The 57,671-nt window shown below is 37.1% G+C and carries 46 protein-coding genes (2 of these 46 cut by a window edge); 19 read left to right on the forward strand and 27 right to left on the reverse strand.

The annotated features are described in order from the left end of the window. Together DRF57_RS02100 and DRF57_RS02105 are read left to right on the forward strand one after the other, a co-directional pair. Nucleotides 1–1,823, forward strand: partial view of an ABC transporter ATP-binding protein gene (locus DRF57_RS02100; RefSeq protein ID WP_047484810.1) — the 3' portion only. Its footprint begins 16 nt before the window's first position; only the last 1,823 of its 1,839 coding nucleotides appear in the window; its start codon lies beyond the left edge, outside the window; its stop codon occupies nt 1,821–1,823. 19 nt (nt 1,824–1,842) lie between these two features. After that, nucleotides 1,843–2,190: a DUF1801 domain-containing protein gene (locus DRF57_RS02105; RefSeq protein ID WP_115916661.1), complete on the forward strand. Its 348-nt coding sequence runs from the start codon at nt 1,843–1,845 to the stop codon at nt 2,188–2,190. A 48-nt stretch (nt 2,191–2,238) separates the two neighbouring features. On the opposite strand, the gene DRF57_RS02110 is transcribed toward DRF57_RS02105, so the two are convergent. From DRF57_RS02110 to rsfS, 9 genes are all read right to left on the reverse strand, one after another. Beyond that, nucleotides 2,239–4,041, reverse strand: a complete 1,803-nt coding sequence (locus DRF57_RS02110; protein WP_115916663.1) for a hypothetical protein — start codon at nt 4,039–4,041, stop codon at nt 2,239–2,241. Nucleotides 4,042–4,338: 297 nt separating this feature from the next. Next, nucleotides 4,339–4,659 (reverse strand): helix-turn-helix domain-containing protein, encoded by a 321-nt coding sequence (locus tag DRF57_RS02115; RefSeq protein ID WP_115916665.1) that lies wholly within the window; start codon nt 4,657–4,659, stop codon nt 4,339–4,341. Nucleotide 4,660: 1 nt separating this feature from the next. Next, nucleotides 4,661–5,074 carry a transposase gene (locus DRF57_RS02120; protein WP_115916667.1) on the reverse strand — a complete coding sequence of 138 codons (414 nt, stop codon included), beginning with the start codon at nt 5,072–5,074 and terminating at the stop codon, nt 4,661–4,663. A gap of 99 nt (nt 5,075–5,173) precedes the next feature. Next, a complete protein-coding gene (locus DRF57_RS02125; RefSeq protein WP_115916669.1) occupies nt 5,174–6,169 on the reverse strand; it encodes a helix-turn-helix transcriptional regulator in 996 nt (331 codons plus the stop codon). A 465-nt stretch (nt 6,170–6,634) separates the two neighbouring features. Further along, the gene (locus tag DRF57_RS02130) at nt 6,635–7,291 is read right to left on the reverse strand and encodes a phosphatidylserine decarboxylase family protein (protein ID WP_115916671.1); all 657 of its coding nucleotides are present in this window, start codon (nt 7,289–7,291) and stop codon (nt 6,635–6,637) included. Between the two features lie 4 nt (nt 7,292–7,295). After that, entirely contained in the window at nt 7,296–8,168 is an 873-nt protein-coding gene (locus tag DRF57_RS02135) for a phosphatidate cytidylyltransferase (RefSeq protein ID WP_115916673.1), read from the reverse strand. A gap of 24 nt (nt 8,169–8,192) precedes the next feature. Beyond that, entirely contained in the window at nt 8,193–8,774 is a 582-nt protein-coding gene (locus tag DRF57_RS02140) for an LUD domain-containing protein (RefSeq protein WP_047484801.1), read from the reverse strand. 134 nt (nt 8,775–8,908) lie between these two features. Continuing rightward, the gene (ftsH, locus tag DRF57_RS02145; RefSeq protein ID WP_047484798.1) at nt 8,909–10,930 is read right to left on the reverse strand and encodes an ATP-dependent zinc metalloprotease FtsH; all 2,022 of its coding nucleotides are present in this window, start codon (nt 10,928–10,930) and stop codon (nt 8,909–8,911) included. Between the two features lie 17 nt (nt 10,931–10,947). Further along, nucleotides 10,948–11,316, reverse strand: coding sequence for a ribosome silencing factor (rsfS, locus tag DRF57_RS02150; RefSeq protein ID WP_047484796.1), 369 nt, complete (start codon nt 11,314–11,316; stop codon nt 10,948–10,950). Between the two features lie 87 nt (nt 11,317–11,403). On the opposite strand from rsfS, the gene DRF57_RS02155 reads away from it, so the two are divergent. After that, entirely contained in the window at nt 11,404–12,117 is a 714-nt protein-coding gene (locus DRF57_RS02155; protein WP_115916675.1) for a biotin--[acetyl-CoA-carboxylase] ligase, read from the forward strand. Here DRF57_RS02155 and DRF57_RS02160 read toward each other — a convergent pair. From DRF57_RS02160 to DRF57_RS02175, 4 genes are all read right to left on the reverse strand, one after another. Then, nucleotides 12,111–13,223: an LptF/LptG family permease gene (locus tag DRF57_RS02160; RefSeq protein ID WP_115916677.1), complete on the reverse strand. Its 1,113-nt coding sequence runs from the start codon at nt 13,221–13,223 to the stop codon at nt 12,111–12,113. The two genes, DRF57_RS02155 and DRF57_RS02160, sit on opposite strands and share 7 nt — an antisense overlap. A gap of 6 nt (nt 13,224–13,229) precedes the next feature. Continuing rightward, complete coding sequence (tgt, locus tag DRF57_RS02165; RefSeq protein ID WP_047484790.1) at nt 13,230–14,360, reverse strand: tRNA guanosine(34) transglycosylase Tgt; 1,131 nt, start codon at nt 14,358–14,360, stop codon at nt 13,230–13,232. Nucleotides 14,361–14,427: 67 nt separating this feature from the next. Then, nucleotides 14,428–14,883, reverse strand: coding sequence for a DUF4296 domain-containing protein (locus DRF57_RS02170; protein ID WP_228450291.1), 456 nt, complete (start codon nt 14,881–14,883; stop codon nt 14,428–14,430). Continuing rightward, nucleotides 14,880–15,596: a polyprenol monophosphomannose synthase gene (locus DRF57_RS02175; protein WP_047484788.1), complete on the reverse strand. Its 717-nt coding sequence runs from the start codon at nt 15,594–15,596 to the stop codon at nt 14,880–14,882. Before DRF57_RS02175 ends, DRF57_RS02170 begins: the two co-directional genes overlap by 4 nt. A 225-nt stretch (nt 15,597–15,821) precedes the next feature. Here DRF57_RS02175 and DRF57_RS02180 point away from each other — a divergent pair, with 225 nt between their 5' ends. From DRF57_RS02180 to DRF57_RS02200, 5 genes are all read left to right on the forward strand, one after another. Next, nucleotides 15,822–16,490 (forward strand): DUF4271 domain-containing protein, encoded by a 669-nt coding sequence (locus DRF57_RS02180; RefSeq protein WP_052188459.1) that lies wholly within the window; start codon nt 15,822–15,824, stop codon nt 16,488–16,490. 12 nt (nt 16,491–16,502) lie between these two features. Then, complete coding sequence (locus DRF57_RS02185; protein ID WP_047485086.1) at nt 16,503–17,243, forward strand: uroporphyrinogen-III synthase; 741 nt, start codon at nt 16,503–16,505, stop codon at nt 17,241–17,243. Between the two features lie 365 nt (nt 17,244–17,608). Continuing rightward, nucleotides 17,609–19,654 (forward strand): S9 family peptidase, encoded by a 2,046-nt coding sequence (locus DRF57_RS02190; protein WP_047484787.1) that lies wholly within the window; start codon nt 17,609–17,611, stop codon nt 19,652–19,654. A gap of 3 nt (nt 19,655–19,657) precedes the next feature. Continuing rightward, nucleotides 19,658–20,017 carry a four helix bundle protein gene (locus DRF57_RS02195; RefSeq protein ID WP_115916836.1) on the forward strand — a complete coding sequence of 120 codons (360 nt, stop codon included), beginning with the start codon at nt 19,658–19,660 and terminating at the stop codon, nt 20,015–20,017. A gap of 40 nt (nt 20,018–20,057) precedes the next feature. Further along, nucleotides 20,058–20,396, forward strand: coding sequence for a hypothetical protein (locus tag DRF57_RS02200; protein WP_047484784.1), 339 nt, complete (start codon nt 20,058–20,060; stop codon nt 20,394–20,396). A 124-nt stretch (nt 20,397–20,520) separates the two neighbouring features. Here the strand turns inward: DRF57_RS02200 and DRF57_RS02205 are convergent, their stop codons facing one another. Then, a complete protein-coding gene (locus DRF57_RS02205; RefSeq protein ID WP_047484782.1) occupies nt 20,521–21,006 on the reverse strand; it encodes an SRPBCC family protein in 486 nt (161 codons plus the stop codon). Nucleotides 21,007–21,206: 200 nt separating this feature from the next. Here DRF57_RS02205 and DRF57_RS02210 point away from each other — a divergent pair, with 200 nt between their 5' ends. From DRF57_RS02210 to DRF57_RS02255, 10 genes are all read left to right on the forward strand, one after another. Then, nucleotides 21,207–22,742, forward strand: a complete 1,536-nt coding sequence (locus tag DRF57_RS02210) for a sensor histidine kinase (protein WP_047484781.1) — start codon at nt 21,207–21,209, stop codon at nt 22,740–22,742. Nucleotides 22,743–22,831: 89 nt separating this feature from the next. Then, entirely contained in the window at nt 22,832–23,518 is a 687-nt protein-coding gene (locus DRF57_RS02215; RefSeq protein WP_002982671.1) for a response regulator transcription factor, read from the forward strand. Nucleotides 23,519–23,590: 72 nt separating this feature from the next. Continuing rightward, entirely contained in the window at nt 23,591–24,220 is a 630-nt protein-coding gene (locus tag DRF57_RS02220; protein ID WP_115916679.1) for a hypothetical protein, read from the forward strand. Between the two features lie 19 nt (nt 24,221–24,239). Then, on the forward strand, nt 24,240–24,596 hold the full coding sequence (locus DRF57_RS02225; protein ID WP_047484779.1) for a hypothetical protein: 357 nt from the start codon (nt 24,240–24,242) through the stop codon (nt 24,594–24,596). A gap of 68 nt (nt 24,597–24,664) precedes the next feature. Further along, nucleotides 24,665–27,352: a TonB-dependent receptor domain-containing protein gene (locus DRF57_RS02230; protein ID WP_115916681.1), complete on the forward strand. Its 2,688-nt coding sequence runs from the start codon at nt 24,665–24,667 to the stop codon at nt 27,350–27,352. 235 nt (nt 27,353–27,587) lie between these two features. Then, entirely contained in the window at nt 27,588–28,349 is a 762-nt protein-coding gene (locus tag DRF57_RS02235) for a GntR family transcriptional regulator (RefSeq protein ID WP_115916683.1), read from the forward strand. 64 nt (nt 28,350–28,413) lie between these two features. After that, on the forward strand, nt 28,414–31,743 hold the full coding sequence (locus tag DRF57_RS02240; RefSeq protein WP_228450295.1) for a glycoside hydrolase family 38 N-terminal domain-containing protein: 3,330 nt from the start codon (nt 28,414–28,416) through the stop codon (nt 31,741–31,743). Nucleotides 31,744–31,806: 63 nt separating this feature from the next. Further along, nucleotides 31,807–32,745, forward strand: coding sequence for an ROK family protein (locus DRF57_RS02245; RefSeq protein ID WP_115916687.1), 939 nt, complete (start codon nt 31,807–31,809; stop codon nt 32,743–32,745). 13 nt (nt 32,746–32,758) lie between these two features. Then, the gene (locus DRF57_RS02250) at nt 32,759–34,513 is read left to right on the forward strand and encodes a class I mannose-6-phosphate isomerase (RefSeq protein ID WP_115916690.1); all 1,755 of its coding nucleotides are present in this window, start codon (nt 32,759–32,761) and stop codon (nt 34,511–34,513) included. Nucleotides 34,514–34,518: 5 nt separating this feature from the next. Beyond that, nucleotides 34,519–35,880 (forward strand): sugar porter family MFS transporter, encoded by a 1,362-nt coding sequence (locus tag DRF57_RS02255; RefSeq protein ID WP_228450297.1) that lies wholly within the window; start codon nt 34,519–34,521, stop codon nt 35,878–35,880. Between the two features lie 94 nt (nt 35,881–35,974). Here the strand turns inward: DRF57_RS02255 and DRF57_RS02260 are convergent, their stop codons facing one another. From DRF57_RS02260 to DRF57_RS02320, 13 genes are all read right to left on the reverse strand, one after another. Next, nucleotides 35,975–36,472 (reverse strand): cupin domain-containing protein, encoded by a 498-nt coding sequence (locus DRF57_RS02260; RefSeq protein ID WP_047484764.1) that lies wholly within the window; start codon nt 36,470–36,472, stop codon nt 35,975–35,977. Nucleotides 36,473–36,495: 23 nt separating this feature from the next. Continuing rightward, nucleotides 36,496–38,778, reverse strand: a complete 2,283-nt coding sequence (locus DRF57_RS02265) for a GH92 family glycosyl hydrolase (RefSeq protein WP_115916694.1) — start codon at nt 38,776–38,778, stop codon at nt 36,496–36,498. A 16-nt stretch (nt 38,779–38,794) separates the two neighbouring features. Further along, nucleotides 38,795–39,655: an ROK family protein gene (locus tag DRF57_RS02270; RefSeq protein ID WP_115916696.1), complete on the reverse strand. Its 861-nt coding sequence runs from the start codon at nt 39,653–39,655 to the stop codon at nt 38,795–38,797. Nucleotides 39,656–39,667: 12 nt separating this feature from the next. Continuing rightward, nucleotides 39,668–41,002 carry an alpha-L-fucosidase gene (locus DRF57_RS02275; RefSeq protein ID WP_115916698.1) on the reverse strand — a complete coding sequence of 445 codons (1,335 nt, stop codon included), beginning with the start codon at nt 41,000–41,002 and terminating at the stop codon, nt 39,668–39,670. Between the two features lie 81 nt (nt 41,003–41,083). After that, the gene (locus DRF57_RS02280) at nt 41,084–43,489 is read right to left on the reverse strand and encodes an endo-beta-N-acetylglucosaminidase H (RefSeq protein WP_167449336.1); all 2,406 of its coding nucleotides are present in this window, start codon (nt 43,487–43,489) and stop codon (nt 41,084–41,086) included. 109 nt (nt 43,490–43,598) lie between these two features. Further along, entirely contained in the window at nt 43,599–45,026 is a 1,428-nt protein-coding gene (locus DRF57_RS02285; protein WP_047484760.1) for a glycoside hydrolase family 125 protein, read from the reverse strand. Nucleotides 45,027–45,058: 32 nt separating this feature from the next. Continuing rightward, a complete protein-coding gene (locus DRF57_RS02290; protein WP_115916702.1) occupies nt 45,059–47,290 on the reverse strand; it encodes a GH92 family glycosyl hydrolase in 2,232 nt (743 codons plus the stop codon). A 115-nt stretch (nt 47,291–47,405) separates the two neighbouring features. Next, nucleotides 47,406–48,377 (reverse strand): glycoside hydrolase family 130 protein, encoded by a 972-nt coding sequence (locus tag DRF57_RS02295; protein ID WP_047484755.1) that lies wholly within the window; start codon nt 48,375–48,377, stop codon nt 47,406–47,408. 43 nt (nt 48,378–48,420) lie between these two features. Continuing rightward, a complete protein-coding gene (locus DRF57_RS02300; protein WP_115916704.1) occupies nt 48,421–49,713 on the reverse strand; it encodes an MFS transporter in 1,293 nt (430 codons plus the stop codon). Nucleotides 49,714–49,879: 166 nt separating this feature from the next. Next, the gene (locus DRF57_RS02305) at nt 49,880–51,529 is read right to left on the reverse strand and encodes a SusD/RagB family nutrient-binding outer membrane lipoprotein (RefSeq protein WP_228450299.1); all 1,650 of its coding nucleotides are present in this window, start codon (nt 51,527–51,529) and stop codon (nt 49,880–49,882) included. A 9-nt stretch (nt 51,530–51,538) separates the two neighbouring features. Next, nucleotides 51,539–54,460, reverse strand: a complete 2,922-nt coding sequence (locus tag DRF57_RS02310) for a SusC/RagA family TonB-linked outer membrane protein (RefSeq protein WP_115916706.1) — start codon at nt 54,458–54,460, stop codon at nt 51,539–51,541. A gap of 373 nt (nt 54,461–54,833) precedes the next feature. Further along, a complete protein-coding gene (locus tag DRF57_RS02315; protein ID WP_084086455.1) occupies nt 54,834–55,712 on the reverse strand; it encodes an AraC family transcriptional regulator in 879 nt (292 codons plus the stop codon). A 251-nt stretch (nt 55,713–55,963) separates the two neighbouring features. Then, nucleotides 55,964–56,956, reverse strand: a complete 993-nt coding sequence (locus tag DRF57_RS02320; protein ID WP_115916708.1) for an EndoS/ChiA family endoglycosidase — start codon at nt 56,954–56,956, stop codon at nt 55,964–55,966. Between the two features lie 310 nt (nt 56,957–57,266). On the opposite strand from DRF57_RS02320, the gene DRF57_RS02325 reads away from it, so the two are divergent. Further along, on the forward strand, nt 57,267–57,671 hold the start of the coding sequence (locus DRF57_RS02325) for a helix-turn-helix domain-containing protein (protein WP_084086453.1). It continues 462 nt past the right edge of the window; 405 of the gene's 867 nt are visible here — the first part of the coding sequence; it begins with the start codon at nt 57,267–57,269; its stop codon lies beyond the right edge, outside the window.

Consider the following 57,671-nt stretch of genomic DNA (forward strand, 5'->3'; position numbering starts at 1 on the left):
AAATCTTAAAATTCGCGAGACCGCATCAAAAATATATTTACGGAAGTTTATTTTTCAATATCCTGTACTCCGTATTTCAGATTGCTTCCCTGGGAACTATCTTACCCGTTTTGGGAATGTTGTTTGGAACGATTAAGCCTGAGAAATATGAAACAGCACCTGTTTATTCAGGAGAACTGCTTGATTTTTTCAATTATTTAAAAGAATATTCCAATTACTATGTGCAAAGTTTAGTGGCACAATATGGCTCACTGACCGTTCTTGCCTGGCTATGTATTATTACAGCCTTTATGTTCCTGCTGAGAAATGCCTTCAGATATTTTGGATCTTTTCTGTTAATAAACTACCGTGTAGGCGTTACTAAAGATCTGCGTGGTGCCATGTACCGAAAAATACTTTCTTTACCGGTTTCATTCTTTACAGAAAGCCGCAAAGGAGATTTAATGTCCCGTATGTCTAATGATGTAGGTGAGGTTGAAGGGAATATTTTAGGAAGTTTAATCGAATTGATTAATGCACCTTTCATGCTGATCAGTACATTGGTCACCTTATTCTTCTTAAGTGCAGAAATGACCCTTTTCTCCCTTCTGGTACTTCCTGTCATGGGAACGATGATCGCTTTGGTAGGAAAAAGCCTTAAAAAAGATTCTCACGAAGCACAGCATGAAATGGGGACCATATTTTCCATTGTAGACGAAACATTGAAATCCTCAAAAGTGATTAAGATTTTCAATGCAGAGAAGATCATGGACAACCGATTTATGAAGTCGATGAACAAATGGATATCCAGCTCAATAAGCTTAGGAAGAAAGAAAGAACTGGCTTCCCCGATGAGCGAATTTTTAGGATCTATTACCTTTTTGATTATCGCATGGTATGGTGGAAAACAAATTATTGTTGAGCAAAGCATATCTCCTGCAGATTTCCTTGTTTTCCTGGGAATGTTCTTCCAGATTTTACCACCGGCAAAAAGTTTGTCTACAGCGATCTCTAACGTTCAGAAAGGAGAAGCTTCCCTGAAAAGAGTATTGGAAATCCTGGATGCGGATGTGAAAATTGAAGAAGTGACAGAACCCGTTTCTATCACGACACTTCAGAATAATATTGAATTTAAAGAGATCGGATTCTATTATGATAAAGCCAATCTTATCCTTAAAAACTTTAATCTGACAATTCCAAAAGGAAAAACAGTAGCTTTAGTAGGACAGAGTGGAAGTGGAAAAACAACTATTGCCAATCTTTTGGCCAGATTCTATGATGTTTCAGAAGGCCAGATTCTTATTGACGGAATAGATATCAAACATTTAAAATTAAAAGAATACCGCCAGCTTTTAGGAATGGTAACTCAGGAATCTGTATTATTCAATGATTCTGTTTACAATAACATCCTGATGGGTAAACCGGATGCCACAAGAGAGGAAGTGATTGCTGCAGCTAAAATAGCTAACGCAGATTCATTTATCACCAACCTTGCCGAAGGCTATGATACCAATATCGGAGATGATGGAAATAAACTGTCCGGAGGACAGAAACAAAGGGTTTCTATTGCAAGAGCAGTTCTGAAAAATCCACCGATTATGATCCTGGATGAAGCCACTTCTGCACTGGATACGGAATCTGAAAGATTTGTACAGGACGCATTGGAAAAAATGATGGAAAACAGAACTTCCCTTATTATTGCCCACCGTCTTTCAACGATCCAAAAAGCAGACTGGATTGTAGTCATGGAAAAAGGTGATATTGTAGAACAGGGAACCCACCATGATCTTATTGCCAGAAAAGGAATGTACAATAAGCTTGTGGAGCTTCAAAATTTCGACTAACTATTTTAAGTGATTTAAAATGAACCCTATACAAGAGTATTTCTACAGAATCGAAGAGCCTGAGAGAAGTACTCTTTTATTTTTGCGTGAAAAAATCTTAGCATCAGATACGGAAAACATTACCGAGACCTTCAGCTTTGGACTTCCTTTTATCAAATACAAAAAGAAGATGCTATGCTATTTCTACTACAGCAAGAAATATAAAAAACACTATATCAGTTTTTATCATGGAGATAAGCTGGATTATCCCGAACTTACTCAGGATGGCAGAAAGAAGTTTAAAATCCTTTTAATTGATCCCGAAGAAGATCTGCCGGTGGATTTTATAATAAGCCTGACACAAGAAATAAAAACATATATAAAATAAAAACTCCGGTACGAATCATCGTACCGGAGTCCTCTTTAAAAACGGTCATCACTGTGTATTAATACCGCTGAATTCTGCCTGCTTAATTGCCCAGGCTATCATATTCGCAAACAGTATTGAGTTTTGCACCTGCATTCCACCAGTCGAATACCCATTACCTGCATATCCGTAAGCTGATTTCTGAACAGGGAAATATCCTCCCGAACTTGGAGCTACAAAAGGTTCAATTGTATTACTTGAATACTGGTTTCCATTCGCATTTTCATTGCTTAAGAATCCTCCGTCTCCAAACCATATAAAATTCAAGCTGGTGTTTCTCAATCCTGATATTCCAGTTCTCGATGTAGTACTGTTAATAGGTTGTGCATAGCTGTAAGGGGTAAAACCACTGGTCAATCCAGAAACACTCACCGTTGTAGAAGCGTCTTCACCCCAGTTTTTACCTCTTACATCACCAAAAGGACCATTCAATATAGGATCATCGGAATTGGCAAGAGCATACACAGATCCTGCTCCCGCTCCATAAGCTGTTGAAATGGTAGGATCAGAAAAAATTCCACGGAATAAGTTTTGAGCAGAAGCGGTATCATCTGTAAGCGCAATCACAACTCCTTTTTTATTCAGATAGCTGGCAATATAACCCGCATCTGTGGCATTCGGAGTATAATTATATCCTATAATGACAATATCCGGTTTATTATTTAAGGCTGTTTGAAGTGCTGTAGAAGACGGTGAATTTCCTAATGAGATATGATTAAATCCTTCATATTTAACAATGCTTGATGCCGTCGTCCCAAAATTAGTAGGAGAATCCATCAGGCTTCTTGACGGGCCTGTATAAGCACTGTACCCATATGCTGTCTCCAATCCTAAATGCAAAATGTTTTTCTTAGGAATTACCACAATCACGTTCACAGAACATGTGGTAGATACTCCACCCTGGCTGTCAGAAGTAATGGTAATGGTCTTTACAGAAGTAGATGTAGGGGTTCCTGTTCCTCCCAACGTAATATTCTGGTTTCCAGTTGCTGTAAATGTACCTGATCCTTTGAAAGAAATTCCGTCAACAGTATTGGTGGTAATGGTATAACTTCCCAATGCTGAAACATTTACCGGTAAAGTAATGGTATTGGAAGCGGTAAGAGCGGTTCCTACTTTATAGACTCCATTTACGGTTGCACTTCCGCAAGCCATTGTATAAGTACCTGCAGGGCTCAGCACTGAAATAGAAATTGGAGGTGTACAGTTAACATCTGTTCCATTCGCGTTAAGAGCAACCGTATCAGTCTGAATATTCTGAGGAGTTCCCTGTCCCAGAACCTGTATTGTTTGTATTCCTGTATTAAGGAAAACTCCGGTTCCATAAAAATTATATCCATTGGAGGTTGTTCCGGAAACGGTATAATTTCCTAATTTAGTTACATTCACAGAAATACTCAGGTAATGAGAATTGGTTAATTCTTTGCCTTTTACATAGCTTCCCATTGCTTTAGAAGAAGAGCAGTCTATTGTAAAAACAGCTTTTCCAAGCTGTCCGCAAACACTCTTCCATTCATTATCTGTAAGGCTCCAGTAATTAAAACAATCCTCTGTTGTATTGTAAATGGTAAGCCCGTCATCTGTTGGCTTGTTGATGATAATTGCATCCCTTTGAGCTTCGGTCAACCGGGGAATAAGCATTCCTTTGTTATTATTTCCCGAAACAACATCCAGTACTGAATTTGCATTGGGAGCAGTGGTATTAATCCCTACAGCACCATTATGGGTCTGTGAATAAAACTTTCCAAAAAGTAAAAGTAAGGCAAGAAGCAGAACTTTTATTCTGGGTGTGGTAAATTTTGTCTTCATCATTTATAAGTTATAATTGTTTAATCATTTTTTTTAAACTAAATCGATTTGCTTGCTACAAAATTATCATAGCCAGACAATTACAACAACCGCTAGCCTACGCAATACTACTCACGCGTAGTAAAACTCATAGAGTGACAGAAGTCTCAAAATGATAAGAAAAAAGTTGAGTTATTATAAAAAGCAACAATAGATCAAAAAAATAATCATCCCAATTATTGAAAATCTATTATCCTGTATTTATTGAAAAAAATAATATCATTCTGTTTAATAAAATACAATCATTTATTTTTATCAAAATCAGCTTTTAAAGGCAGCTTTCCATTTGGCAATTGTGTTTCTGCTAATTTTAAAATGATTACTCACCTGAATATTGGTCAGCTTATTTTTTTTCTGGTATGTAAGAATTTGCAAAATAGATACTTCATCATAAGAACGGAGCCTTTGATTATTGAATTCTATCGCATATTCCGGATTGCCGAAAATCTGTTGATTAAACCGCAGAATATCTACTGCAGAATGAAGCATTTCCAATTGGCGTCTTATGCCGGGATCTTTTAATTTTTCGGGATATTTTTCTTCAAGAATATCGGTATAAATCTGCTTATAATCAGGGCTCATACTATATTTTTTTTAACCATTTATACAAAGTAGTTCTGGGAATCTTATATCTTTCCATAACTTCATTGGCGGTCATCGTCCCCATTCTTATTTTTTCAAGTATAAAGTCTTTAACCTCCTGTGTATAGATACTTTTTCTGAAAACCATAGTTTTTCCCCGGTGCTTTATTACATTATCAAGTCTTGCATGTGGTGCATACAAAATCAGGTGACCGGTATAAAATCTAAAAAAATCAAATTTTAAAAGCTTACACCATTTCAACAGCGTGTCTGCGTCAATGCTCTTCTCATCATACATTCTTTCCACATCAGCCTCATCCTTATCTAAAAAATGAGCGATTCTCTCTATTGAGATCTGATGTTCTTCCACTTTAGACCGTATTAGGCTTCCAATGTGAATCTCCTTAATATTCATTACTTAATTTTGAGTAAAAATATCATGCATAAAAGGAATGAAAGCATTCTCACGCCTCTCAATACTACGCATAAGTAGTAAAACTCATAATGTTAAGGTTTAAATATTAATAAGAAAGCTATTGATATTTATTTCAGAGGAAATATTCAGTTTTTTCCGTATTCTGTATTTTTTACTTTCCACCGCTCGAATACTGTTATTGGTACACTGGGCTATCTTTTTTGTGTCAAAATCAAGCTTCATCAATGCACAAAAGTACAGCTCCGAATGAATAAGATTCGGGTTGATCTTTAAAATATCAGGGACAAAATGAGGAAAAAACACCTGAAACTTTTCAAAAAATAACGGAGAATTATTTTCAGCCAAACTTAAAATCTCCTGAATATTTTCTTCTGTAAGATGGTTAATAAGCATTTGATGTTTCATTAATTCCGTATTCGTTTTCACCAGGTCTTTAATGGTAGAATCCTTCATTTTTGTGTCTACGATCAATCCCTTAATCAATGCGTCTTTTTGAGCAATAAAAACAATATCCATGACAAAAGAAGCTATGGAAAACAAGATATTCCAAAGACGTACCGTCCTGAAATCATCTTTTTCCAAAAATCTGCTTTTAGGCAGCGAATCAAAATCAAAATACAGGCAAACAATAAAATTGATACTGATCGTAAGAGTAATAAAATATATGGAAAACGAATCTTTTTTGTAATTGAGAAAAAAAGGCACCGCAAACAAAAGGCAAAAATAAAAATATTCTACTCCGGCGTTTTTATAGGTATAGATATTAAAAAAACTGACAATAATCGTAAGCAGGATGAAGATAGAGATAATACTAATTTTGAGCATTTTCCCAAATCGCCTGGTTTTTCCTTTTATTGCCATTAGAAATAACCAGAAAAAAGTGATTACCGTCAGGAAAATTGAAATCAGCATATCCCCGAAAAAAGTAATGATAAAAATAGAATAAAACAGGAATATGAAGAACAATAAAAGCAGATACCGGTTAATAAGATTCTGATAATTACTTTTGAAATCATCTTCTGTTTTCTCTGCCACACCATCATTGATCATCTTAAAGAAAAACTTATAAATCATTTTGTTGTTTTTTTATTTTAATAAAAGCTCAGATCGGTATTCTATATACTGAAATATAAAAAACCAATATTAATACCCATTTAAACATGGTAAAAGCTTACAAAAACAAATAGTTCTGTTCATAATTTTCACCGTTAAAAAAGCATGTGATTTAAGTGTTTTTTTACAATTTGAATATTAAAATTATTAAATAAAAATGTCATTTGTAATAAAAAAATGAACATTAAAAATAAAAAAGATATCGAATGTTTAATTTTTAATACCATCTAAATAAAAAAACAGGAAGAATACTGAGCTTTGCTGCTACAAAATTATTTATCCGAATAAAAAAGTTTCTATCCCGCAGTACTTAATGTTACGCATGCGTAGTAAAACTCAGCGTATAGAGTGATCTGAACATATTCAACAAAAAAAGAGAGAACCTGTATGGCCCTCTCTTTTTTGTATATTATTAAAATTAGAATTCTAACTTTTCTTTAATTTGGCAATGACATCCAATCCTCCTTTTGTTATATCACCGATCTTACAAGTAATCTCAGTATCCAACGGCAGGAAAACATCCATTCTTGAACCGAATTTAATAAATCCGAACTCATGTCCTGCTTTTGCCTGATCTCCTTCATTACAGTAGAAAACAATCCTTCTTGCAACATATCCTGCAATCTGTCTGAACACTACTTTATGATGGGTCAGTGTTTCTACGGCCACTGTTGTTCTTTCATTTTCTGTTGAAGACTTTTCATGCCATGCCACCAGATATTTTCCGGGGTGATATTTTTTGTAGATTACTTTCCCTGTTACAGGATATCTACAGATGTGAACGTTAAGAGGAGACATGAAAATAGAAACCTGGATTGCTTTTCCATTCAGGAATTCGCCTTCTTCCACTTCTTTAATCATTACTACTTTTCCGTCCACCGGAGCTATTACATTTTCTTTATGGTCAAGAATACTGCGGTCCGGAACTCTGAAAAACCAGAATACAAGACAGTAAATAACCAATAAAGGCATAATGATCAGCAACGACCACATTTTAAGAAAGTAAATCGCTAAAACGCCCAATACAATAAAAAGTATGGTCGCTACGGTAATCGTTCCTTTTGATTCTCTATGTAATTTCATGAGACTAAATAAATTTTTCTAAAATAAAGTACAAATATACGACAGGAACACAGATTATGAAACTATCCAGTCTATCTAATACGCCTCCATGTCCGGGAATGATGTTTCCACTGTCTTTAACCCCGAAATTTCTTTTCAATTGGCTTTCTACCAAATCTCCCAAAGGAGCGAAAGCAGCTACCAAAAATCCTACTATCATCCAGTTTCCTCTAAGTTCCGGCTGATAATGCTCTATGAAGTAAGACAAAACTAATGTTAAAACTACTCCACCTGCATAGCCTTCCCAAGTTTTCTTAGGAGAAATTTTAGGTGCCATTTTATGTTTTCCGAAGAATTTTCCTACCAGATAAGCAAAGGTATCGCTACTCCAGATCAGGACAAACAGAAATAGCACCTCCAGAGAGAAGGTATTGTCATAGCTGGAGAACTTAGGCAGTCCTAATGCAAAACTAAACGGTAAAGCCACATAAATGACCGTAAAAATCAATTTCCCGCTATCGTAGTATAATTCGTTAGGATATTTAAATAGAGTGACTACAGCAATCCCAATTAAGGCGAGGGCTAATATTTCACTCAATCTGAAATCAAAAAAGAAATCATGATTGAAATACCGTTTGGAAAAAATATAAAATATAAAAATGACCAGAGGGAACACCACCCATTTTTCATAGCCTTTCCCAAATTTCATGATTTTAATACATTCCCATGACCCAACTACCAATAAAAGGCTGATCAGTCCATGATAAAGGTATTGCTGCTTAATAAGTCCCGGAGAAATAGTATTGATTAATTGTGCTCCAATGGGAGTCGTACAAAGAATGATTATAGCTACATAAGCAATACCTGAGATCGTTCTTTGAATAAGGTTTTTGTCCAAAATTTAAAATTTAGAATTGCGTGCTTAGTCTTCAAGCAGTAATAGAAACAGTTTAGGACTGGAGGAAGAAGAACCGTCTAATTTTGATTGACCTCCACTAATGGAAGTAAGGTTCTTAATATTTCCATTCCTTTTTATTTTTCCCATTGCATCATTAAGGTTGTTCACAATCTGTGAAACATTGGCAATGATAATAATCTTATCAGGCAACCTTGAAGAATGGTAATGAAGGATATTATTATGGGAGAGCATGATTCTTCCATCATAAGCAATCAGATATTCGCATGTGATAAATGCAGCGTTATTGGATGGCTGCAGTTCTGATGTATAAGAAGACCTCACAACGTTTAAAAAGTTCTGAAGTTCTTTATCCCAACAGAACAGGTTATCAATACCTTCTATCTTGATAATTTGATTTAAAGTTTGTAGAGCCTCCGCTTCATCTGCACAATAATTAAAAAATCCCCCCGAATGCGTAAATAATTGCGCAAACTTATAGTCGAGATCCGCATTTTTCAGCGAGTCCCCTAGCTTCTCCAGACTCTGTTTGTCCTCTTCTTCAGGCTGGTTGGTAAGTTTGCTTACAATTCTCTTGAATAAATTCAACTTAATCTATTTTTAGTCAACTTTATACAAAAATAGAAAATTAATTACAATAGATTCCAAAATATCTCCTTAAATATGAAAAAACCTGACAATTTTAAAATTGTCAGGTTGTATTTATCTTATTTTTAAGATTTTTAAAGTTGGGTTGGACTTTCAGGAGCCTGTATTTCGCTCTCTTCCTCCTTCTCTTTTATTTGAGGGATATCCAATATTCCGGGCTGATCTTTTTCAGGAATGGTATTGGTCACAGGTTTCTCTGTCAATTCAGGATCCCATGCTCTTTTTCCAAATATGTCTTCCAGATCTTCACGGAAAATAACTTCTTTTTCTAAAAGCTTATTGGCTAAAGCATCCAGCTTATCTTTATTTTCTGTAAGAATTCTTACGGCTCTGTCATACTGATTTTCAATGATCATTTTAATCTCAGCATCAATTTTCGTAGCCGTATCTTCAGAATAAGGTTTTCCAAAAGAATATTCAGACTGGCCTGAGCTGTCATAGTAAGAAATATTACCAATATTCGGGCTTAATCCATAGACTGTAACCATAGCCTGAGCTCTTTTCGTCACGGTTTCCAAATCTGAAAGTGCTCCGGTAGAAATATTGTTAAAGATTACCTGTTCTGCTGCTCTACCTCCCAATGTTGCACACATTTCATCCAGCATCTGCTCAGTAGTGGTAAGCTGTCTTTCTTCCGGAAGATACCATGCCGCTCCTAAAGAACGTCCTCTTGGAACAATCGTCACTTTTAACAGTGGAGATGCATGTTCTACCAACCATGAGATGGTAGCATGACCCGCTTCGTGATAAGCCACTCTTTTCTTTTCAGAAGGCTTAATCGCCATATTTTTCTTTTCAAGACCTCCGATGATTCTGTCTACAGCATCAAGGAAATCCTGTTTGGTAACAGAGGTATGGTTGTATCTTGCTGCAATAAGTGCGGCTTCATTACAAACATTAGCAATATCTGCCCCGCTGAATCCAGGCGTTTGTTTGGCCAGGAAGTCTCTGTCTACATTGTCATCCAGCTTGATTTTTTTCAAATGAACGTCAAAGATATCTTTTCTTTCATGCAATTCAGGAAGGTCTACATAGATGGAACGGTCGAAACGTCCTGCTCTCATCAAAGCTTTATCAAGGATATCCGCTCTGTTGGTTGCTGCCATGACAATCACGTTCACATCTGTTCCGAAACCATCCATTTCGGTAAGAAGCTGGTTCAGGGTATTTTCTCTTTCATCGTTACCTCCTGAGAAATTATTCTTTCCTCTGGCACGTCCGATGGCATCAATCTCGTCAATAAAGATAATCGCCGGAGATTTTGCTTTTGCCTGAGCAAAAAGATCTCTTACTCTTGAAGCACCTACTCCTACAAACATTTCTACGAAATCAGAACCTGAAAGTGAGAAGAACGGAACTTTAGCTTCACCGGCAACAGCTTTTGCCAATAATGTTTTACCGGTTCCCGGAGGGCCTACCAAAAGAACACCTTTAGGGATTTTACCTCCCAGCTTGGTATATTTTTCAGAGTTCTTCAAGAAGTCTACAACCTCCTGAACTTCTTCTTTAGCTCCTTCCAATCCTGCAACATCTTTAAATGTTACCTGAATTCTTTCTTTTTCATCAAACAGCTTAGCTTTAGACTTTCCAATCGAGAAAATTTGTCCTCCAGGGCCTCCGCCACCCCCCATCTTTCTGAAAAGAAGGAAGTAGAATAATCCTAAGATTGCAATCCAGATCAATGCAGACAATAAGATGTCCATGAACGGGTTCTTACCTGCTCCGTAGTCTTTTGTAGTCTTAATAGCTGGATTTGTTGCCTTAACCTGGTCAAATTTCTGAAGAAAAAGCTGGAGATCTCCATATTTTACAGAAAAATCTGCTTTAGGAGCCATTTCCAACGCCGAAAGTGGATTACTTTCATTGGCAGATTTAGTTACCGTTGCTGCCTTTGCTGCTTTTGTAAGAAAAACGTCTGCTTTCTCTGTGTCTTTGTATATAATTACATTCTGGACTTTCCCCGCCTGCATTTCTCTAAAGAAACCATCTTCATCAATAGATTTTGCACTATCTCCTCCTAAAAAATTGGAGCCAAAAAATAGCAAAAGAGCTATGATTGCAATAGGAAAGAACCAGTTGAATCCTTTATTATTCATTTATACTTTTTAAAATTTTAAAATTCATTTTCTATTTTGGTAATGACTGCGTCACCCCAAAGTTCTTCTATATCATAGTACTCACGTACATCTTTTTGAAATATATGAACTACCACTGAAACATAATCTACAAGTACCCACATTGCATTTTCCGTACCTTCTACGTGCCAAGGTCTGTCTTGAAGTTCGTTTCTTACTTTCTTCTCTACACTTCCTGCTAATGCAGATACCTGTGTATTTGAGTTTCCACTACATATTACGAACGTCTCTGCTACGGAGTTTTCAATGTTTGAAAGATCGAAGATCATGATATCTTCTCCTTTTACATCCTGGATAGCTTCAACGATTTTATCTAATAATGCTTGTTTTTCTGCTGTTTTATTCATTAAAAAAATACTATAATCTGCAAATTTATTGTTTTTTCTTTACTTTAACCTTACTTTTACCCCTTTAATGTCTTAAAGTTTTCTTAAATGAGCCAACTATTCTACCTGAAAGAATGTTCTTCTACTAATGACGAAATATCAAAGTTTTTACTTTACGAAAATTCAGATTTTATAGGACTTCATACTTTTAACCAGACGAAAGGCCGCGGTCAGTATGGAAATGTATGGACTCAAACTGCCGGAAAAAACCTGGCTTATACGCTGGCAGTGAAGTCTCAGAACATCTTGTGCTCTGACTTTATATTCAATTATTATACCGCAATTATTATCAGGAATTTCCTTGCCAAATTGGCTGATCATGACGTCAAAATAAAGTGGCCGAATGATATTATCCTTAAAGGTAAAAAAATCGTTGGAATTTTGATTGAAAAGAAAAAAATTAATCAAAATAATTATTTCATTATCGGAGCCGGAATTAATATCCTTCAGGAGAAATTTGATGAAATATCCAATGCAGGATCGCTTCTCACGCAAACAGGACAGCTATTTGACCTTGAAGACGCGGCGGCAAACCTTCATGAATATGTATCTGAAAGACTGAAAAATATTCCTCCAGATCAGGAAATCCTGGATACATTCAATAAACATCTGTTCCGGAAAGATGAGATCTCAGTTTTTGAAATTGAAAAAGAACGCCAAAATGGCATTATCAGGAATGCAGACGAAAAAGGTGAACTTTGGATAGAACTGGAAAACGGCTTACGCTCTTTTTACCATAAAGAAGTAAAACTCCTTTACTGATTCGCTCTTTTGATATACAAATAAAGAGTAAGCGGAAGGAATACCAGGTTCGGAAGCCACATCGCCAAGGCTGGCGGCAGACTTTTATTCTCCGAAACTACCTTTAAAGCTTCAAATGAAAATACAAAAAGGAATGCTAATGAGATCCCTATTGCAAGGTTGACTCCAAGCCCTCCTCTTTTCTTTTGTGAGGATAACGAAAGGGCTAAAAAGGTCAGAATAATGATAGACACAGGCATAGAAGTCCTTTGATAAAGCTCATTCAGATAAGAGTTCAGGTTACTGTTTCCTCTTGCTTTTTCTCTATCAATGAATTTTAAAAGCTCTGGGGTCGTTTTATTCTGTCCCAAAAGCTCATTAGGGAAAAGCTCTTCCGGGGAATGCCCATAGTTTTTCCTTAGCTCTACCCCATTACCCAGTTTTTCCGTATTATCTTTATTAATAGTCTTTTCAAGATAATTATTCAGAACAAACTGTTTCTTAGCAAGATCCCAATATACTTCACTGGCTTTCAGCTCATAAACCATTCTTCTGTTTTTGTCAAATTTCTGATATATAAAACTGGAACCTCTCTTTTCTCTTTTATTCCATGAAGCAACAAAAATATACTCAGTCTTACTGAGCTGTGAAGATGCCGGGGCTGTTCCTAAAATCTTTTCTTTATTGGCAGCATTGTAGGTATAAGCCTCCAATTCGTTTTTCTTGATATTAGCCCATGGAAGCACCAAATGGTTGACCACAAGAGACATCAAAGCAATCAGAATTGAAGTATACAGGTAAGGTTTTGCAAAGCGGTGAAAACTGGCCCCACTGCTTATAATAGCCACAATCTCCGTATTATTGGCCATCCTGGATGTGAAATAAATCACCGTAATAAATACCAGAATGGAGAGGAATGTCACCACAAGATTAATAATCCAGAAAGGATAAAAATGAATCAGGAAGTACACCAGATCCAGCTTAGCGTCAATAGCTTTTGCATTTTCTATCCTTGGAATCTTTTGCTGAACATCGATAACAAGTACTACTATAGACAGCAGTATCAGCATGAAACTAAAAGTTCCAAGATATTTTTTAATGATATATCTGTCTATTATTTTAAGCATAGTCTTCTACAGTCTTTGTCTGAGAACCGGAACTACAGAGTTTTTCCATTCATAAAAATCTCCCGCAAGGATGTGCTCTCTTGCTACTTTAACCAAATCAAGATAAAATGCCAGGTTATGAATAGAAGCAATTTGTTTTGCTAAGTATTCTTTGGACACGAACAGGTGACGAAGGTATGCTTTTGAATACTCTCTGTCTACGAAACTTGTTCCAAACTCGTCTAAAGGAGAAAAGTCCTGTTTCCATTTTTCGTTTTTAAGGTTCATCACTCCCTGCCATGTGAAAAGCATCGCATTTCTCGCATTTCTTGTAGGCATTACACAATCCATCATATCAATTCCTAATCCAATAGATTCCAGGATATTCCAGGGAGTACCTACTCCCATCAGGTATCTTGGTTTTTCTTTAGGAAGAATATCCGTAACTTCATCTGTAATTCTGTACATTTCCTCTTCGGGCTCTCCTACAGAAAGACCTCCGATAGCGTTACCTTCTGCTCCGGCTTCCGAAATAACTTCAGCTGAAATCTTTCTTAAATCCGAATAGGTAGATCCCTGCACAATAGGGAAAAGCCTTTGCTTGTGCCCGTATAATTCAGGGTTATCATTAGTCCATTCTATGCATCTTTTTAACCAGCGATGGGTAAGCTCCATTGATGATTTGGCCTGATTATATTCACAAGGATAAGGAGTACATTCATCAAAAGCCATGAAAATATCCGCTCCGATCTGTCTTTGAATCTCCATTGATCTTTCCGGTGAGAACATATGATAACTTCCATCAATATGAGATTTAAATCTCGCTCCTTCTTCAGTCATTTTTCGGTTACTCGCCAGGGAAAACACCTGAAAACCTCCTGAATCTGTAAGGATAGGAAGATCCCAGTTCATGAATTTATGCAACCCTCCTGCAGCCTGCATCGTTTCCATTCCCGGACGAAGATACAGGTGGTAGGTATTTCCCAAAATAATCTGGGCCTTAATGTCTTCTTTTAATTCTCTCTGATGAACTGTCTTTACACTCGCTACTGTTCCCACAGGCATAAAAATGGGAGTCTGTATTTTCCCATGATCTGTGGTAATTTCTCCTGCTCTGGCTTTTCCTTCAGAGGTTTTTTCTATATTAAAAAATTTCATTAGTATACTTTTAACTGATCGATTCAGTAATTCATAATTTTATCAAGTGGGTATTCCTATACAATCACTATTTCATGATGGGTGGAATTCCACTATTGTTCTGCTTATCTTTTATGTATTTATCGGCTTTCGGATCTTTTTTCAATAAAATCTCCTGGGCTTTATTGGCAATATCCTGCATTTCATCCTTGATCACATAATATTTAAAACTTTCAACAAAATCATTGGGTTTCACCTTATGAGATTTAAGAATGAATCTTGTACCAGCTTCTAAATTACTGTCCTGATACATAAAAGTGGCCTGATCATTAATCGTAAGATCCGCCAAAACTTCAGCCATCAAGTCCTTATCGACCAGATTTTTAGGTTTATCGATATAATCGCTGCACGAAAACATGCATAACAAAACGAAAATAAAGATCAGCTTTTTCATCAGCTTATTTTTATAATTTTTAATGGTCTGATGGAACTTCGCATACAAATGTTCCTCTGGGTGAGAAAAATTGGTCATGCTCTGTTTCATAATCTGTTGATAATTGATTTCCACTTTAAATTTAAAACACCAAAAACAGCTTCATGAATGATACCGCCATTCATTTTGCTCTCTCCTAAAATTCTATTGGTAAATATAATAGGAACTTCTACAATTTTAAAGCCTTTTTTATAAGCCCTGAATTTCATTTCTATCTGAAACCCATATCCTTTCAGTTTCACATTCTCTAAACCTATCTCTTCCAGTACTTTTCGGGAAAAGCAAACGAAACCGGCTGTAGTATCATGAATTGAAAGTCCCAGGATAAATCTCACATATTTCGAGGCAAAATAAGAAAGCAATACTCTCCCCATTGGCCAATTGACCACATTTACCCCTTTGGAATACCGGGATCCGATAGCCATATCTGCCTGAAGGCAGGCTTCATAAAGTTTAGGCAGGTCATTGGGATTGTGAGAAAAATCGGCATCCATTTCAAAAATGTAATCATATTTGTTTTCGATAGCCCATTTAAATCCATGGATATATGCCTTCCCCAAACCATCCTTTATATGCCTTACAGACAAATGCAAATGATGTGAGAATCTTTTCTGAAGCTCTTTTACCACTTCAGCCGTACCATCCGGAGAAGAGTCATCCACCACTAAAACATGAAAGTCATCTTCCAATGCAAAAACCGCGGAAATAATATTTTCAATATTTTCCTTTTCGTTATAAGTGGGGATAATGACTAGTTTTTTCATTTCAGTTTGCAAAGATAGTTTATTTAACCTTTTTATTTTATACAAAATAATCTATAATTTTGCAAAAAATACTTCCCACAGGTTTAACTGAATTTGACATTCACTAAATCTGCATGATATATAATACGATGGAGGGATTTATTTTAGCTGCAGATGATGCGATAACGAAAATCTGTGCCAAATTGTGTTATTTAGGGTTACATAAAAATTAAAAAAAAATAAATTTTGCTATCATCACAAAACTTTATAAATCAAGTAAGGATACCCGAGAATAATGATTGGGTAATTTTCATTCTTGTAGGTTGCATATTTTTATATGTATTCATGATGAACATCATAGAACGTGATGCAAGCCTTAAAGATTTTCTGCTTCAAAAATATTTTGATGCAAGCAATAACCTGCCAAGCTGGATCATTACATCATGTGTAACAACCCTTACACTGTCCGTTTTGATTTCCCAGTACATTCCGGTTGTTCCTAAATATATTGCGGATTTACAGCTTTTAGGATATCAGCTCAATAAATTTGGATATACATTACTGGCCGTCTTATTTTTTTATCTGATAAAATCAGCATTGGGCTTTTTATTTTATCAAAGTATAGGAGATGGAAAAAAATGGACAATTTTTTATTTCACCTCCACTAAATTTTATTTCATTCTGTCATTTTTATTAATAATTCTTTGTGTAACCCATTATTACTTCCCTATTGACAGAAATAAAATATTTCTTTACTATTTCTCATTCTTTTCTTTTGTGTTCATTTTCAAAGTCTTTTTCTATTTATTTCACAAGAACAAGATTCTTCCTGAGAAATGGTATTATAAATTTTTGTATATTTGCACCCTCCAAATCGCACCATTATTACTGCTTTGGAAGTTGTTATTTTTTTAATAAATGTCAATGATGAGAATAAAGTCTATATTGGTTTCTCAACCAGCGCCTAGTGAATCGTCTCCATATTTGGATATAGCGAAGAAGGAAAAAATAAAGATTGATTTCCGCCCTTTCATCCACGTCGAAGGAGTTGACAATAAAGAGCTCAGAACTCAGAAGATCGATCTAACGCAATATACTGGGATTATTTTCACCAGTAAAAATGCAATTGATCATTACTTCAGACTTGCAGAGGATCTGCGCTTTGCTGTTCCGGATACGATGAGATACATCTGTCAGTCCGAAGCCATTGCCAACTATCTTCAAAAGCACATTGTGTATAGAAAGAGAAAAATCAGCTTTGGAGAGAAAAATTTCTCAGACCTACTTCCTCTTTTCAAAAAATTCCCTACTGAAAAGTATCTGCTACCATCTTCAGATGTTTTAAGTCCGGATATTGTAAAAACTCTAGATTCTTCTAATGTAGAATGGACAAGAGCTATCATGTACCGTACTGTATGCAGTGACCTGACAGATATCACCATTAAGGATTATGATATGCTGATCTTCTTCAGTCCACAAGGAATTAAGTCTTTACAGCAAAATTTCCCTGATTTCAAACAAGAGGAAACAAAAATCGGTGTTTTTGGAAACACTACTTTGGCAGCAGCGGAAGAAGCTGGCTTAAAGGTAGATTTAATGGCACCTACAAAAGAAACCCCATCCATGACAATGGCTCTGGAAAAATATGTTAAGGCTCTGCATAAATAGCCTTTAATAAAAATTAAAAAAAACCATCTTTTCAGTGCTGAATAGATGGTTTTCTATTTTAAAAACATGCATATCAAGTGTAAATCAGGTAGATTGCAGATATTTCAGGAAAATACTTAACCATCTTCTTCAGTTTATTGACAAAGAAGTATATATTTAATCTTCCTAAATACAGGGGATAGGACTTCAAAAACCATAAAAAAATAATCACTTCAACGATATTAACGGTAAAGGCTATCAAAAATCTGATAGCCTTTCTTATATTTGAATAAAAATTAACATTGAATAAAATGTCCGTATAAAGCTCCTTTCAAAATGAAAGGGATCAGGGCATATTTTCTTCAGTAAAAAATCAAAATATTCGGATGAAAGCTCCAAAAGCAAAAAAAATAGAAAAAATATTAGAAACTCACGGCGATAAAAGAACCGACAATTACTTTTGGCTCAATGAAAGGGAAAACCCTGAAGTGATCCAGTATATTGAAGAGGAAAATGCTTACGAAGAATTCATCATGAAAGACACTGAAGAACTTCAGGAGGCGCTTTTTGAAGAAATGAAGGCCCGTTATAAAAAAGATGACGAGTCTCTTCCTTATTTCTTTAATGAATACTGGTATATTGTACGCTATGAAGAGGGTAAAGAATATCCTATTTTCTGCAGAAAACATAAGAGCCTGGACAATCAGGAAGAAATTGTACTGGACGTCAACACGCTAGCCGAAGGCCAAGACTTCTTTGAAGTGGGAAGTGTAGCGGTAAGCCCGGGCAATACGCTGGCTTCTTTTTCCGCGGATAATGTAGGGAGGAGAATTTACACTCTGCAATTTAAAAACTTAGAAACCGGAGAAATACTTCCGGACAGTATTCCTAATACCACAGGAAAGGCTGTTTGGGCCAATGACAACAAGCATGTTTTTTATATCAGAAAAGATCAGAGTCTTCGTGCATTTCAGGTATACAGACATGAGCTGGGAACTGATTCATCGGAAGATATTTTAATTTTCCATGAAGAAGATGACACTTTTGACGTCAATGTTTTCAAAACAAAATCATTACAGTATATTTTCATCGCAAGCTCAAGTACTATTTCTGATGAACACCGTTTCATTCCTTCTGATAATGTATTTGCAGAATGGACGATCATTCAGCCAAGAATAGATGATCTTGAATATTCTGTAGAACATTATGAAGATGAATTCTACATCATTACCAATGCTGATGATGCCATCAATTTCAAAATTGTAAAAACAAAGATCAGCAAGTGTGGCATGGAAAACTGGACTGACGTGATTCCGCACCGCGCTGAAGTTTTATTGGAAGGTTTCGAAATTTTTAAAGACTATCTGGTTCTTGAAGAGAGAGAAAGTGGATTGCTGCAAATCAAAATCATTGATGAAAAAACACAGGAATCATATTATCTACCTTTCTCAGATCCTACTTATACTACCTATATTGGGGTAAATCTCGAATTTGACACAGAGATTTTGCGCTATGGCTACACTTCACTGACGCAGCCAAGTTCTACCTATGAATATAATATGAAAGAAAAAACAACCAAACTTCTTAAACAACAAGAGGTTCTGGGTGGAAATTTCTTTCCTGAAAATTATATTTCCGAAAGAATATGGGCTGATTCAAGGGATGGAGAAACAAAAATCCCAATTTCTTTGGTATACCATAAGGACACCAAAAAATCGGCAGACACTCCACTTCTTCTGTATGGATATGGAAGTTACGGACATACTGTAGATGCCAGCTTCTCCAATGTAAGATTGTCAATTCTGGATAGAGGATTTATTTATGCTATTGCCCATATCCGTGGTGGTGAATACCTGGGAAGAGAATGGTACGAAGACGGAAAAATGCTTTTTAAGAAAAATACATTTTTTGACTTTATTGATGCCGGAAAATATCTGATCAAAGAAAATTACACTTCATCCAGACATATGTACGCTATGGGTGGAAGTGCCGGAGGTCTTTTAGTGGGAGCTGTTGTTAATTACGAACCTCAGTTATTCCATGGAATTGTAGCACAGGTTCCTTTTGTGGATGTAGTGACCACTATGCTTGATGATACGATTCCTTTAACAACCGGAGAGTATGACGAATGGGGTAATCCGAATGACAAAGAATACTATCATTATATGAAAGAATATTCTCCTTACGACAATGTGGAAGCAAAAGATTATCCGCACATGCTTATTACTACAGGATTTCATGATTCACAGGTGCAGTATTGGGAGCCTGCAAAATGGACAGCAAAGCTGAGAGAATTAAAAACAGATGATAATATTTTAGTTTTCAAAACTGATATGAGCTCAGGACATGGAGGAGCGAGTGGAAGATTTGAATCACTGAAGGAAGACGCATTGGAATATGCATTCCTTTTAAAAATCAATGATAATTTATAAATGATGGATAGTCTGGATTATAACAAAATTTTTGCCTTCAAAACAAAACAGTTAGCCATCACTATCATTAAGGAATTATCAAAACACCCTTATAACGAAGCTTTTGGAGTAATAAGAAAACAAATATTCCGATCCTCAACCTCTATGGCCACCAACTATCGGGCTATGTGCAGAGCAAGGTCAAAAGCAGAAAGATTTTCCAAGATATCTATTGTTATTGAAGAAACTGATGAAACATTGTTTTGGCTTGAGATGTTGGAAGAATTGGAATATGTTCAAAAAGAGCTATTAACAGATATAAAAAACAAAACTGAAGAAATACTAAAAGTGACTTCTTCATATAGAAAAATGCTAAAAAGTTAACTTTATCATTTAACACTTATAATTTATTATTTATAAAATTATGAACGAATCCGAATATTGGAAAAAAATAGAACAATTTTTTGAAGACAATTTCCAGACTGAAAAAAATCCGCCGATTGAAACGATATTGTTTTTGATAGGACTTCAGGAATTGGGAAGCGGTCAACAAAAATATACCAAAGACGATAAACTGAATATCCTTCATATTGCCGTATGCAGATTATTAGAACCTTTTGGTTATTATAAATTTACGCATTATGAAGATGGATGGCCACATTTTGACAAAGTGGAAGGCCTGCCTGAATTAAGACCTAATGAGCAGTCTCTGCTTATGAAAAAAGCGATTATTCAGTATTTTCAGGATGAAGAATTGCTATAAAAATAAAAGCTTGGATATTTTCCAAGCTTTTATTTTTTTTCAGATATTAGCCCAATCAACAAAAAACATTCTGATTTTTCGCTAGGTCTAAGTATATTCTTAACGGCTCAGCTAGTCTTACTATTTATTTTAAAATCTCCTCAAGCTGACTAAGCCCCATTTTAAATCCTTCTTCAAAACCCATTTCCAATTGCTGCTCTAATGCTTCCGCTGACATAAAATGAATATTAACAGTCACTTTTGTCCCCTCTTCTACTCCCGTAAAACCAATAAGCCATTTTGACTGTCCAAAATTTTCATTAATCTTACCATTTTCATCACAGAATGCATCAACTCCGTCAAAACTTCTATGTTCCATAATCTCCCCGTATTTTACCTGAGCATAATGCCTCTCCCCTTCAGGACCCACCATGGCATATAGCCAAATTCCATCTTCTTTAAAATCCTGCTTTTTCGTTTCACATTTCCAGGGCTTGGGAGCCCACCACTGATCCAATAATTCGGATTGAGTAAAATAGTTCCATACCGTTGAAACATCTGCATTATAAATTTTCATTACATACACTGCATATGCATCAAAATCTTTGTTGAAAATGATATTAGATTCCATAAGTAATTATTTTTAATAAAGTTACTTCTTTATTTATTTACCGTACTTTTCATATGACAAGGATTATATAATTCATAAATAATTGTTAAAAAACACCCTTTTAAGAAAAAAAATACAATTTTTTGGCTCGTTTTTTGTTTACCTTGTCTTAAAACAATTAATTTTAACATTCATTTTTCCAAAACATATAAAATAAAATAATGAATAATAAATTCATCCCAATAATTTCGGTGTTTATGACGATCTCACTGATTGTCTTCGTTACGCTCCAATTTTATTGGCTGAAACGTTATTACGGCACTCTTGAACAGGACTTTTCAAACAAAGTATATTCAGCTCTGGAAAACGTATCCAAGAATATTGAAGAAATTGAAGCTGATAAATACCTGAATAAAGAAAACAGAAAAACAATTCTTGCCAATAGTAGCCAGCCTTCTTTAACAACTATTCAACAGGTAGAGGATTCTGGTACTCAGAGACAGATCATCTACTCTAAAAATATTATTTCAAATACCCAGCTTCCGATTTCTAAAAAAGGAGACACTGTAAAACTGACTACCTTATATACTGACGAAGCAGCCTATAAGATCAAAAGAGATACCACCAACCGGGAGCTCCTTACTGCTGATCTCAATACAGATATTGAAAATGGAGATTATGCCATTAAAGAGTTTGTAAAAGTATACGGAAGCAATTTACCGATCGCGAAGAGAGTGGATCCTGTCATTCTGGATTCCGTTATTTCAAAAGAATTGAAAATAAGAGGTATTACGGCAAAATTTGGGTACGGAGTTATTGACAAAAACAATAAGCTCACCAGTATTGCCAATAAAACATATAAAGAGAAAAAAGACAGCAATACGTATAACTATCCACTTTTTACAGACAAAAAAAATACGTTATACAGCCTAGCCCTGGTTTTTCCTAAAAAAGAATATTCTCTGGCGATGAACAACTGGCCTATGCTGCTGGGAACTTTTCTTTCGTTACTGACGATCCTTGGGATCTACATTATTTCCATCAACTATATGATGAGGCAGAAAAAGCTGGCTGAAGTAAAGACAGATTTCATCAATAATATGTCTCATGAGTTTAAAACACCTTTAGCAACAATTTCTGTAGCGACAGACTCTTTGGCCAATGATAAAATTGCCACGAATCCCGATAAGGTAAAATATTACTCAGAACTCATCAAACAGGAGAACCTGAGGATGAAAAAACAGGTAGAAAATGTCCTTAATATGTCTAAGCTTGAAAGAAATGAAGTAAAACTCTTCCTGAAGGAAACCAACGTAAGAGAACTCATCAAAAGGACTACAGAATCTTTCAATCTCATTGTAGGACAGAGAAACGGATCGCTTACCCAGAAGTTTACGGCGACTCATTATACTTTTAAAATAGATGAATTCCACATCTCGAATATGCTGGTTAATCTATTAGACAATGCCAACAAATACTCTCCTGAAGCTCCGGAAATTCATGTAGAAACGAAAAATGAAGGAAATTGGTATGTTATTGAAGTTTCAGATAAAGGAATGGGGATGGACACCCAAAACAAAACAAAAATTTTCGAAAAATTCTTTAGGGAAGAAACAGGAAATATACACAACGTAAAGGGACAGGGATTAGGTCTCTCGTATGTTAAGAAAATTGTAGAGCTCCACAAAGGACAGGTGATTGTAGACTCCAATAAAGGAAACGGAAGCACATTCACCATAAAGCTGCCTATGAGCTAACATTAAATAAAGTAAAAAATCAAATAACAAAATATAGAAGATAGAGTGAGAAAGTTCATTCTTAGTATTAATTTTTAATTATTGAAATTATGAGCAACAGAATATTATTAGTAGAGGACGATCAGAGTTTTGGAGCGGTGCTTAAAGATTATTTAACAATCAATAATTTTGAAGTTACTCTTGCCACTGACGGAGAGCAAGGACTTAAAGAGTTTACAGAAAACGAATTCGACATCTGCATATTTGACGTAATGATGCCTAAAAAAGACGGGTTTTCATTAGCTGAAGATGTGAAAAAGATTGATAAAAACACTCCCATCATTTTCCTTACAGCAAGAAATATGAGAGAGGATATTTTGAAAGGATACCAATTAGGAGCTGATGATTATATCACCAAACCTTTTGATACTGAACTTCTTTTATACAAGATCAAAGCTATTCTTCAGAGAAGCTCTACTCTTGAAAATGAAGAACAGGAGCAGTTCAAAATCAGCAATATTTTCTTTGATTCTATGCTGAGACAGCTAAAAGTAGGTGATAAAGAATACAAGCTTTCTCCAAAAGAGAATGAGCTGTTAAAACTTCTTTGTATTCATAGAAATGATTTCATGCCAAGAGATCTTGCTTTAAGAAAAATCTGGAAGAAAGAAAATTACTTTACAGCTAGAAGTATGGACGTATATATTGCGAAACTTCGTAAGTTGTTAAAAGATGATGAAGGATTGGAAATTATCAATGTTCACGGAGAAGGTTTTAGACTTTTAGTGAAAAATTAATTCTAAAATCAAACTATAAATATAAAATTAGCAAAACAATTCAAAATGTTTTGCTAATTTTGTTTCATACCCATGGATATGAAGAATACATTTGTAGGTTTGATCGCCGTATCATTACTTATTGTTTCCTGTAAAAAGGATGAAAGAGCAACGTATATAAAAGAAGCAGGTTCTCAGCCTGAAGTAGCATTGAATACCCCAAAAGCTTCCCTGATGAATCAGGCAGGCATTCAATCTAACCCTACTCCTTCTCCTATTGCAGCAGCTCCGGGAATGAACCCATCACACGGGCAGCCGGGACACCGTTGCGATATTCCTGTGGGACAACCTTTAAACAGTAGCCCTACTCCGGTTTCTCAAAATATAACCGTCAACGGAAATAATGCCATTCAAATTGACCCTAATGCTGTTTCTCCGGGAAAAATTACTATTGATAATAACGGCAAACAGGTAAAAACAGCTCCGGGAATGAATCCTCCTCATGGAGAACCGGGACACCGATGTGATATTCCTGTGGGACAGCCTTTAAACAGTAAGCCGGCACCTGCTCCTCAGCCAACGGCTAATGTACAGACTACTCCTACCCCCGCTCCAGCTCCTGCATCGCAGAACCTGGCTATGGGAGAAAAACCAAAAGCCAATCCTGCTCATGGTGAACCCTGGCATAACTGTGCTGTGAAAGTTGGTGATCCTTTGCCATAAATTTTGTATTTTTGCAGGAATGAAGCTGCTTCACCTATTTTTAATAGTATTTTGTTTAGGAATTTTTTTGGTTCCTAAAGACAGCTTCTATGCCCAATCTATGCAAGATACTTGCTGTAAGGCAGAATCTAAAAAGGATTGCTGTAAACATCATTCTTCTAAAAAAGACAGCAAAGACGATACTACAAAATCTTGTAATGATGACTGTTGTTCATCATGTGTTGCCTGTTTTACTTTTATAGAAACTCCATTTTCAAAAAATTTACGTCTGGAACTGTCTTATTACAAATCGAATAAGAACCCTCAGTTTCAATACTCAGATCCTTATCTTTCAGACCGTTTAAAAGAGATCTGGCAGCCGCCTAAAATAGGTTAATTAAACAGAGTCTGTTCATTACATGATGTAATGGACGGTTTTTTAATTAATCTAAACTTTTAAATAAAATGAAATTATATATTTCCAGGTTACTACTTGGTACCTTATTCCTGTTTACACAATTTATTGCTGCTCAGGGTCTTTCAAAAAATCAGTTCAAAGTAAAAGGGAACTGTGAAATGTGCAAAACCAGAATTGAAGGAGCTGCTAAAAAGGCAGGGGCAAAAACCGCAGTATACTCAATCGATCTGCAAACTTTAACATTAGAAACAGAGCGTGTTTCCGCAGATGAAATTTTAAAGAAAGTGGCTGATGCAGGTCATGATAATGAAAAATACAAAGCTTCCAATGATACCTATGAAGGTCTTCCGGGATGCTGCCATTATGATAGAACCCTTCAGCCGGCTGCTACAGAATCTCAGGATCATCATGCCCATAAAAAAGAAAACGAGTTTTATGTAAAAGGAAACTGTGCCTCATGTAAAGCAAGAATTGAAAAAGCAGCTAAAGATGCGGGAGCCGGTTCGGCGGAATGGAATGCAGAAAAACAAACCGTAATCCTGGATTTCGATTCTTCAAAAACCTCATCAGATAAGATTTTAAAAGCAATTGCTGATGCAGGTCATGATAATGAAAAGTATAAAACCTCCGACGCCGTTTATAAGAACCTTCCGGGATGTTGCCTGTATGACAGAGATATTCCGTTTGGAGAAGCCAATCCCAATGTTCATTATGAAGAAGGAACAAAGCATGAGGATCACAAAGAGCATCAGCCGCAAGCCAATACCGAAGATCACAGCCAGCATGAAAAGAATATTGACGGTGTAGTGGTAACAGGGTATAAAGCGGCGACATCTTTAAGTAAAAAAGAAGCCGGACTTGTTTTTAATATTGATAAAAAAGAACTTTTAAAAGCTGCCTGCTGTAATCTGTCTGAAAGCTTTGAAACCAATGCTACAGTAGATGTATCTTTCAGTAATGCCGTTACAGGTACCAAGCAGTTAAAAATGTTGGGTCTGGACCAGAAATATACCAGCTTAACGAAAGAGCAGCTTCCTGAAATCAGAGGATTAGCCTCAGCTTATGGGCTGAATTTTATTCCCGGAAGATGGATTGAAAGTATTCAGTTAACCAAGGGAGGAAGTACCGTAACTAACGGGTACGAAAGTATTACCGGCCAGATCAATACTGAGCTTCTGAAAAATGCAAAAACATCCGAAACCTCTCTGAATCTTTTTTCTGACTTCAACGGCAGAGCTGAAGCCAATATTACAAGTGTTTCTCCCATTAATGAGAAATGGTCACAGACATTTTTACTTCATGGAAACGGAACCTTTGGAAATACGGATATGAATGGTGACGGTTTCCTGGACAGGCCGAAAGGAACACAAATCAATGCAGCTTACCTTCTTAATTATAATGATCTGGAAAAATCCGGATTCGGATCTCACTTCGGAATCAATTTCATCCGGGATGAGAGAACTGCCGGACAAGTAGATTTTGATAAAAAACTGGCTCAGGATAAACAGTATGCTTATGGAGTAGGTATTGATATTTCAAGGTTTCAGGTTTGGAACAAAACAGGATATGTTTTTAAAGGAAAACCTTACCAGAGTATCGGATGGATGAATCAGTATGTGTATCACCAACAGGATAGCTTTTTCGGGCTGAGAAATTATAACGGGCAACAGCACACTTATTATTCCAACTTAATTTTTGAAAGCATTATTGGAAATACCAACCACAAGTATAAAGCCGGAGCAAGCTTTTTATATGATGGCTATGAAGAAAATTACCTGACAGACAACCTTAAGAGAAACGAAATTGTTCCGGGAATTTTTGCAGAATATACTTTAACAGGTTTAAAATATACTTTAGTAGCAGGAGCAAGAGCAGATTTTCACAACTTAGCAGGAACTCAGTTTACCCCCCGACTTAATTTTAAATATGATTTCACTCCCCAGACGATCTTAAGACTTTCTGCAGGAAGAGGATTCAGAACGGCTAATGTTTTTGCGGAAAACCAACAGTATTTTGCGTCCAACAGAGCAATTAATATTCTGTCAAACGGTGGGAACATCTATGGTTTAAAGCCTGAAATAGCATGGAATTATGGAGTAAGCCTGCAACAGGAATTTAAAATTTTCGGAAGAAAATCAACTATTATTGCAGATTTCTTCAGAACGGATTTCCAGGACCAGGTGTTGGTAGATTTGGATAAATCACCTCAGCAGCTTACATTCTATAACCTTGAGGGCAAGTCTTTTGCCAACTCTTTTCAAACGCAGTGGGATTTTACTCCTTTCAAAAACTTTGATGTAAGATTAGCATACAAGTATTATGATGTACAGGCAGATTATATCGGTGGAAGAAGAGAAATTCCTTTTATGGCCAAGCACAGAGGATTTGTGAATTTAGCCTATGCCACCAATAAAAATGATAAAGGCGGATTCTGGAGCTTTGATACTACTTTAAACTGGGTAGGAAAACAAAGACTTCCGGATACATCAAGCAACCCTGCAGAATTTCAGTTACCGGTGTATTCAGAATCGTATGCCATACTTAATGCGCAGATCTCAAGAAATTTCAATAAAAAGATCAGAGCTTATGTAGGGGGAGAGAACCTTACCTCATACTATCAGAAAAATGCAATTGTTGATTTTAAAAATCCTTTTGGAAGTTATTTTGATGGCGGAATGGTATACGCTCCTATTATGAAAGCTAATTTCTATGTTGGACTTGATGTCACTTTCTAGTCATTGATACGGGTTGAAAAAACCTTTCAACACTAAAACATTTCCACAGATTTCTCAGATCACACAGGCTTATGCGCTGTGAAATTCGTGAGATCTGTGGATTTTTTTTTCGTATGGTCCATAATACCAGGATATTTATTGTTATTTCTTCACTTCAAGGATCTATGATCAACAGATTTAATAAAAAAATGATCTTGAAATCAAAAAATTATTATATTTACACTTTATTATATGTATGAACATACCTGCTAAAGATTTTACGATTGATCACAACAGCAAACTCCCACTCCATGTACAGGTAGAGGAACTTTTTCGTAAACTTATTAAAATGGAAGAGTATAAAAAAGGAGCTCTATTACCTAAAGAAGTTGACCTGGCTAACCTTTGGGGTGTTTCCCGAAATACCATTCGTCAGGCTACGAACAAACTGGAGCATGAAGGACTGATCATCCGTAAAAAAGGCATTGGAACCCGTGTTGCCGAAAAGAAGAGTCTTGTCACCGGATTGGATCACTGGTACAGCTTTACCAGAGAAATGCAGGAAAAAGGAATTCTTGTAGTCAATCAATCCTTAAAGACGGGTGCAGAACAGCCTACTGAAGAAATCTGCAATTTTTTTAACTGTCCTTCGGATAAAAAAATATTTAAACTTTCTAAATTAAAGGGTGAAAATTCAGGAGATCCGATTGTTTATTTTGAGAGCTATTTTCATCCAAGAATCGGTGTTGATAAAAATGATGATTTCAACATTCCCTTATATGGGATGCTACAGGAAAAATATGGGGTAACAGTACACCGTTCCCGGGAAAATATCAGTGCCTGCCAGGCAGGGAGTGTCATAGGAAAGAAGTTAAAAGTATCAGCCAGTTTTCCGGTGCTGAAGCGCGAGCGTTTTGTCTATGATATCAACGGAAAACCCGTAGAATACAATGTCGGTTATTACCGTTCGGATAAGTTCATCTATACCATAGATATTAACAAGTCTCCGGATAATTGATCGTGTTTTTTTATCGTCTAATATGTTCAAACATTCTAACATATAATTATTAAAAATGAAGCCCATGTATAACAAGTATTTTATTTTGCTGATCTCCTTTTTGATGACAGGCAATGGTATCTATGCTCAGAAGAATGTTCCTTATTTTGGGAATATACAGGCAACCAACGGATATTCCCGTGAAATAAGTGGTGAGAATATCGACTATTTCTCGGCTTTTCCGGATCATGCTACCCGTGCTTTACTTACACGTACCACAGATGGAGCTAAGACCATCGAATGGGAAACAGCTCCTGTACCACAAAAAAATACCGGCTCATATGTATATTTTAACTGGTTGGTTTCCCATTCGTCCGGAACCAGTGGAGGACCCCGTAATTTTGATTTATACATCAATGATCAAAAAGCACTAACCCTTACGACCTATCCCGCCAATCAGCGTCCGGACTGGATTGCTAAAGCGGCAGACAGTACAGCCTTTGTATTTCATCAAACCAAAATGGACGGACTGAAAGATTCCTATGGTATCGCTTATCTGCGGGTTCCTGTGAGTAAGGTTACCCCAGGAAAACCTCTCCGTTTAAAAATAGTGGGACAAGCACAGAATAGCCGGGATTGGCTGATGACTTATAAATTTACATTTCAGGAAAAAATAGATGCCCAGTCTACCCCATTTCTTTTAAAAGACGGCAAACGTCTTCTCACCCTTACGACCCTTCACTTTGGTCCGGAACAAAAAATAACCGCTAAAATAGATAACAAAGACACTTTCTCTTTTACGATGCCGGATGGTATTAAAACCTTTGACATTCCTGTTTCTCTTTCCTCAAAAGGAGGTAATATAGAACTGGTGGTTACCTCAGGAAAAAAAGAGCTTCTCCGTAAAACCATTCAGGCAGGAGCTGTAGTTCCCCGTACCTTATACTTCGTTCATCATTCTCATACCGATGTCGGATATTCACATCTCCAGGCAGAAGTAGAAAAGATTCATACCCAGAATATCTATGATGCGCTCAAAATGATTGAGGAAACCAAAAATCTACCTGAGGAAGCCCGTTTTAAATGGAATGTAGAAGCCCTTTGGGATGTGGAAAACTTTATGCGAAAAGCAACTCCCGAAGATAAAAAGGCTTTTGCAAAAGCCGTCAAAGAGGGAGGCATTGGTCTTTCTGCCATGTATGGTAATATTCTGACAGGACTTAGCCAGCCGGAGGAATTATTTCATTACACTGAATACGCGCAGAAACTGGAAAAGGAATTTGGCTTTACGATCAACAGTGCCATGATGTCTGATGTTCCCGGATTTGCATGGTCTTTAGTTCCAGCCCTGGCTTCATCCGGTGTAAAATATTTCTCAAGTGGGCCTAATTATCTGGGAAAAACAAATCCTTATCTTGGAGACCGTGTAGGAAACTTTGTCAAAAAATGGGGTGATCAACCTGTATGGTGGCAATCTCCATCCGGAAAACAAAAAATATTATTCTGGACCGCAGGAAGAGGATATTCTTCGTGGCATGGAGTTCATCCCGGAGCTGTATTTGAAAATGGTCAGAAAAAAATTGCAGAATATCTGGAAGATCTTACCCATGCCAATTATCCTTATGAAATGGTACAATGGCGATATAATATTGTTGCTGATAATGGACCTATAGATCCTTCTATCTCAAAATTTGTGGACGAATGGAATAAAAAATATGAATCTCCAAAAATAGTACTCAGCACCAATGAAAAAATGTTTGAAATTTTTGAGAAAAAATACGGAGACCAGATTCCTGTAATAAAAGGAGATATCAGCCCTCATTGGGAGGACGGAGCAATGTCTACCGCCAAAGAAGAAGGGATTAACAGAAACAGCAGCTTAAGGCTGCAACAGCTCACCACCCTCTACGCTATGCTGAATCCTCGCCAATATAATGGTCAGCATTTTTATGAGGCATGGAGAAATGTTATTTTGTTTCATGAACACACCTGGGGAGCATTCAACAGTATTACCGCACCGGATCTTCCTTTTGTAAAAGACCAATGGCAGGTAAAGAAACAATTCTCCCTTGATGGAAGTTCTCTTGCAGACAAGCTGGAAAAGGAGCTGCTACAACCCATTACTGATCCGGCTTCTAAGACGATTGTTGTTTTTAATACCTCTTCGTGGGTACGTAGTGGCACAGTCTCCGTTCCGGAAGCCAACCTTGGAAATGCCGTTCAGGATGCTTCCGGGAATAAGACCCCTTTACAAAAGCTGCAGGATGGAACTATGGCATTTATCGCGAAAAATATTCCACCACTTGGTTCTGCAGTCTATACCATTATTAAAACTAAAGTCCCTGCTGCTGACCCTTTCACTATAACCACTAACAGTATATCGAATGGAAAGGTTACCGTAACATGGGATTCTAAAACGGGAAGTATCACCCATTTTACAGATAACAGTACAACTAATTATGCAGGGAGTTTTAACAATCAAGGGTTGAACAGCTACTGGTATGTTCCGGGATCCGATCCGAAAGAAGCTGTATCCAATTCTGACATACAGGTAAAAGTATTGGAAAAGGGACCGGCAATGGCTAGAGTTTCATTGGTATCAGAAGCTCCGGGAGCAAAAAAGCTGGAAAGAATAATCACTCTATGGGCAGACAGTGATGAAATTTCCCTGGAAAACATTCTCGATAAAAAGTCTGTCCGTTCAAAAGAGTCTGTACATTTTGGATTCCCTTTCAATACTGATTTTAAAAACATTACTGTAGATGCAGGATACGGTACCATGAAATATCTTACGGACCAGCTTCCGGGATCCAATATGGATTACTGGTACAGCCGACGTTGGGTTGATGCTTCTTTCGGACAAAAGGGTATGCAGTGGATGATGCTGGAAACGCCATTGATTGAAGCGGCAGAAATGATTGACGAAAGAATGGTTATTGACAACAGCCACAAAAAATGGAAGGATCAGGGAACTCCTTATACAACCAACTGGTTCAGCTACGCCATGAATAACTACTGGCACACCAATTATAAGGCAGATCAGGAAGGTCCGGTACATTACCGCTATGCTCTCCGTCCGCATTCTGCTTTTAATGCTGTAGAAAATGAAAAATACGCAGCTGCTTTTACTCAACCTCTCATCGCTATTCCCATGAAAGAAAAATCATCCCTTACAGGAAGCCTTTTTCTTATGAATAATGATAAAGTGGTAGTAACAAGCATTACTCCACAGGAAGATCAGAGTTTCGTGATCAGGCTGTATAATCCTGATGAGAAGGAGCAGACCACTGCATTTTTATGGAAACAACTTCAGCCATCGAAACTTATTGACCTTACAACAGGCAAAACAATATCTCCAAACGAAAAACTTAGTTTATCAGGTATGGACGTAGTAGAAATAAAGGTAATACCTTAAAACTAACCCTTATAGGTTTGAATATGATCTTTATACCCATTTAATAATACTAAAAGTAAAACAATGTCAAAGCCAGTAATTGCCATCGATATGGGAGGCACAAAGATTAAAATAGGTATTGTACAGGGTAATACTGTTCTTTCCTCTGATTCTATTGATGCTGATTCCGGTAGCGGGCTCAGAAAGAGACTCCCATTTATCCAAAAAGCTGTAGAAGATTTGCTTGACCGGGAAGGAATTTCCCTAGCAGAGATTACAGGACTTGGGATGGCTTCTCCCGGTATTATAGACAGTATTCAGAAAAAGATTCTTTCAATTGATAAGAAATTTGGAGATGCTCCCGGTATTCATTTAGAAGAATGGTGTTTACAGACTTTCAACCTACCCTTTAGCATAGAAAATGACGCCCGTTCTGCTCTATGGGGAGAATGGAAATATGGAAAGGCAAAAAATTTTGACAGTGCTGTCATCATGACTTTGGGAACGGGAATAGGAAGTGCAGCTATCATGGACAGGCAGTTATTGAGAGGCAAGCATTTTACGGCAGGAATACTGGGTGGACATTCTGTGATCAATTACAAAGGAATCCATTGCAACTGCGGTAATAAAGGTTGTGTAGAAACCGAAGCTTCAACCTGGAATCTTACCAGTATAGCCCGTTCAGATAAAAATTTTGCAGAAAGTCCCCTAGCCCATGCCCCTGCCATCGATTATGAATTAATTTTCAACCTGGCACAGGAAGGCGATGCAGCGGCGTTACATATTCGTGAACAAAGTGTACAGGTATGGTCGGCATGTGCCATTAATCTCATTCATGCTTATGACCCGGAAATTTTAGTTCTTACCGGAGGAATTATGGCCAGTAGTTCTCAGATTGTTCCTTACATCAGAAAACATATAGAAACTCATGCCTGGACACCCTGGGGGAAAATAAGCATTGAGGAAGGTGAATTTCCTGATACAGCCGCTCTATTGGGAATAGCACATCTTGTAGGTAATTAATAAAAATATAAGAATGAAATCAAATTTTAATAAATATCCTATCATTGAAATACAGGGGCACACCTGTACAACCGGCTGGGAAAATATTGCGAAAGCACTTCAAAAAGGTACTTCAAAAATAATAGCTATTGAATGTTATCCGGGAGTATTGCTGGAAGAAATCATCACTTCAGTACAGGAATGGTTAAGCCCTGAACGTATCTTCAATACCACAGAGGCCATGAAATCTGAGGATGAAATTACCGAAATGGTGGAAAAGTACGTGACAGATGATCCTGTATTTGGGTATATAACGCCCCTGGAACTGGAGGATTATTTTGATCCGTCAAAAGTGGCTGTACTTCAGAAAAGTATAGATCATAGTAATGGCTGTACAGTCATTATAGGACCGGGAGCTAGTTTAATCTACTCTAAGTCTGATCTTTCCGTTTATGCAGATATGCCCCGATGGGAAATACAGATGCGCTACCGCAGCAATACAGCCTGTAATCTGGGCAGAACCAATTATACTGATTCTGTTTCCTATCAATACAAGCATGCTTATTTTGTAGATTGGCGTGTGTGCGACCGCTATAAAAAACGCATCCTGAAGTCCTGTCAGTTTGTGCTTGATACCACTTTACCTCATCATCCCAAAATGATCGGGGTACAAGCTTTATTGGAAGCGCTGCAGAAAACCGTAAAACGTCCCTTTAGAGTCGTTCCTTTTTTTGATCCGGGACCATGGGGAGGCCAATGGTTAAAAGAGGTGTGTGATTTAGACAGAAGCCGTCCCAACTATGCCTGGGGTTTCGACTGTGTTCCAGAAGAAAACAGTTTATTATTAGGCTTTGGAGATCAGGTCGTAGAAATACCTGCCATTAACCTGGTATTTTTTCAGCCGGAAGCCTTATTGGGAAAACAGGTATATGAAGGATTTGGAGATGAATTTCCTATCCGTTTTGATTTTCTGGACACCATGGAAGGAGGGAATCTGAGCTTACAGGTACATCCACTGAAAGAATATATCAAAGAAAAATTCGGGATGTCTTATACTCAGGATGAAAGTTATTATATGCTGGATGCCAAAGATGATGCTTTTGTCTATCTTGGCCTCAAAGAAAATATAAATCCGGAAAGGATGATGGAAGATTTAACAGCGGCACAGCATGACAACATCCCTTTTGATACCGAAGAATATGTACAAAAATGGCCGGTCCGCAAACATGATCATGTGTCAATCCCGGCAGGCACCGTACATTGTTCAGGAGCAGATTCTGTAGTACTGGAGATTAGTGCTACTCCCTATATTTTTACCTTCAAGCTGTGGGATTGGGGAAGAATGGGACTGGATGGAAAACCCAGGCCTATATCTCTGAAACACGGTAACAATGTAATCCAATGGGATCGTACGACTTCATGGGTCAAAGAAAACATTCTTAATCTTACCGAGTCCGTGGCTGAAGGAGATGGATGGAGAGAAGAACGCACCGGACTAGATGCCTTGTCGTTTATAGAAACCCGAAGACATTGGTTTACAAAAAAAGTGATTCATCATACGGAAGGTGTAGTGAATGTACTGAATCTGGTAGAAGGCCATGAAGTTATTGTAGAGAGTCCGGATCACCGTTTTGAGCCTTATGTCATTCATTATGCCGAAACCTTTATTGTACCGGCTGATATAGGAGCTTATACCATTATGCCTTATGGTGAAAGTGCAGGTAAAGAATGTGTGACTATAAAGGCAAGTATCCGAAGGGATATGATTGCAGAAAAAGTTTTAAACTAAACGATATGCCACCAACTTCAAATTCAAATATTATTTATAAAGCTACCCTGGTAGCCTCCGTGGGCGGTTTATTATTCGGGTATGATACGGCGGTGATTTCCGGAGCTATCGGATTTATGAAGATCTATTACCAGCTTTCTGATGTGATGACCGGCTGGGTGGCTTCCTGTGCTTTGCTTGGCTGTATTGTCGGAGCAATGTATTCCGGGAAGCTTAGTGATTATGTTGGGCGTAAGAAAGTCCTGATGCTTTCCGGTTTCTTGTTTACCATTTCTTCAGTAGGTACAGCTATAGCTCCCAATCTTTGGATCTTTGTATTATTCCGGATTATTGGTGGTATGGGAATAGGCATTGCCTCTATGCTCTCTCCGATGTATATTTCAGAAATGGCGCCTGCTGGTATCCGGGGACGTCTGATCTCTATTTTCCAATTGGGAATTGTCTCCGGAATTCTCATCATCTATTTTGTGAATGCCTATATTGCAGGGATACATAATGAAAGCTGGAATATTTCTACCGGCTGGCGCTGGATGTTTGGCTCAGGAATTATCCCATCAGTAACTTTTGTATTGCTATTGCTCACTGTACCGGAAAGTCCGCGTTGGCTGGCCGGACAGAGACGAAATACAGAAGCTTTGGAAATCCTTAGTCAGATCAATGGAAAAGCTATTGCTCGGCAGGAGCTTGAATCTATTAACGAATCACTCAAAGACGAAACCCCTTTTTCCTTTTCCGACGTCAGAGAGCCAAAGGTAAAACGGGCGTTGGGAATTGGTATTCTGCTCGCTGTATTTTCACAGATAACGGGGATCAATGCGATTATGTATTATGCTCCGGAAATCTTTAAAGCAACGGGCGTAGGATCTGATTCTGCCTTTATACAGACCATTTTGGTGGGTATTATTAATGTCATTTTCACTTTCGTGGCCATAAGATATGTAGACCAATGGGGGCGGAAAAAATTATTACTGCTCGGCATCAGTGGTATGAGTATCTGTCTGTTTATCGTAGGTCTGGCATTTTACTCACAGCAGCAGGGTTATCTTGTTCTCATTGCCATATTGGGGTATATTGCCTCTTTTGCCATGTCCCTGGGGCCTCTTACATTTGTTGTGATTGCTGAAATTTTCCCTACCAAGGCCCGGGCTACAGCGATGTCTGTTGCTACTTTCTTTCTGTGGGCAGCTGTATTTTTGGTCTCTCAGACTTTTCCTGTACTGATAGGAAGTATAGGAAATGCATATACCTTCTGGCTTTATATGCTCGTTGCGGTCATTGCTTTTCTTTTTATCTGGAAAAGGATTCCGGAGACCAAAGGAAAGACACTGGAAGAAATAGAAAATACCTGGCAGGAAAATAAGAATTGAATGTCTAGCATTTCCTGCGGAATGAAATAACAAATCCCATTTTAGTCATCAAATGATCAACTAAAATGGGATATTTATTTGTACTTATCCTGAACTATCTTCCGAAGTCATCCTGTACTCTTACAATATCATCTTCATCAGAAGGATGAGAGGCATCGGTGTGCTGCCAGATTTCAGCAACAACTCCCCAGCCGTCTAAACCGATCAAACGGTGTCTCTCTCCCTGCTGAAGTTTTACCTGATCTGCCGGATGGTAGGTTTTCAATTCTCCTTCTTCATCGGTATTGCTTCTCTTAATACCCACGGTTCCTTCTACTACCTGCCAGATCTCAGCTCTTCTGTGGTGATACTGCCAGCTTAGTCTTGCTTCAGGAGCTACTATAAGAATTTTAGGACTCAATTTCCCTCCTATTCTTAAACTGTCTACATCAATTCCATCAAAATATTGGTTGGCAAAATCCTGTGCCTGAGTTTCATCAATCACAAAAAAACCACCCCATGGTCTTGTATCATCTTTTGCAGCAAGATTAAATCCTTGCGTTGCCAGCATTTTTTCTACTCTAGCGAATATTTCTTTCTTTTCTGTACTCATACAGTTGTATTTGTAGTTTAAAATTATTTAGTTGATTCTTCTTTTGACATTGAATATGGAAAATCTTTTTCCTGTGAACCTCTTTCTTTATTAGGTCGGCTATCCATTTTAAAATCCAGAACAGCACCTTTCATCAGTTCTTTATGACTTAGCCAGTTTTTGGAATAAGGCTGCTGGTTTACATTCAATGATTTTACATATAGGTTTTCGGAATTATTTTCCGGAGCTTTTATTTCAATTTTCTTGCCATTTTCAAGATGAACAGTAGCTTCTTTGAACAATGGAGTTCCTAAAACATACTGGTCTGTTGCCGGTGTTACCGGATAAAATCCTAATGCTGAGAAAATATACCACGCAGAAGTCTGCCCATTATCTTCGTCACCACAATACCCGTCGGGTGTTGCCATATATAGTTTATTCATGACCTGTCTTACCCAATATTGTGTTTTATAGGGAGAGCCAGCATAATTGTATAAATAAATCATATGCTGAATAGGCTGGTTTCCATGAGCATACTGCCCCATATTCATGATCTGCATTTCTCTGATTTCGTGGATCACGCTTCCATAATAACTGTCATCAAAAACCGGTGGCAGAGAGAAAACCTCATCCAGCTTGGCTTCAAATTTCTTTTTGCCTCCCATCAATGTAGCAAGGCCATCAATATCCTGAAAAACAGACCAGGTATAATGCCAGCTGTTTCCTTCTGTAAAAGCATCACCCCATTTGAAGGGATTGAACGGTTTCTGGAAGTTACCATCCTTATTTTTACCCCGCATCAAACCTGTTTCCTGATCGAATACATTTTTATAATTGTAGGCCCGTTTTTTATAGATATCAATTTCCGAAGCCGGTTTTCCTAATGCTTTACCCAATTGGTAGATAGAAAAATCATCATATGCATATTCCAGGGTTCTGGCTGCATTTTCGTTAATCTTTACATCATAAGGAACATAGCCCAGTTTATTGTAATACTCCACACCTGCACGGCCTACGGCTTCTATAGGACCTTCATTATTTGCGCCGTGTTTTACAGCCTGCCAAAGGGTTTCTGCATCATAACCACGAAGTCCTTTTATATAAGCATCTGCTACTACAGATGCAGAATTGTTTCCAATCATAATATCTGAATATCCCGGACTGCTCCATTCTGGTAAGAAGCCTCCCTCTTTGTAGGCATTGGCCAATCCTTCCTGCATTTCAACATTGATCCCCGGATATACCAGGTTCAGGAAAGGATACAAAGCACGGAACGTATCCCAGAAACCGGTTCCCGCAAACATTCTCCCATCCAGCACTTTACCATTGTAAGGACTCCAGTGCCTTATTTTATTCTGGGCATCAATTTCATATAATTTTTGTGGAAAAAACAATGTCCTGTATAAAGAAGAATAAAAGGTTCTCATCTGTTGATCTGTTCCTCCTTTCACCTCTATTTTCCCTAATGTTTTGTTCCAGATATTTTTAGCCTCGGTTTTTACCTGCTCAAAATTTTTGTTGCCAATTTCTCTTTTCAGATTCAGTTCAGCCTGTTCAAAGCTTATGAATGAAGAGGCTACTTTTGCATAAACCGCTTCCTTGTTTTTGAGTTTAAATCCAACAACTGCGCCGGCATGATCGCTGGTAATTTCTAGCTGATCATTAACCAGTTTATCATTCTTCCATGCTTTTGTCAGCTCGAAATCTTTATCAAACTGAATCACAAAATAGTTTTTAAAATTCTCATATTTTCCTGTTGAATATCTGGTCGTATACCCCAGGATTTTTCTTTCTTTAGGAAGAATTTTAATGTAAGAGCCTTTATTCAAAGCATCAATTACTACGTAAGCACTGTCTGTTTTAGGAAAATCAAACTTAAAGAAAGAAGCTCTTTCTGTAGGTGTAAATTCAGTTGTTACATTAATATCAGCTAAGTATACACTATAAAAATAAGGGGTTGAAACCTCAGCTTTATGACTGAACCAGCTTGCCCTGTCATCTTCTTTAAATTTTAGCTGACCAACACCCGGCATGATGGAAAAAGCGCCATAATCATTCATCCATGGAGAAGGCTGATGGGTTTGTTTAAATCCTTTTATTTTATCGGCATCATAAGTGTATGCCCATCCGTCACCCATTTTACCTGTCTGAGGAGTCCAGATATTCATTCCCCAGGGAAGTCCGACTGCCGGATAGGTATTTCCATTGGATAAAGAAGGCTTAGACTGAGTTCCCATTAACGGATTCACATAATCTACAAGAGATCCGTTCTGCCCGAATGCACAGACCTGCAATAAAAGAAAAAAAGTAGAAAATAAAGACTTCATTGTATCGTTTTATTATTTATTTAAGCATTTTCAAAGCATAACTGGCCGCACCTAAGATGGCTGCATCTTCAAAAATAGCAGAAATTCTAACGGGCAAGTTAATATTATTCTTTATTAAATTCTGAATAAACCGCTTCTCAAAGTAAGGATATGCTTTAGCAATATTCCCTCCAATTACCAAAACTTCAGGTTCATAATGGCTCACGTATTGTACTACAAATTCGGAAAAAGAATCTGCATATTCATCAAATATTTTGGTTTGTATTTCAAGGGGTTTATCCAGCAGCTCTTTGGTTCCTGAAATCTGTTCCCCTGTTAATTCAGTATAATAATTAACAAACCAGCGTGTTGCCAGATAGTCTTCACAAATAGAGTTTTTAAAAGGTGAATCCCAAAGATCTTCGTCAGTGGCAAATTCCCCATTATAAAAAGTAGTTCCCAATCCTGTTCCCAGCGTTACTCCAAAAACCTTGTTGAAACCCTGCACACAACCTCCAAAAACCTCACCTTCCATAAAGGCGGCCGCATCATTCACAAAATATATCTGATCCTGAGAAATCGACATTCTTTTAGCCAGCTCTTCTTTGATATTAACCTGATAGATGTCTATAAATTTTCCTTGCTGCATCAGAGATATTCCATTTTCATAATCGAAAGGCCCCGGCATTGCAATTCCCAATAAAAGATCCTCTTTATCCAAATCATGGGCTGCCTTATCGATCGCTGAAACCCATGCAGAAAAAATAATTTCTTTAGATTCAAAAGAGTCTACATGTTCCCGTACATATGTTGAAGAAATGATCTCACGTTTTTCAGGATTCACCTGAGCCAGTGTAATATGGGATCCTCCAATATCTATTCCTAGTATATTTTGCATTATTTTTCCAATTTATTTTCCTTCAAAAGCTATAACAACATTTGGGTTTTGACTATTTACAGTATAGCTATCAAATGTTAAGGTGTTATTTTTTAAATTATATTTTATAGGTTTTCTATCTTTTAACAAATAGGCAGAGCTAATCTTTTTAAATGGAAAATTTTCCAAAGTAATTGTTTTTTCTTCCTTATTATTAAGGATATGAACATAGATTTTACCTGCCTTCTGAGTGATAGCTCCCCATTTTTGAGGTGGAAGATACCCTCCTCTTGTTCCATAAATACTTTCACCATACACTTTCATCCAATTTCCCATTTCTGTAAAGGAATGAATAAAAGGTTCCGGAATTTTACCATTAGGCATAGGTCCTACGTTTAGCAACAAATTGGCGTTACTTCCTGCTGCATTGACCAACAAATCTAAAAGTTCCTTAGATGTTTTATTCTTGTTGTCTTTTAAATTGAACCCCCAGGAGCCATTTATTGTTTCACAGGTTTCTAAAGGCAGTTGAGATGTTTTTTGAAAACTCAATCCACTTTTATTCTGCCCCGGAATATCTCTTTCAAACATCTGGAAATCTTCCCCTTTTAATGGAGTGATATGATGATTATTCCCAACAAGACATTGAGGCTGAAGTGTATGGATAAGCTGATATATTTCCTCCATTCTCCAATCTACATATGTTTGTTCCTTTCTGTTTTCTTTTTCCTCTTCCATCTGATCCCAATACCCATCAAACCAGATGCCTGAAACTTCACCATACTGGGTTAATAGTTCTGTCAATTGATTTTTCATAAACTGGATATAGTCATTCCAGTTTCCTTTCTCAGTACGTCTGGTTTCCTTCCCTGTACGGCCTGTCCAGTAAGAATAATCAGTTCTTCTCCAGTCCAACAGTGAATAATAAAATGCTATTTTGATCCCCTGCTGATGACACTCCTGAGCCAGCTCTTTCACAAGATCCCTTTTAAAGGGGGTATTCATGATCGTAAAATCCGAATATTTGGTATCCCACATACTAAAACCATCGTGATGTCTTGTCACTAATGTAATATATTTTATTCCGGCATTTTTAGCCATTGTAACATATTCTTTAGCATTAAACTCTGTGGGGTTAAAGAAATCTTTCAGCTTAGTGTAATCATTCACTGGAATTTTATCATCGTTCATCACCCATTCTCCCCTGCCCAATTCACTATATAATCCAAAATGGATAAACATACCGAATTTTTCATTCTGAAATTCTGTTCTTGCTTTAAGATTAGCGGCTACCGGTTCATAGTTTTGCTGAGAGAATCCCATACAAAAGCTCACCACCAATATCATTAATAATATTTTTTTTACCATCAGTTACTTCCTAAATTTTAACAGATAAAACCTGCCTTATGCTATTAAAAACATAACGCAGGTCTTGATTAGATCTTATATTTATTTTACAATTATTTTACCGGACGACACTACCTTATTATCAGCTGATGTAATTTTGTAAAGATAAGTACCAGCGGGTAAATCCTGTGTATTAACTACATTATTATTTGGATTAATATTCTGTTTTTTAGACAATGTTCCTGAAGCTCCATACAAAGATATTTCGCTTGCAGATCTGTCATCAATTCTAAACTTAATATCCTCTCCTCTTTTAACAGGATTCGGATACGCTGTATTTTCCTGTTTATTTTCAATTCCTTTTGCCGTTTTTACAGATAAAGAAGAAGGACAAGGGACTTCTGTTTTCCAGTTGGCATCCGACATACTGATTAAAGTAGCAGAATGACCGTTTGGAGTAGCATCTACTGCTCCGCTTCCACTTCCGTCATCCATTTTCCAATTGGCCTCCAGGCTCGTTGAGCTGGCCGCAATATTACATTTGTTATCCAGGATTTCCTGAGCCGTCAGAGCTTTCTTCCATACTCTGAATTCATCCAGCGATCCATTAAGTGCACGGGAGTTATCATAATTTCTACCCATATAAAGAATACCATTTGCTGTAAAATTACCGGTAGCCGCAGTACTTGCATCAAGATTACCATTGACGTAGAGTTTCATCGTTGCACCATCATAAGTTGCTGCCACATGATACCATGTATTGGCATTAAGAGCTGTATTTCCGTTCAATTTTATCTGAGATGAACCAAAACTTAAGGTAAACTGCAGTTTATTATTGGCAAGAGTAGCATCTCCCAATCTTAGTATGGCTGAATTATTATCTCCCACTTCAATTCCGATTACTGACGAAATATAAGGGAAAGCAGTTTTGAATGCATTTACTTTTACCCAGCCTTCAAAAGTGACAGCATTTCCATTGAGGTTAAATTGTCCGGCATTAAGATATTGACTGCTTCCGTTAAAAGAAAGAGATCTTGGGCCAGGGCTGGTAACAGGAACAAGTCCACTATTGAATGGAGTATCTGCTGAATAAGTACTGGTAGTTGTTCCTCCGCATACAGACTGTATTTTCCATACATAGTTGGTATTGGCAGTCAGGTTCTGAAGGGTATAGGTATTGGTGGTAATATTAGGAACTGTAGTCCACGTTGAGGCTGCTGTAGTTTTATATTGTAAAGTATAGGAAGCAGCTGTTCCTACAGTATCCCAGGATAATTTGGTAGTTGTTCCAAGGGCATTGGACGCTATTAAATTTGATGGAGTGGCACATCCGTTTCCTGAGTTAAATCTTGGGGCAAAAATGTAGGTACTTTTTGACGTTGAAGAACAGTTAGACTGTATTCTCCAGTCATATTCTGTATTGGATGTTAAATTATTTACGACAATATTGCTTCCTGTATAATTACTTGTTACATTCGTCCAGGTTGTTGAACTGGCAGGCTTATAATCTATATTGTAAGTTTGGGAGCCGCTGGAGGTCCAGTTTAATTTTGCAGAAGTTCCTGTAAGAGTGTTTGCTTCTAATCCTAACGGCGGATCACACGCTGCCCCCTGAGTCCAAGAATAAAGCTGGCCTGACAATACTGTATTTTGGCTATAGAGTATATTGGATCCTGTACTTAAATAGCTGGCCATGTTCGTACCTGGCAGGTCATACCACATAAATACACCATAGCCGTCATTTTTTGAATTGGTAGCCAAAGTGGAAAGTGTAGAAGTAGAGGTGTTATTGATCCATGTTGCAGCAGCAGAAAGCTTAGCTTTGGTAAGAGGAGGCACACTCGGAGCGCTGTATGTCCCGTAGTAGGCATTCCAGCTGTAGTCAATATAATTTCCGGCCTGATCTCCATTATAGCTCTGCCTTGAAGTTGCAGGGCCCAGATAATAGAAGGTAATCAGTTTATCAGGCATTGCTGCTTTAAGTTCCTGAAGAAGCATTACAAAAGAGCTGCTATTTGGCTGTCCGGTTCCGTTATTTCCGTAATCAGCATATTCATCATCCAGGTCTACCCCATCCAGCCCATAAGTATAAACAGTATTTGCGATCTGCAGGGCAAAATCTTTCGCAGCTTCCCTATTCGGAAAGTTGGAGATCCCAGCTCCCTGATGATTTCCCAGAATATCAAGTAAAACCTTAATTCCTTTTTGCTGTAAAGGTTTCACATATGTATCGACATCATTCAATACTTTGGTAACATTATTATTGTTTGAAATGTACGCTCTGCTTTTGGACACATCATAATTAATGTTGGCCGCAAAAATAATAGCGACGTCAAAAAGCTGTTTTCCACTGTTCTGCAGGGTATAGGATCCTGCATTCAGCATATTGTTGTTATTCACTTCCACATAGCATATCCCAACAGGATTATTAAGCTGTTGTGCATCGACAAGAGAGCCTGAATGAAGCATCATTGCCATCAGGCCCATAAAAAAGGATTTTTTTTTCATTGTATACATTATTTTGATGTTTTTGGTGTCGGGATTCTATATACCACTCCCCGGGTATGTTTTTTAAAGAAACATACCTAAGAAAAAAGGGGCATATAAAATAAGAGGGCTATGTCAGCAGCTCCGGGTTTTCGTTAAAGGTTTTCCATAATAATTCTCCAAATAAAGTATTCGACCATGCGAACCATTCTCTGGTGAATTTTTTGTCGTTGTCTTTATGGAAGGACTCATGCATAAAGCCTGTCCCACCGTGCGTTTTCTGTAAGGTGTCTATGCACCATTTAATCTCACCTGTATCTTTAGTGGTGAGTGCTTTCATAATGATACTCATCGGCCAGATCATATCAAGCCCAATGTGTGGCCCTCCAATTCCTTCCGCCAGTTTACCTTTGAAAAAGAATGGGTTATTTTCTGACCAAACAAATTTCCTTGTGTTCACATACACAGGATCATCTGCTTTTACGGCATCTAAATAAGGCAGACCCAATAAGCTCGGACAATTGGCATCATCCATCAGGTTATAGCTTCCAAAGCCATTAACTTCAAAAGCATATATTTTTCCATATTCCGGATGATTGTAAATTCCGTACTTTTTAATGGCGGCATCCACCTCATCAGCAAGGCTGGTAAGTTGCTGAGCCAGACCTTTTTCATTTTTGATCTGAGAAACCATTTCTGCTGCCTGACGTAGGCTTACCACAGCAAATAAATTAGAAGGAATTAAAAATCCATAAATCGTAGCATCATCACTTGGGCGGAACATGGAACTGATCAGTCCAACCGGTTTTGTAGGATACCCATATCCTCCCATTGGAACACCATCTGTAGCCCAAGCCGTTGTACGCTCAAACTTGTAAGGTCCCAGGTCTTTTTTTCTCTGCTGCTCAGTAAATGTCTGTAGGGTAAGCTTAATGCCCTGTAGCCAATTAGCATCAAAAGGTTTGGTATCTCCTGTTGTTTTCCAAAAATGATAAGCCAAACGAATAGGATAACACAAAGAATCTATTTCCCACTTTCTTTCATGGGTACCAGGTTTCATATCTGTATGATCGTATTCTTTCCATTTACTTATTTTTTTGTCATCATTATAAAATGCATTGGCATAAGGATCTTTCAGAATGAATTTCGTCTGTTTATAAATAACCCCTGAAATAAGCTTGTGAAGTTTTTCATCTTTTTTTGAAAACTGTAAATAAGGAAAAACCTGCGCAGAGCTGTCACGAAGCCACATCGCATCAATATCACCCGTAATTACATAAGTATCAGGAGTTCCATTATTTTCACTGTAAAAAACAGTAGTATCTAATGTATTCGGAAAACAGTTTTCAAAAAGCCAGCTTAATTCTTTATTTTTTACTTTCTTTTTAAAAGCCGCAATAGCACTTTCTACGGATTCACTGGTAAAATGTCTTTTATCTTTGGGAACACGAACAACAGGAAAATCGTCCATCACCAGATTCTTTGCAAAAACATTCTGTGTAAACAGCAATCCGGCTCCTGCCAGTGCACTTGTTTTAATAAAATTTCTCCTTTCCATTGATACTTTTATTTCGTTTATTTTTATTAGTCTTATTTTACAGGCTTACTTCCCATTACAAATCTCAGCTCTCCACCATTCATAATATCACTGTGGTTCAATTCCCAGCTCTTGTACTCTTTCCCGTTCAGGAACATTTTCTGAACGTAAATGTTTTTATCGGATATCTTGTCTGCTACTACGGTAAATGTTTTTCCATTTTCCAACAGCAATGAAGCTTTAGGAAACTGAGGTGCACCAATTGCATAGACAGGTTTCCCTGGTGTCACCGGATAAAATCCTAATGAAGAGAAAATATACCATGCCGACATCTGTCCGCAGTCTTCATTATTCACAATTCCATCAGGTTTAGCCGCATACATATTATCACGGATATATTTGATCATTTTCTGAGTCTTATAAGGACTTCCTGCATAATTATACAGGTATGGAACATGATGCCCCGGTTCATCTCCAAACCCCAAAGAGCCGATGAATCCTGAAATATCAACATGCTGTTCTCCCTGCATATTAAGAGCTTCTGTAAATGTTTTATCCAGTTTTTCTTCAAACCCTTTTTTCCCTCCGTACAGGTTCATCATTTCATCAATCTGGTGAGGAGCAAAAAAATCATATGCCCAGATGTTCCCGGAAACCCAGTGTGGCTGAAGCTTTTTCCAATCGTTCAGTGCAAAATCTGCTAAAAATTTTCCGTCTTTCTGTCTTGGCCAGAAGTGACTATTTTCTTTATTGAAAGTATTCAGGAAGTTCATAGAACGCTTCTTATAGACTTCTGCATCTTCTTTTTTACCCAGTTTTTCTGCAAGCTGCTGGATACACCAGTCATCATAAGCATATTCAAGGGTGGCAGAAACAGAAGCTCCGTTTTCCGAAGGAGAATACCCCAGTTTAATATAATCGTTTAGGCCTCCTCCTCCATCACTGCTGCTCATTTTATCTGTTAAAGAAGCATCTTTCATTGCAGCAAAGGCTTTTTCAGCATCAATACCCGGTACACCTTTTGAAATAGCATCCCAAATGACCGATACACTGTGATAACCCAACATACAGAAATTATCGTATCCACATAATTCCCAGATAGGCATATGGTCTTTACGGTCGGTATACCTGCTGATCAGGGAGTTGGCAAATTCTTTGGTATGTTTCTGATCCATAATGGTCAGCAGAGGATGGGTTGCTCTGAAGCCATCCCAATAAGAATAGGTACTGTAGTTGGTAAACCATTTGGTATTCATATTTTCCTGAGCAGCCACATAGTCTCCATTGGCATCCATATAAAGGTTAGGAGCTATAAATGTATGATAAACCCCTGTATAGAAAATCTTTCTCTGACTGTCTGTACCTCCTGTCACCTGAAATCTTCCGATAAGATCTCTCCATGTCTTTTGTGCCGTTTCTTTAGCTTTTGCAAAATCCACATTCGTAGCCTCAGCATCAAAATTCTCCTGTGCATTTTCTGTACTTACCGGAGATAAAGAGACTTTCACTTCGATACTTTCCTTATCTTCTGTAGAGAATCTTACAAAAGCTTTCGCATCCTTAGCAAGGGCAATCTTTTCGTTGTTTTTGATTTTTCCTTCGGCATACACTCCGTAAGATTTGAAAGGTTTTGAAAACTCCATCACGAAATAAGCAAATCGCTTACCTCCCCAACCATTGCTGTAGCAGTATCCTTTTATTTTGTTATTACCCTCTACACTTACCAGAGTATGGTAAATATTTCCAAAAATTTTATTGGTTGGATCAATAATGATATTGGATTCATCACTCTTGGGGAATGTATACTTATGAAATCCCACTCTTGGAGAAGCCGTAAGTTCGGCTTTGATTCCATAGCTGTCGAGCATTACTGAATAATATCCCGGGGCCGCCGTTTCTTTTTCATGACTGAATTTTGAACGATAGCCTGTCTCGGGCTTATCTTCTGATCCCGGAACCATTTTTACCTGACCTACGGTAGGCATAACCAGAATATCTCCAAGATCTGCCCATCCTGTTCCACTAAGGTGATTGTGGCTGAATCCCATGATCGTCTTACTGCTGTAATGATACCCGGAACACCAGTCCCAGTCTCCACTTTTAGTATTCTGATCCGGACTTAGCTGAATCATCCCAAACGGTGTGGTAGCTCCCGGAAACGTATGGCCGTGGCCTCCTGTCCCAATAAAAGGATCTACCCAGGATAAGACATCCCCCTTTTGTTGTTGGGCATTCACCGTAGAAACCAGGAGTGTAAAAAAACAGATAAGCAATTCTTTTTTCATGATAAGAGGTATCAGTAATTTTTTATTTTAAAAGTTGGTTTAAAAATATGAAAACCATTACAAATATCCCAATAATAAAGGGAATTAAGCCGATCAACATATTAAAAAACCTCATTTAGATTGAATTTTTTTTCATAAAATCAATAATTTCAGAAATATATCCAAACGCGATAGCTACCACTGTGTCGGCAGCACCATAATATACGGTTACTTTATCTCCTTCAGTCAATGCAGCACATGGGAAAACCACATTCGGCACATCTCCTGTCAGTTCATACACTTCTGCCGGAGCCAGCAGATAAGGTTTTGTTCTGTACAATACTTTTGTAGGATCTTCAAGGTCAAGCAATGCTGCTCCCATTGAATATCTGAATCCTCTGCAGGTATTGATTACCCCATGATAGAAAAGTAACCATCCTTCCTCTGTTTTTATAGGAACCGGACCTCCCCCGATTTTTGTACACTGCCAGGCACTGTCTTCAAAAGGAGTTACTTTCATTACACAACGGTGCTCTCCCCAGTATTTCATATCAGGACTGTAGCTGATATAAATATCACCAAAAGGCGTATGTCCGTTATCACTTGGACGGCTCAGCATCGCATATTTTCCATTGATCTTTTCAGGGAAAAGCACTCCATTTCTATTGAATGGCAGAAAAGCATTTTCACACTGGAAAAATTCCTTAAAATCAAAAGTATATCCAATTCCAATGGTAGGTCCATTATATCCGTTACACCATGTAATCCAGTAACGATCTTCAATAAAAGTAACGCGGGGATCATATTTGTAATCAGATTCAATCATTTCTGTGTTTCCTGCCTTCATTTCAATAGGGTCATGATTGATTTCCCAATTGATTCCATCTTTACTGAAACCTGCAAAAATATTCATCTGCACCGCTTTGTTGTCACAGCGGAATACCCCTGCAAATCCATCCTCAAAAGGAATCACAGCACTGTTGAATATACTGTTTGACGTTGGTATTGCATATCTGTTAATGATCGGGTTTTCGGAAAACCTCCACATGATATCATTGCTACCTTCCGGGCGATCCTGCCATGGGATCATTACTGATTGAGCTGTCATAAAGTATTTTTTACTTTTTATTTAAATTTGTTTAATAATTGATTTATTGTTCTTTTTGATTTTCCGAATATGGAAACGGAACCCATAGGGTTACAAGAAATGCCGGAATAGTAGCGATCAGTACCCAGATAAAAAATATTTTATATCCTACCCAGTCGCTGATCATTCCACTGAACATTCCCGGAATCATCACTCCGAGATTCATAATACCTGTTGCAAATGCATAATGGGCTGTTTTATGTTTTCCCGGGGCAATCTGCTGCATCATGTATAGCATAAGTCCGACAAACCCAAAACCATAACCAAAATACTCCACCACTACTGCAATTCCTACCGGCAAGAGATCAGCAGGCTGGTAGTACGCTAATAAAGCATAGACTACAAATGGAATATTGAATGCAGAGCATAACCATATCAATGATCTCTTCAATCCGCGGGCTGAAATAAAATAACCGGCCAGTACAGATCCTAAAATAAATGCTGCAGAACCATACGTTCCATAAATAAGTCCAATATCTGATGTTGAAAGTCCTAATCCTCCTGAGGACCTTGGCGCTTTAAAAAATAACGGTGCAATTTTTATAGCAAACCCTTCAGCAAAACGATACAAAATAATGAACAGTACAGACCATAAGATGTTCTTCTTTGTAAAAAATGAGGTAATGACTTCCAGCAATTCCTGACGGACATTTCCTGCTGTTTTTTTATCTTTCTCTGATACTTCTTTGTTTTCTTTTGGCAGAATCAGGTAGTGGTATATAGCTAATACAAAAAACAATAGAGCATAAATCACCATAATGATCATCCATGCACGGGTTACCCCTTTTGTTTTTTCTAAAACCCCGGCAAAATAAACTAATGCCCCACTACTGATAATTTTGGCCAGATTATAAAAAGCTCCCTGCCAGCCTATATATTTTGCCTGCTCTTTATTGGTAAGGAAACTGATATAGGTTCCATCTGCCACCACATCATGAGTCGCTCCACAAAAGGCAATAACCGCAAAAAGAGCAATACTGTATTTGAAAAAATCCTGCAAAGGAAGACTTAATGCCACCAAAGCAAACAAAATTCCTATCGCAAACTGGGTAACAACAACAAAGAATTTTTTGGTTTTATAGATCTCCAGAAAAGGACTCCAAAGAGGCTTTAACGTCCAGGAGAACATAACCAGAGCTGTCCAAAATGTAATTTGGGCATCTGAAACTCCCATATCTTTATACATAATCCCGGAAACTGCATTAATGGTTACAAAGGGCACTCCCATTGCAAAATATAATGTAGATATCCAAAGGATGGGTTGTATTGAACGGGTTTCAGAGTTGTTTTTTCCCATATTAAAATAAGGTTCTAAAAAAAGAGGGCATCTCAAAATTTCATTCCGACTTAAAACGAAACTATAGAAGAATAAATTATCGGAGATTCTCCTCTCCTTACGAAATGAACACTCAGGGTACAACCTGATTTTTGAGATGCCTCTGTATATAAATGATTCTGATTAATTATAATTTTTTATCCCACCATAATTTTGTACTTCCGATATCAGGACCACCCAGCGTACTCGCAGCTTTTTGATATCCAACCGGATTATTATTACGGTATTTTGTTGCAATTGGTATTCTTCTGACCATTTTATCTGTATCAATATTTCCCTGACTGGAATTCAATACGTTTTTAAACAAAATAGGATATCCAGTTCTTCTTTGTTCAGCCCAGGCTTCAGAACCGTCAGGATACAAAGCAAGCCACTTTTGAGTCATCAATCTTTCCAATTTTCTTTCTGGATTATCCGCCTCATTCCATTTGATGGTAACAGTACTTAACATTGAATTTCCTGCAGGAATATTATTGACCGCATTTTTGGGATCAGTATAGGCTTGCTCCACAGAAGTGGCATCATTGATATAGGCATTGTAATCAGCACTTTTCCCCCATTCATCCATAGACGTTCTTACCCCCATTTCATAATTACTTTTGGCATCACCGGCTCCTGTATATCCAAATAAAGCTGCTTCAGCTTTTAAAAACCAGGTTTCTGCAGCCGTAAATATCTTCCCTTTTCCGTTTTGATTTCCCGGTGCAAAATAAGCACCTCCCGCCGCATCAGCTAAGGGAACTGAATAATTTACATAGAACGTTTTATCTCCTTTCAGATCAATACCCTGACGAATCCCTATATATTGTCCTGCCGCCGCCGGATCGGTTGCTTTAAAGGCATATGCACTGATTCTCGGATCTTTAAATCCATTTAAGTAAGCTAAAAGCGGAGCCCCTGATCGGCAATCTCCCCAGTCATAGATCACTCCTCCTATTGGAGAAGGCGTTCCGTAATTAATGAGCGCATTGTCTGTATTATTTTCAATAAGACCTACCGGAGATGCAAGCGCCTCTTCTGCAAACTTTTTAGAATCTACCGGTGCCGCATATCGCATTCTCATGGCAATTCTGAATTTAAGAGAGTTCGCAAATTTCATCCATTTTACTGTATCACCTCCAAAAAATACATCAGCCGATTTAATTACCGATTTATCTTCAACAGCTATATTGGCGTTTTGGAGAACTGTAATGGCATTCGTTAAATCCGCAATAAAAAAATGATAAGCATCGGCCTGAGAATCAAAATCAGTAGATCCATCACTATTCGGTTTATTGAATTTACTATAGATCACAGGTCCATGGGCATCAGAAACTTTAAGACTGGAAACCACCTTAATAATATCCATGATCGCCAATGATTTATCAAAGTTATATCCCGGATAGGTTTTCTCCATAACAGCCTTAAAAATATCTTTCTTGTTAAGAATATCTTCAAGCTGGGTAATCATTATCCTTTCATTCCAGTTATCCATCATAAAATATGTTGAATTGAAATTATTTCCATTGAAAGGATTAGAGGTACTGAAATACCCACTAAACATATCGGCATTCAGGTTTTGTTGCAACTGATATACTCCAAGATTATAATGTACCAAACCTCTTTGCATAAGTTTCATTGAAGATACCAATTGTCCAAAATCAGCATTCAGTTGCTCATCTCCTAAACCTGGAGTATACTCACTGTTAATTTTATCAAAATCACTTGTACAGCTTACAGTAAACAGGCCTGTAGCCATTAACAAATAAAACGCTTTATATTTAAAATATTTTTTCATACTACAGAATTAAAAATTTAATTTCACTGAGAATCCTACTGATCGTGTTATTGGAATTCCAAATATATCTACCCCAACACCTCCGGGATTAACCCCTGAAACTTGTTCAGGATCAAACGGAGCTTTCTTATAAAGGAAGAAAAGATTGGTCCCAATCACACTTAGTGTTGCATCCGAAAGGTATTTTGAATTCACTTTAAAAGTATAGGAAACAGAAGCCTGTCTTAATCGTATGGCAGTAGCTTTATACATATAGGCCTCTGTTAGAGGATCTCTACCTCCTATACTTGAATAGTAAGCCTGAGCATCTGTTTTGTCAGTGTAAGGTGTTCCGTCCTCTTTCACTGCATTTTCTATAACAACTCCACCGGCATCACGGGCATCTGCAGATGTTTTACTTACTCCTAGCTGATCATTCATTGCCTGGGTAATACTTAGAACTTTACCTCCAAACTTCCCATCTATCAGGAAGCTTACATTTAAGTTACCAATATTAAAGGAGTTATTGAGGCCAAGCATAAATTTAGGGTTTGGATTCCCTAAATAATTATCTTTATTTTCTGTTCTTCTGGGAACTCCGTTCTTATCTACAATAATACGTCCCTGATCATCTCTTAAAAAAGCAAACCCATAGATATCTCCGAAAGAGCCTCCTACTTTAAGTCTGTTATAACCACTTCCTATTAATTCAAGACTGATATTGGAATCCTGGAAATACTTTACAGGTAATAACTCTATTATCTTGTTTTTATTGGAAGAAGCATTGAATGTTGCTGTCCATCCAAATTTCTGTCCTTTGAAAATATCATAAGAAATAGCAGATTCAAAACCTGTATTCTGAATGTTTCCGGCATTTATCGTTACTTTACCATTATTGTATGGATCACCAAAACCTATTGCACTTACATCTTTCAACATTTGATTGGTTGTATTTGATTTGTAATATGTGAAATCAAAGGTCAATCTATTATTCAAAAATCTCAATTCAGTTCCCGCTTCAAAAGTTTTATTTAATTCAGGTTTCAGCCAAAGATCTTTAAATTCTTCACCGGTAATAGGTGAACCACTGAAACCAATAGGGGTTCCTGCATCAAAACCACTGATGTGATTGATCAAAATGGGATCCAATGCATTACCCACTCTTGCATAGGAAGTTCTCACTTTCCAGAAATTAATCGCCTTAGGCAGCGTAAAAATATCTGAAAGAATAGCATTTGCCCCTACAGACTGATAATCAAAAGAAGTATTGGTTTTTCCATAAAGATCAGCTAATGTTGAAGACCAGTCATTTCTATATGTTAAATCCAGATAAACCAATTTTTTATATCCTATTGTAGTACTGGCAAATACAGACTGATCCTGTCGGTTTCCATTATATATGGTGTATGAAGCTACACTTTCATCCCGTTCTTTTGGCCAGTATAGATTATTAGCTGTAAACAGATTGGGTAGCTTTAACAAGCTATTATCTATTTTGGATGTTAAAGATCTTAAATCCGAGATACTTGCTCCTACGGTAAAGTCTAAGCTGATATCATCTGTGATATGTGGAGATCCCAGCAATAGTACATCTCCATATTTGGTGGTACGCTCTATTGAATTTTTAATAAGTCTTCCGTTTTTTCGTCCCTCATAGGTTCCCGGCAAAACAGTTGAAAGAGAATAGGCTGAAATCTGTCTTTCAGTATCTGAGAAATAATAACTGTAATTTCCACGGGCCTGAATATTTAACCAACTGTTAATGGCATAATTCAAGGATGCTGATCCGTAGAAGTTTTTGTTCGTTGTAGTTACAGGGTTTCTGTTCAGCACCCACATTGGATTTTGGTCTTCTGTAGAAAAAACACCATTAGAATCTATATTCCACCAGTTCTGGGCAGGCAGGTTTCTTGATTTATCCAGGTATGAATAATTATTGGCATAATAATCAAAATCTACTCCTCGTGGCAACCAATAAATACTGGTTAAAGGAGAAAACCATCTTCCCGGGGACGCCCTGTTTTTAGAATCCTGTAGAGAAGCCATAACATTGGCTTCTAAAGTCAGTTTATCATCTAAAAACTTACTGGAGTTCCTGAAATTGACATTATACTGCTTAAAATTAGAAGTTGGAATAATCCCATCGTTCGTTGTATTTCCTATAGAGAAAAAGTTTTGAGACTTTTCATTACCGGCACTGAAAGTAAGGCTATTTGTCAATGTTGTTCCTGTGTTCAGAAAATCCTTCAGATAGTCTTTTGAAGCACCTTTTTCTCCCCAGCTTCCCTCAGAGCCCGGTGTATGGGTTGTGGGATTATGTGGGGTGGTCTGAAGATAGCTGTATTGAAGCTTCGGCAGATCATACGCTTTATCAAAAGTAAGACTTGACGAAAAAGACAGTTTACTTCTTCCTTTTGAGCCTTTTTTTGTCGTAATCAATACGACACCGTTACTTCCTTGTGACCCATATAATGCTGAAGCAGACGCTCCTTTCAGGAAGTTGATACTTTGAATATCTTCAGGATTAATCATACTGAAAATATCTCCTGTATCCGGCATTTGTGAGAATACCATGGCATCCGGCCCTCCGGTATTATTGATAATCGGAATACCATCTATTACAAAAAGAGGCTGGCTGTTTCTTGTAGATTTATCCCCACGCATTACTATTCTTACAGAACCTCCTACACCACCATTCGTTTTGTTGATTTGCACGTTGGAAACTTTTCCATTGATAGAATTTAAAAGATTGGGAGTTTTTACTTCCGTAAGCTCATCGCCACCAATCTGCTGGCTGGAGTAAGTCAGAGACCTGGCCTGTCTTTTTATCCCCAAAGAAGTGACAACAACCTCCTGAATATCGGTTGCCTTAGTGGTGTCGGCTGTTTTTTTCTCTTGTGCATTTGCCAAAAAGGAAAAAACGAATAGAACCGGTATAACTGCTTTTCTCATAAGGTTTAGATTAGTTAGATTTATTTGAAAATCAATTACATCACTTTAAATAGTTCCTTAGTGTTTAATACAAATTCTTTTATTTTTTAAACAATAATATGCTCTTTATGTATTAAATAATTTAAAGTTTTGTTAAGATTTAATTCATATTAGCAAATCTAAATTTTGTTAGCAGTCCGATATAATACTATTTTGTCATAAAACGATATTATTCTTTCATACACTTTCAAAAAAAGAACACAATAGGCTATTTTACAGCAATATACATACGTTTACATTCTGCTAATTAAAGTAGCTTTATTTCACTTTTTAACAAAAAAAATCCAGATATTAAATCCAGATTCTCAGGCTAAAATGCTAGTAACCTACCTTATTATTCAATTTTTTTCACTCCTTTAAACTGCTCACGGAATTCTGTGGGAGTTGTTTTTTTTATGGATTTAAAGACTTTATTAAAGTTGGCAATATTATTAAACCCCGCTTCAAAAGCAATTTCAAAAACCGTCAGATTTTTTTCCATCAACCAGCGGGCAGCATAGCTGATTCTTATTTCATTAAGGTAATTAACAAAAGTTTTCCCTATTCTCTTTTTAATAAATCTGTTAAAAGTAACATTACTCATATTGATAAGCGAAGCGACATCATCCAGTGTTATTTTATTTTCAAAATTCTTATGAACGAAATCATGAACGATTTTCATTTTATCATTATCTGCAAAACTTTCAAGCTCTATACTATAAGACGACAAAAACGTTTTATCTTGTGCAATAGCCAGTTCATTAAGAATCTTCATCATCTCTATAAAAGATTCGAAACTGTTCATTTTTGAGAGGTTAAGAAACGAATCTTTTAGTTTTTCTGCCGTTTCTGTAGAAAACAGTATTCCTCGTATTGAATCCTTTACCAGATTATTGATGGGTTTCAGAATATTTTTCTGCATCAATGACTGGCTAAAAAAATCCTGATTGAACTGGATGGTAATCTCATGTGTTTTTCTGTTTTTACATTTGTGATTAGCCCAACAATGTGGAAGGTTTGGCCCTACCAGCACCAATTCTATATTACCGATTTCTCCTGTATGATCGCCTACCATTCTGCGGTACCCTTTCCCTTTATAAATAAAATTGATTTCAATTTCCGGATGGTAATGGTATGGAAAATCAAAAGAGGCTTTGATCCTGTCAAATACAAGAAAACTGTCTTCAGGAGATAGTGGAGTTATTTCTCTTAAAATATTTTCTAATTCACTCATGCAGCAGTTTTGAAAAATTAAAAGCTAGTAATTTATGGTATTCAAATACATAATTATCACTCATAATTTGAATGACTAAATTACGGTTATTTTTATAATGGAAATCATTACACTTGTATGCTAACCCTTATTTATAGAAATAAAGCCGTTTCACAAATTTGTAGAAACGGCTTTCATACTTAGTTTCTTTATTCTCTTGAATATCTTTCAGTCAAAGGTTAAGACATTGACCACAGGAGAATTTATTTCCATTAATAGGTTTTAAGTTTTACTATCATTTCCTGATAATATTTATAATCTAATTTCTTGTCAAAATTAAATCCATACGCTCCGTAACCTCCTACTTTGGACTGATATTTCGGGGAAGTATAATATTGTTTCAGACGCAATGGTCCCTGGCTGCTATCCGTAGAAGAATATGCCGCCTCAAAATCTGCTGAGATTAGCATGATCCGTTCCTTTGGAAAACCAGCCTGTACATAACCATCAATTTTACCGTCGGTATAAGCCTCACTGCCCCAATAATCCTGTATATATATGGAGCTGATTTTCGTAAGTGTTTCTTGTGACAGCTTTAATTCTGACAACCCAACATTTGTATCAATGATTAACAATTTGCCGGATTTGGATTTAGGACCAAAGTATTTGGCAAACGCCTGTACATAAAGATCCCAATCATTGCTATCGATTCCGGTCGTAGAATATCCAGGTTCTAAGTCCAGATCTATTCCGTCAAATCCCCACTTGTTCAAAGAATCCGACACCTTTTTAGCATATGCATCATAATCTTCCGGGGTGTTTTGAAATTTTATTGTTTTCCTTTCATCTTTATAGTTTTCAAAAATCTCATTTAAAAACTGGGTTTGGACTACTATTGTCCCTTTAGACTTCAGATATTGGATGTCATTAACAATTTCAGTCAGTGTTTTAGCATCTTCACCGGTTGCGCCCGGAGTTCTATCTCCTCTCTTTAAATTACAAAGTCCTGAAAAGCGATGAAATAAATTGACGATATCCACACCTTCAGGAATATCCCTTAGATTATAATAATCAGGAGTTACTCCTCCTCTTGTTAACCCGTTGAAGTATCCAACTACTTTAAATTTTTTATGACTTATGGCTTCAAGTGGATCCGGATGTTGTGGATCAACTGTACCTTCATCTCCTGTACAAGAAATACAGTTCAAAGACAATAAAATTAAGATCAATAACTTTAAAAAAGAATTTTTAGTTTTGTTTTTCATATCTTCTGTTTTTGCACGATTATCAATACATGAAATAAATATTAACCACTTTATCAATTTTACACTCAATTATCATCAAACAATTTAATTTTCATTAATATTTAATTCATATTTACAAATCTAAATTTTGTGCCTTGACAGATATAATACTATTTTATCATAAAACGATATTATTTTTCACATCTTCATACCATTCCATCAGATAACTGATTGACAGTATCAAAAGAAACCTCATTATATATTCCTTGTTTTGATAATTTAATGTAGATGAAATCATGCTTTTTTGTATCTTTAAAATTAAAGTTAAAGTATGTCTCAACAGCTTATTTTTGAAGATCATTATAAAAGACTCGGACTGGAAATATTCTCAGAAGAGAATCTGAAAAAGGTAAACGGGAATCAGTTCAGATCAGATATTAAAGTCTTTTTTATTCCTGCTGGTTATGAGCTTACCATAGATTTCAATCATTACAGAACACAGAAACCGGCTTTATTTTTTCTTACCAATCAGCACCTGGTTATAGAAAAAGGAAAAGAAGAATCCGTCTTGCTTTATTATAACCGCGATTTTTACTGTATCCAGATTCATGATAAAGAAGTAGCGTGCGACGGTCTTCTTTTTCATAATGTCTTTGAAATACCTTTCGTAGAACTTGACCACGAAGAAACTGTGATCATTAAAAACCTGTTTCAAAATATCAGGAACGAACTTGAA

Source organism: Chryseobacterium rhizosphaerae, assembly GCF_003385455.1.
GTDB lineage: Bacteria > Bacteroidota > Bacteroidia > Flavobacteriales > Weeksellaceae > Chryseobacterium > Chryseobacterium rhizosphaerae.

Excerpts from the sequence above, each read along its gene's own strand:
- ftsH (WP_047484798.1), bottom strand. The coding sequence starts at position 10,930 with ATGAATAATAAAGGATTCAACTGGTTCTTTCCTATTGCAATCATAGCT.
- DRF57_RS02185 (WP_047485086.1), top strand. The coding sequence starts at position 16,503 with ATGAGAATAAAGTCTATATTGGTTTCTCAACCAGCGCCTAGTGAATCG.
- DRF57_RS02295 (WP_047484755.1), bottom strand. The coding sequence starts at position 48,377 with ATGACAGCTCAATCAGTAATGATCCCATGGCAGGATCGCCCGGAAGGT.
- DRF57_RS02175 (WP_047484788.1), bottom strand. The coding sequence starts at position 15,596 with ATGAAAAAACTAGTCATTATCCCCACTTATAACGAAAAGGAAAATATT.
- DRF57_RS02240 (WP_228450295.1), top strand. The coding sequence starts at position 28,414 with ATGTATAACAAGTATTTTATTTTGCTGATCTCCTTTTTGATGACAGGC.
- DRF57_RS02205 (WP_047484782.1), bottom strand. The coding sequence starts at position 21,006 with ATGGAATCTAATATCATTTTCAACAAAGATTTTGATGCATATGCAGTG.
- DRF57_RS02280 (WP_167449336.1), bottom strand. The coding sequence starts at position 43,489 with ATGAAAAAAAAATCCTTTTTTATGGGCCTGATGGCAATGATGCTTCAT.
- DRF57_RS02115 (WP_115916665.1), bottom strand. The coding sequence starts at position 4,659 with ATGAGCCCTGATTATAAGCAGATTTATACCGATATTCTTGAAGAAAAA.
- DRF57_RS02255 (WP_228450297.1), top strand. The coding sequence starts at position 34,519 with ATGCCACCAACTTCAAATTCAAATATTATTTATAAAGCTACCCTGGTA.
- DRF57_RS02210 (WP_047484781.1), top strand. The coding sequence starts at position 21,207 with ATGAATAATAAATTCATCCCAATAATTTCGGTGTTTATGACGATCTCA.
- DRF57_RS02270 (WP_115916696.1), bottom strand. The coding sequence starts at position 39,655 with ATGCAAAATATACTAGGAATAGATATTGGAGGATCCCATATTACACTG.
- DRF57_RS02290 (WP_115916702.1), bottom strand. The coding sequence starts at position 47,290 with ATGAAAAAAGAATTGCTTATCTGTTTTTTTACACTCCTGGTTTCTACG.
- DRF57_RS02125 (WP_115916669.1), bottom strand. The coding sequence starts at position 6,169 with ATGATTTATAAGTTTTTCTTTAAGATGATCAATGATGGTGTGGCAGAG.
- DRF57_RS02195 (WP_115916836.1), top strand. The coding sequence starts at position 19,658 with ATGGATAGTCTGGATTATAACAAAATTTTTGCCTTCAAAACAAAACAG.
- DRF57_RS02230 (WP_115916681.1), top strand. The coding sequence starts at position 24,665 with ATGAAATTATATATTTCCAGGTTACTACTTGGTACCTTATTCCTGTTT.
- DRF57_RS02315 (WP_084086455.1), bottom strand. The coding sequence starts at position 55,712 with ATGAGTGAATTAGAAAATATTTTAAGAGAAATAACTCCACTATCTCCT.
- DRF57_RS02200 (WP_047484784.1), top strand. The coding sequence starts at position 20,058 with ATGAACGAATCCGAATATTGGAAAAAAATAGAACAATTTTTTGAAGAC.
- DRF57_RS02120 (WP_115916667.1), bottom strand. The coding sequence starts at position 5,074 with ATGAATATTAAGGAGATTCACATTGGAAGCCTAATACGGTCTAAAGTG.
- DRF57_RS02285 (WP_047484760.1), bottom strand. The coding sequence starts at position 45,026 with ATGGAAAGGAGAAATTTTATTAAAACAAGTGCACTGGCAGGAGCCGGA.
- DRF57_RS02160 (WP_115916677.1), bottom strand. The coding sequence starts at position 13,223 with ATGCTTAAAATAATAGACAGATATATCATTAAAAAATATCTTGGAACT.
- DRF57_RS02225 (WP_047484779.1), top strand. The coding sequence starts at position 24,240 with ATGAAGCTGCTTCACCTATTTTTAATAGTATTTTGTTTAGGAATTTTT.
- DRF57_RS02275 (WP_115916698.1), bottom strand. The coding sequence starts at position 41,002 with ATGGTAAAAAAAATATTATTAATGATATTGGTGGTGAGCTTTTGTATG.
- DRF57_RS02105 (WP_115916661.1), top strand. The coding sequence starts at position 1,843 with ATGAACCCTATACAAGAGTATTTCTACAGAATCGAAGAGCCTGAGAGA.
- tgt (WP_047484790.1), bottom strand. The coding sequence starts at position 14,360 with ATGAAATTTTTTAATATAGAAAAAACCTCTGAAGGAAAAGCCAGAGCA.
- DRF57_RS02155 (WP_115916675.1), top strand. The coding sequence starts at position 11,404 with ATGAGCCAACTATTCTACCTGAAAGAATGTTCTTCTACTAATGACGAA.
- DRF57_RS02305 (WP_228450299.1), bottom strand. The coding sequence starts at position 51,529 with ATGAAAAAATATTTTAAATATAAAGCGTTTTATTTGTTAATGGCTACA.
- DRF57_RS02235 (WP_115916683.1), top strand. The coding sequence starts at position 27,588 with ATGAACATACCTGCTAAAGATTTTACGATTGATCACAACAGCAAACTC.
- DRF57_RS02215 (WP_002982671.1), top strand. The coding sequence starts at position 22,832 with ATGAGCAACAGAATATTATTAGTAGAGGACGATCAGAGTTTTGGAGCG.
- DRF57_RS02310 (WP_115916706.1), bottom strand. The coding sequence starts at position 54,460 with ATGAGAAAAGCAGTTATACCGGTTCTATTCGTTTTTTCCTTTTTGGCA.
- DRF57_RS02130 (WP_115916671.1), bottom strand. The coding sequence starts at position 7,291 with ATGAAATTACATAGAGAATCAAAAGGAACGATTACCGTAGCGACCATA.
- DRF57_RS02190 (WP_047484787.1), top strand. The coding sequence starts at position 17,609 with ATGAAAGCTCCAAAAGCAAAAAAAATAGAAAAAATATTAGAAACTCAC.
- DRF57_RS02260 (WP_047484764.1), bottom strand. The coding sequence starts at position 36,472 with ATGAGTACAGAAAAGAAAGAAATATTCGCTAGAGTAGAAAAAATGCTG.
- DRF57_RS02170 (WP_228450291.1), bottom strand. The coding sequence starts at position 14,883 with ATGAAACAGAGCATGACCAATTTTTCTCACCCAGAGGAACATTTGTAT.
- DRF57_RS02300 (WP_115916704.1), bottom strand. The coding sequence starts at position 49,713 with ATGGGAAAAAACAACTCTGAAACCCGTTCAATACAACCCATCCTTTGG.
- DRF57_RS02110 (WP_115916663.1), bottom strand. The coding sequence starts at position 4,041 with ATGATGAAGACAAAATTTACCACACCCAGAATAAAAGTTCTGCTTCTT.
- DRF57_RS02265 (WP_115916694.1), bottom strand. The coding sequence starts at position 38,778 with ATGAAGTCTTTATTTTCTACTTTTTTTCTTTTATTGCAGGTCTGTGCA.
- DRF57_RS02220 (WP_115916679.1), top strand. The coding sequence starts at position 23,591 with ATGGATATGAAGAATACATTTGTAGGTTTGATCGCCGTATCATTACTT.
- DRF57_RS02245 (WP_115916687.1), top strand. The coding sequence starts at position 31,807 with ATGTCAAAGCCAGTAATTGCCATCGATATGGGAGGCACAAAGATTAAA.
- DRF57_RS02250 (WP_115916690.1), top strand. The coding sequence starts at position 32,759 with ATGAAATCAAATTTTAATAAATATCCTATCATTGAAATACAGGGGCAC.
- rsfS (WP_047484796.1), bottom strand. The coding sequence starts at position 11,316 with ATGAATAAAACAGCAGAAAAACAAGCATTATTAGATAAAATCGTTGAA.
- DRF57_RS02320 (WP_115916708.1), bottom strand. The coding sequence starts at position 56,956 with ATGAAAAACAAAACTAAAAATTCTTTTTTAAAGTTATTGATCTTAATT.